Consider the following 55,184-nt stretch of genomic DNA (forward strand, 5'->3'; position numbering starts at 1 on the left):
GAGGCTGATCCAGACCTGGTTCTGCTCGGCGTACCCGCGCAGCTTCGCCAGGGCGGCCTGTTCGTCCAGCGCCGGCGGCAGATCCAGTTCACGGTTGAGGCGGATGCCCGGCGGCACCGTCTGCTCGATCAGTTCGACGCGGCTGCCCAGGCCCAGGCTGTCGAGCATCGCCTGCTGTTCGGCGGCATCGGGGCCCAGGTGGCGACGGAGGAAGGCCTGGGGGTCGCGTAACTGGCTCAAGGACGGCATCTTGGACATGACGGGCTCTCTTCTTGGCTGGCGCTCGGCGTCAATGCGACACGGTCAAACCAGCATAGCAGCCGATGCCGTCACGGACGGCTTGGCGCGACGCGCCGGGCAGGCGCATGCTGTGCAGCCTGCATCCGGCCCCACCAATGGACGACCGATCCCCATGAGCCAACCTCCGTTCCTGCCGTTCTCCAAACCTGTCATCGACGACGCCACCATCGCCGCTGTGGGCGATGTGCTGCGCTCGGGCTGGATCACCAGCGGGCCGAAGGTCCAGGCCTTCGAAGCGCAACTGTCAGACTACTTCGGCGGGCGCCCGGTGCGCACGTTCAACTCCGGCACCTGCACCATGGAGATCGCCCTGCGCATCGCCGGCATCGGCCTCGGGGACGAGGTGATCACCACGCCGATCTCCTGGGTGGCCACCGCCAACGTGATCCTGGAGGTCGGGGCGACACCGGTGTTCGCCGACATCGACCCGGTGACCCGCAACATCGACCTTGACCGGCTGGAAGCGGCGATCACCCCGCGCACCAAAGCGGTCATCCCGGTATACCTGGCCGGCTTGCCGGTGGACATGGAGCGCCTGTACGCCATCGCCCGCAGGCACAACCTGCGCATCGTCGAAGACGCCGCCCAGGCCCTGGGCTCCAGCTGGAACGGCCGGCGCATCGGCGCCACCGGGGACTTCGTGTCGTTCAGCTTTCAGGCGAACAAGAACGTCACCTGCGCCGAGGGCGGTTGCCTGGTGCTCAACACCCCCGAAGAGGCGCGGCTGGCGGAGAAGTACCGCTTGCAGGGCGTCACCCGCAACGGCTTCGACGGTCTGGACGTCGATGTGCTGGGCGGCAAGTTCAACATGACCGACGTGGCCGCCACCATCGGCCTGGGCCAGTTCGCCCACATCGAGGCCCTGACCGCGCACCGGCGCGAACTCGCCCGGCACTACTTCCGCTGCTTCGGCGACGACTTCGAAGCGACCTTCGGCGCACAACTGCCCCCGGCGGACTTCGAGAACAGCAACTGGCACCTGTTCCAGCTGGTGCTGCCGGAACGCCAGGACGGGCAGCCGGCGCGGGCGACTTTCATGGAGCAGATGCAGGCCCTGGGCATCGGCATCGGCTACCACTACCCGCCGATCCACTTGCTGAGCCTGTACCGCGAGCGCAGCTTCAAGGAAGGCATGCTGCCGGTGGCGGAACGGGTCGGCCGGCTGATCGTGTCACTGCCGATGTTCACCGCCATGACCCTGGCGGACGTCGAACGCTCGGTGGCGGCGGTGAAGGCCGTGCTGCGCGGCGCCTGAACGGCGGGCATGAAAAAGCCCCGACGGATCGGGGCTTCGGGGTGTCGCGCTGGGGTTACTCGCCGATTTCCTTCTTGTAGGCGGCGGCGTCGAGCAGCTTGTCCAGCTCGGACTTGTCGCTTGGCTTGAGCTTGAAGATCCACGAGTCGTAAGGTTCTTCGTTCAGCAGCTCCGGCGAATCGGCCAGTTCTTCGTTGACCGCGATCACCTCGCCGCCCACCGGCGCGTAGATGTCGGAGGCAGCTTTCACCGACTCGACGACGCCGGCCGCATCACCGGCGGCAAAGACCTTGCCCACTTCAGCCAGCTCAACGAACACCACGTCGCCCAGCGCAGCCTGGGCGTGGTCGCTGATGCCCACGGTGACGGTGCCGTCGGCTTCCAGGCGGGCCCATTCATGACTTTCGGCGTAACGCAGGTCGGCGGGGATATTGCTCATCTTCGGTGTCCTCAAGGATTAGGTCAGCGGTCGTACCCGCCGCAATAGATTAGATCAAGGTTTTGCCGTGGCGCACGAAGGTCGGCTTGACCACCCGCACCGGATACCATTTGCCGCGGATTTCCACTTCGGCGCGGTCGGCGGTCGCCATCGGCAGACGCGCCAGGGCGATCGACTTGCTCAGCGTAGGAGAGAAACTACCACTGGTGATCTCCCCTTCGCCAACATCGGCGATGCGCACCACCTGATGGGCGCGCAAAACGCCGCGCTCCTCCAGCACCAGGCCCACCAGTTTGTGCTGCACGCCGGCGGCCCTTTCGGCCTCCAGCGCATCGCGGCCGATGAAGCGGCGGGTGGCCGGCTCCCAGGCGATGCTCCAAGCCATGTTCGAGGCCAGCGGCGAAACGTCCTGGTGGATGTCCTGGCCGTACAGGTTCATGCCGGCCTCGACCCGCAGGGTGTCGCGGGCGCCCAGGCCGATGGGGGAAATGCCAGCGCCCACCAGGTCGTTGAAGAAACCCGGCGCCTCGGCGGCCGGCAGGACGATCTCCAGCCCGTCCTCGCCGGTGTAGCCGGTGCGGGCGATGAACCACTCGCCGTCGGCGCGACCTTCGAAGGGCTTGAGGTGATGGATCAGGTTGGCGCGGGACTGGCTCACCAGTTCAGCCACCTTGTGCCGGGCCTGCGGGCCCTGGATGGCGAGCATCGCCAGTTCGGGACGCTCGCGCAGGCGCACGTCGAGGCCGGGCAGGTGCGCCTGCATCCACTCCAGGTCCTGGTCGCGGGTGGAGGCGTTGACCACCAGACGGTAACCGTCGTCGAGGCGGTAGACGATCATGTCGTCGACGATGCCGCCGCGCTCGTTGAGCATGGCGCTGTACAACGCACGGCCGGGGCTGTGCAGGCGTTCGACGTCGTTGGCCAGCAGGTACTGGAGCCAGGCCTTGGCCTGGGGGCCGGTGACATCGAACACGGTCATGTGGGAAACATCGAACACCCCGCAATCGCGGCGCACCTCGTGGTGCTCCTCGACCTGCGAGCCGTAATGCAGTGGCATGTCCCAACCGCCAAAATCGACCATCTTCGCGCCGAGGGCGAGGTGAAGGTCATACAGAGGCGTACGCTGTCCCATGGGTTTCTCCTTCCGGGCGTGGCGAAGGCGCGGGCAGCCGCTGCACAGGATGAAAGCCTTGGAACACAAGGCCTTGAGCCGATCTCAGCAACTGTTTCTGTCAGACTGACCGCACCGAATGCCGCGCATTGTAGCCGCAAGGCACGGGGCTGGCACCTAGCCGTTTCGGTGGGCCGAACGGCGGATCAGGCCGATGACCGGCAACAGCCCGACCAGCACCAGGGTCAGCGCCGGCAACGACGCCCTCGCCCACTCGCCTTCGCTGGTCATCTCGAAGATCCGCACCGCCAGCGTGTCCCAGCCGAACGGGCGCATCAGCAAGGTCGCGGGCATTTCCTTGAGCACATCGACGAACACCAGCAGCGCTGCGCTCAACGTGCCCGGCAGCAACAGCGGCAGATACACTTTGAAAAACAACCGCGGCCCACCCACCCCGAGGCTACGTGCCGCTTCGGGCAAAGAAGGCCGTATACGCGCCAGGCTGCTTTCCAGCGGCCCGTAGGCCACCGCCACGAAGCGCACCAGGTACGCCAACAGCAACGCCGCCAGGCTGCCCAGCAGCAACGGCTTGCCCGCCCCGCCCAACCAGGCCGACAGCGGAATCACCAGCACCCGGTCCAGGTGACTGAAGGCCAGCATGATCGACACCGCCAGCACCGACCCGGGCAAGGCGTAGCCGAGGTTGGCGAGGCTGACGCCGGAGCGGATCGCCGGCGTCGGCGCCAGGCGCCGGGCGAAGGCCAGCAGCAGCGCCACACCGACGGTGATCAGCGCCGCCAGCGCCCCCAGGTAAAGCGTGTGCAGGATCAGTCCGGCGTAGCGCTCATCCAGGTCGAACCGCCCGCGCCGCCAGAACCACACCGCCAGTTGCAGCACCGGGATGACGAACGCGCAAGCGAACACCAGGACGCACCACCCGGTCGCCGCCCAGGCCTTGGGGCCTCGCAGGTGATACAGCGCCTTGACCCGCGGCCGCTCGTTGCCTGCCCGGTTGGCGCCGCGCGCACGGCGCTCGCCGTACAGCACCAGCATCACCGCCAGCAGCAACAGGCTGGCCAGCTGCGCCGCGCTCGACAGGCTGAAGAAGCCGTACCAGGTCTTGTAGATGGCGGTGGTGAAGGTGTCGAAGTTGAACACCGACACCGCGCCGAAATCCGCCAGGGTCTCCATCAGCGCCAGCGCCACGCCCGCGCCGATGGCCGGCCGCGCCATCGGCAGCGCCACCCGCCAGAACGCCTGCCACGGCGACTGGCCGAGCACCCGCGCCGCTTCCATCAGGCCCTTGCCCTGGGCCAGGAACGCGGTGCGCGCCAGCAGGTAGACGTAGGGATAGAAGACCAGCACCAGCACCACGATCACCCCGCCGGTGGAGCGCACCCGGGGCAGGCGCAGGCCGCTGCCGAACCACTCCCTCATCAACGTCTGCACGGGGCCGGCGAAGTCCAGCAGGCCGACGAACACGAACGCCAGCACGTAGGCCGGCACCGCGAACGGCAGCATCAGCGCCCAGTCGAGCCAGCGCCGGCCGGGGAACTCGCACAGGCTGGTGAGCCAGGCCAGGCTCACGCCCAGCAGCGTCACGCCGACGCCGACGCCGAGCACCAGGGTCAGGGTGTTGCCCAACAGGCGCGGCATCTGGGTGTCCCACAGGTGCGACCAGATCTGCGCATCGACGCTCTGCCACGACAGCAGCAGGACGCTCAGGGGCAGCAGCACCAGCGCGGCGATGGCGAAGACGATGGGATACCAGCGGCGTTGGGCGGGGTGGGCCAAGTAAAGACTCTCGTTCAAATGACTGTGCCCACGCTCGGCGTGGGCACACATTCTGTGACGCGCTGCGTCACGCTTTCGGCGATGCGACGCAGGGTACGGGAATGGTCGGTATCAGTTCCAGCCGGCCCGGTCCATCATGCGGATCGCCTCGGCCTGGCGCTTGCCCGCCACTTCCACCGGCAGGGTGTCGGCCACGAACTGCCCCCAGGCCGCCACTTCCTCGGACGGTTTCACCGCCGGGTTGGCCGGGAACTCCTGGTTCACGTCGGCGAAGATCTTCTGCGCCTCAGGCGTGGTCATCCACTCCACCAGCGCCTTGGCCGCTTCCGGGTGCGGCGCGTGCTTGGTCAGGCCGATGCCCGACAGGTTGACGTGCACGCCGCGGTCCGCCTGGTTCGGCCAGAACAGCTTCACCGGCAGGTCAGGCTTCTGCTTGTGCAGGCGGCCGTAGTAGTAGGTGTTGACGATGCCCACGTCGCACTGGCCGGCGTTGATCGCCTCCAGCACCGCGACGTCGTCGGAGAACACGTCGGTGGACAGGTTGTTGACCCAGCCCTTGAGGATCTTCTCGGTCTTCTCGGCGCCGTGGGTCTCGATCATCGTGGCGGTCAGCGACTGGTTGTAGACCTTCTTCGCCGTGCGCAGGCACAGGCGGCCTTCCCAGTTCTTGTCGGCCAGGGCTTCGTAGGTGGTCAGTTCGCCCGGCTTCACCCGCTCGGTGGAGTAGGCGATGGTGCGGGCACGCAGGCTCAGGCCGGTCCAGGCATGGCTGGAGGCGCGGTACTGCTGCGGAATGTTGGCGTCGATGGCCTTCGAGGTGAACGGCTGGAGAATGCCCATCTGCTCGGCCTGCCAGAGGTTGCCGGCGTCGACGGTCAGCAGCAGGTCGGCGACGGCGTTGTCGCCTTCGGCCTTGATCCGCTGCATCAGCGGCGCTTCCTTGTCGGTGATGAACTTGATCTTCACTCCGGTCTTGGCGGTGTAGGCGTCGAACACCGGCTTGATCAGTTCGTCGATGCGCGAGGAGTAGACCACCACCTCGTCAGCGGCCTGGGCGGCGGTGCTGCCGATCAGGGTCAGGGCCAGTGCGGTCAGAAGACGCTTGGGTGCCAACATGGGAGCGGTCTCTCGGTCGGGAAAAGTGGGCCAAATGATAAGGACTCACATTTACCGACTCAATCGAACGCTGTTCGAAGGAGTTACCAGATGTTGCACAGCCCGGGATTCGCCATCACCCCGCATCCGGGTGGGAGCCCGCCTGCTGGCGATGGCGGCGGGTCAGCCGCCATCCCTTTCTCAGGCCTTGGCCAGGTCCGGCAAGTCCCCGGTCAGCCCCAGCGCCTGACGCACGAACAGTGCCTTGGCCTCCGGCATCTGCTCCACCATCTTCAGCCCGGTGTTGCGCAGCCAGCGCAGCGGCAGCGGATCGGCCTGGAACAGGCGCTCGAAGCCTTCCATCGCCGCCATCAGCGCCAGGTTGTGCGGCATTCGCCGGCGTTCGTAGCGGCTCAGCGTTTTCACGTCCGCCAGGCGTTCGCCGCGTTCGGCCGCCTGCAGCAGCACCTCGGCCAGCACGGCGGCGTCGAGGAAACCGAGGTTCACGCCCTGCCCGGCCAACGGGTGAATGGTGTGCGCCGCATCGCCGATCAGCGCCAGGCCTTCGGCCACGTAACGCTTGGCGTGCCGCTGGCGCAACGGCACGCACAGGCGTGGGTCGGCGCTGACGACCTCGCCCAGGCAGCCTTCGAACGCCCGCTCCAGCTCCCGGCAGAACGCCGTTTCATCCAGCGCCATCAGGCGCTCGGCCTCGCTTGGGGTGGTCGACCAGACGATCGAGCACCAGTCCTGCTGCCCGTCACGCTCAAGCGGCAGGAACGCCAGCGGGCCGTGGTCGGTGAAGCGCTGCCAGGCGGTCATCCGGTGCGGCTTGGCGCTGCGCACGCTGGTGACGATGGCATGGTGCATGTAATCCCATTCGCGGGTGGCGACGCCGGTCAGGCGGCGCACCGCCGAGTGGGCGCCGTCCGCCGCGATCACCAGCGGCGCGCGCAGGGTGCGGCCGTCGGCCAGGGTCAGCAGCCAGTCGTCGCCGGAGCGGCGCATCTGCTCCAGCCGGGCATTGGCCAGAAGGCCCAGGTCGCAGTCGTGCAGACGGTCGAGCAAGGCGTCCTGCACCACGCGGTTCTCGACGATGTGGCCGAGCACGCCGGCGTGCACGCTGCTGGCCGAGAAATGGATCTGCCCGGTGCCGCTGCCGTCCCAGACGTGCATGTCGGTGTAGGGGCTGGTGCGGCGCTGGACGATGCCGTCCCACACGCCCAGGCGCTCGAGGATGCGCTGGCTGGCCGCCGACAGGGCGCTGACCCGCGGTTCGAACGGCGCCTGCGCATCGAAGGGTTTGACGCTCAACGGGCTGCCGTCGAGCAGCAGGACTTCCAGCCCGCTGCCCTGCAACGCCAGCGCCAAGGCGCTGCCGACCATTCCGGCTCCGACAATCAGCAGATCTGCGCGCATTTCCATGCTTTAGGCCTGTCTCGCTTGCGGCTTGAGCCGCACGTAAAGGGTTTTTCCGACCCGCGCCACCAGGGTGCCGGCGCCGTCATGAATGTCGACCTGCAACTGCGGCAGGTACTTGTCGCCGTTGGCGGTCTGCCGGCGGACGTCGTCCAGCAGCGCGTCGTCGATGCTGAACCTTGCGAACACAGGGCCCTTGCCCGGTGAGATGAAATCGATGTCGGCGGCCTTGTCCCAGACGATGTAGCGCGGCCCGAGGTTCTCCATCAGCATCAGCATGAAGAACGGGTCGACCATCGAATACAGACTGCCGCCGAACTGGGTGCCGACGTAGTTGCGGTTGTGCCAGCCCAACCCCATCGACACCCGGATGTCGCGAAAGTCATCGCTGATGTGCCGCACCCGGACGCCGGCGCCCAGATACGGCGGGTAGAACGTCAGGAACCAGCGCATCAGCCGCGCCTTGCCGAAGCGGCGCATCAGCCACTTACGCATCCGGCCGCGTCCCCAGCCCCATGGCCTGGCGGGCGAACCAGCGCTTGGCCGGCGGCAGCAGATCGAGGCCGAGCAGGCCGATGTTGCGCCCCAGCGCCACCAAAGGCTGGGTGCTGCCGAACAGGCGGGTGACCTGGTCGGAGAAGCCCACGGTGAGGGTTTGATCCAGCCGTTGGCGTTCGCGGTAAGCCTGCAGCGTGGCGAAGTCACCCAACGGCTTGTCGCTGGCCAGCAGCGCGGCCGCCAGCGCATCGGCATCGCGCAAAGACAGGTTGAAGCCTTGCCCGGCGATCGGGTGCAGGCTGTGGGCGGCATTGCCGAGCACGGCCAAATGCGGGCGCACCTGCTCTTCGGCCTCCACCAGCGCCAGCGGGTACAGGTGCCGGGCGCCGACCTGCTTCAGGGTGCCGAGGCGATAGCCGAACACACCTTGCAGTTCGCTGAGGAAATCCCGCTCGCTGAGGCCGGTCAGGCGCTGCGCGTCCATCCCCAGCCGTGTCCAGACCAGTGCGCAGCGGTTGTCCGGCAGCGGCAGCAAGGCCATCGGGCCGTCATCGGTGAAGCGCTCGAAGGCCATGCCGTTGTGCGCTTCGCTCGGGGTGATGTTGGCGATCAGCGCGCTCTGGTTGTACGGACGCTTGCGCACGTTGATGCCCAACTGCTCGCGCAGGCCGGAGCGGCCGCCGTCGGCGAGCACCGCCAGGTCGCATTCGACCGTGGTCTCGTCGTTGAGGGTCAGGCGGTAACCGTCGGGCAAAGGCTCCAGGCGCGTGACCTCCGCCGGGCAGCGCCAGCTGATCACGTCCTTGTCCAGGTGCTGCCACAGGCACTGGCCGAGCCAGGCGTTCTCCACCACGTAACCGAGGGCCGGCACACCCTCCTCCATCGCCGACAGGCGGGCGGTGGAGAAGCGTCCGCGGTCGGACACATGGATCTGCTTGATCGGCTCGGCGCGGCGGGAGATCTCCTGCCACACGCCCAGCCGCTGATAGATCTGCCGCGAGCCGAACGACAGCGCCGACGACCGGGCGTCGTAGCTCGGCTGCCAGGTGTCGCCGGGGGCGAACGGTTCGATCAGCACGATTTTCCAGCCCCGGGCCTTGGCTCCGGCCTGCAGGGCCAACGCCAGGCTGGCGCCGACCAGGCCGCCGCCGATGATCGCCAGATTGACCCGACTCATGCCGCGTCCGCCCGGGCCTGCGCCATCAGGGCCTCGATCTCGGCGACGGTCTTCGGCACGCCGCCGGTCAGGATTTCACAACCGTTCTTGGTCACCACCACGTCGTCCTCGATGCGCACGCCGATGCCGCGCCATTTCTTCGCCACGTTCAGATTGTCCGGGGCGATGTAGATGCCCGGTTCCACGGTCAGCGCCATGCCGACCTCCAGCACCCGCCATTCGCCGCCGACCTTGTACTCGCCGACGTCGTGCACATCCATGCCCAGCCAATGCCCGGCGCGGTGCATATAGAAGGCCTTGTAGGCTTCGGACGCGATCAGTTCGTCGACCTCGCCCTGCAACAGCCCCAGCTCCACCAGCCCGGCGGTGATCACCCGCACCGTGGCTTCGTGCGCCTGGTTCCAGTGCCGGTTCGGGGCGATTTGCGCGAACGCGGCTTCCTGGGAGGCCAGCACCAGCTCGTAGATCGCCTTCTGCTCGGCGGAAAACTTGCCGTTGACCGGCCAGGTGCGGGTGATGTCGCTGGCGTAGCAGTCGATCTCGCAGCCGGCGTCGATCAGCACCAGGTCGCCGTCCTTGAGCAGCGCATCGTTCTGCTGGTAATGCAGGATGCAGCCGTTGCGCCCGGCGGCGACGATCGAGCCGTAGGCCGGCATCTTCGCCCCGCCCTTGCGGAACTCGTAATCGAGCTCGGCTTCCAGGCTGTACTCGTGCAGGCCGGGCCGGCCTGCACGCATCGCCCGGATGTGGGCCTGGGCCGAGATCCGCGCGGCCTCGCGCATCACCTTCACTTCCGCCGCCGATTTATACAGGCGCATGTCGTGCAGCAGGTGATCCAGGGCAACGAATTCGTTCGGCGGCTGGGCGCCGAGGTGGGCCTTGGAGCGGATCACGTTGATCCAGTCCATCAGGTGCCGGTCGAACTCCGGGTTGCTGCCCATGGCCGTGTACACCCGGTCGCGGCCTTCGATCAGGCCCGGCAGGATGTCGTCGATGTCGGTGATGGGGAACGCGTCGTCGGCGCCGTAGTCGCGGACCGCGCCTTCCTGGCCGGCGCGCAGGCCGTCCCACAGCTCGCGCTCGGGGTTGCGCTCACGGCAGAACAGCACGTATTCGCCGTGCTCGCGGCCGGGCATCAGGACGATCACGGCCTGGGGCTCGGGGAAGCCGCTCAGGTACTGGAAATCGCTGTCCTGGCGGTAGACGTGCTCGACGTCGCGGTTGCGGATGGCCACCGCGGCGGCGGGCAGGATGGCGATGCTGTTGGGTTCCATCTGCGCCATCAGCGCCTTGCGGCGACGGCCGTACTCCGCTTTCGGGATATGGATCATGGGCAGACGGACGTCCCTGTTCGGCGATCAGTGCAGAGAAGGCTTGGCGGCCGGTGCGCCAACCTGCTTGTTGGTTTCGGTGAACAGCAAGAGCGGAGCGACCCGCAGGTACTCCATGACTTCCATGTAATCGCTCTCGCCGTCTTCGGAGTCTTCCAGCGCATCCTGGACCTGGGAGATCGCGACCAGATCCTGCAGCACTTCAGTGGCTTCGGTGCTCAGGCTGCTGCGGTCGGGCGAGTTCTGGCCGAAACCGGAAATGAAGCCCTGGCACCACTGGCCCAGCGCGGCGGCGCGTTCGGCCAGCGGCGCGTCGTCGGTCGGCAGCAGCAGGACCACGGCCATGTCTTCGCCGGTCAGTTCGCTCTTGACCATTTCCTGGAGGCCGATCAGGGCGTTGCGCACGTTGTCCCCGGGCTCGGTCTCGAGCAGGGAGGCCACGTCGCTCAGCCAGCCGTCGACGTCGAAGCCGGCGCCGGCGCAGCTGCGGCCGAGCAGCAGGCCGTGCAGTTCGGCGGGCGAGACGGGATGGCCACTGGCGCTCAGCAGGGTGGCGAAGGCTTGATAAGGGGAATTCTGAATGGGCATGGGCAGCTAGGCGCCAGACGGCGCTATGTCTAGAATGAAGGCCTTGTATCCTACATCGACAGACCCGCCAAGACCATTAAAGGCTGACCGCCAGCCAGGCGCCCGCCTCCGTCAGACACGAAATCAGTGGACACAATGGAAGACATCGACCTGCAAGCGCTGATGGCCAGACTCGAACTGCTGATTGACCGAGTCGAGCAACTTAAGAGGCAAAACGCACTCTTAACAGCTCAGGAAAAGACCTGGCGCGAGGAACGCGCGCATCTCATTGAAAAAAACGAAATCGCCCGGCGTAAGGTCGAATCGATGATTTCGCGTCTCAAGGCCCTGGAGCAAGACTCATGAGTTCAAGCAATAGCGTCACCGTGCAGATCCTCGACAAAGAGTATTCGATCATCTGCCCCCAGGAAGAGCGCAGCAACCTGATCAGCGCCGCCCGCTACCTGGACGGCAAGATGCGCGAGATCCGCAGCAGCGGCAAGGTCATCGGCGCCGACCGCATCGCCGTGATGGCCGCGCTGAACATCACCCACGACCTGCTGCACAAGGAAGACCGCCCGGCCTTGCAGGCCAGCGGCTCGACCCGCGAGCAGGTGCGCGACCTGCTCGAACGCGTCGATCTGGTGCTGGCCACCGATCCGGACGTCAGCAAGGGCTGATTCGCCGGGACGCTTGAGGTATACTCGCGGCACTCCCTGGGGTGCTTGCCAGTTGACGATGTCCCTGAGCCGATTTGCACTACCCTGGGGGTTGCACGTTGGGCTGGTGTGCATGTCCGCCAGACGGAAAGCCTTAAAGCCTACTGCATCCTCCACCTTGAACTCTCGGGTTCAAGGGCTAAGTCGACAGCGGCTCATCCGGGGAGCCTGATTCGAATCCGATGCCGGTGCATGCCGGCATCGGATTTTTTATGCGTACGTTTTCGCACCCCTTCGCCGAAGCCGAACCATGACCGAACCCGCGCCGCCGACCCGCCCCCAATTGCGCCGACAGCTGCGCAAGGCCCGCCGCTCGCTGACGCCGAGCCAGCAACGCGAGGCCGCCGAAGGCCTGTACCGGCAATTGGCGCAGCACCCGCAGTTCCGCCGCGCCAAGCATGTTTCCCTGTACCTGCCCACCGACGGCGAAATCGACCCGCGCCTGCTGCTGCGCGCCGCCCAGCGCCGGGGCAAGGCCACCTACCTGCCGGTGCTCAGCGCCTGGCCGCGGACCAAGATGGTGTTCCAACGCATCCGCCCCGGCGAGAAGCTTGCGCCCAACCGTTTCCGCATCCTCGAACCGCGGATCAACCCGGCCCGCCAGCGCAGGATCTGGGCGCTGGACCTGGTGCTGTTGCCGTTGGTGGGGTTTGACGATGTCGGCGGACGCCTGGGGATGGGCGGCGGCTTCTACGACCGCAGCCTGGCCTACCTCGCTCGGCGCAAGAACTGGCGCAAGCCGGTGCTGCTGGGGCTGGCCCATGAATGTCAGAAAGTGGGGCGTCTGGCGCAGGCCAGCTGGGATGTGCCGTTGCAGGGCACGGTGACGGACAAGGCGTGGTACGTCGCAGAATAGACGCCGCGAGGGAAAAGGCAGCGTCGCAAGAAGGGGTTCAGCGCTTGAAGGCGGTCGACTGCTGGACCTGCTGCGCCACTTCGACCGGTGCGTCGGCCTTGTTGGCCCACAGGCTCTGCGCATAACCGGTGGTCACGACGCCGAGACCGAACAAGATCACCAATGTCCAAAGCAAATCCGGTTTGCGTTTCATCGATTGCCCCCCTCAAGGCACATCATCACGATGACAGCAGCGGTTTCCGTTCGTAGCCGTGCAGCAGCGTCAAGCTTTAAAGGCCGGCATTTTGCGACAACGTGAACCGCCGCGCAAACGCTGACGTCAACCGACCGTCGGTTTGTCATAAAATTGCCGACGACCTGCCCGACGACCCCTGCGAGGAGCAAGAACCATGGCCTATTGGCTGATGAAATCCGAACCCGACGAGCTCTCGATCAAAGGCCTGCAGCAGCTCGGCAAGGCGCGCTGGGACGGCGTGCGCAACTATCAGGCGCGCAATTTCCTGCGTTCCATGGCGGTCGGCGACCTGTTCTTCTTCTATCACTCCAGCTGCCCGGAGCCGGGCATTGCCGGGATCGGCCGGATCGTTCAGGCGGCCTACCCGGATCCGACGGCGCTGGAGCCGGAAAGCCACTACTACGACCCGAAGGCCACACCCGAGAAAAACGCCTGGAGCGCGATCGATGTGGAGCACGTCGAGACGTTCGCCCGGGTGCTCAAGCTCGATTACCTGAAGCAGCAGACCGCGCTGGCGGAAATGCCGCTGGTGCAGAAAGGCTCGCGGCTGTCGGTGATGCCGGTGACGCCGCAGCAGTGGGCGGCGGTGGTTGCGCTCAAGCCTTGAGCCGTTCGTCGGCGCAAAGAATGCCTTGCGATCGATGCTGCCCGGCGGCGCCTCGACTGGCGCCATCGCCAGCAGGCTGGCTCCCGCAGGGTATAGCGGATGAGCAGGATCTGCGTCACCACCAAAACCTTTGGGAGCTTGCCTGCAAGCGATGAGGCCGGCGCAGTCACCCCGTCATTTACTGAATGATCAGGTTGTTGAACAGCAGATCCTCGACCACCGGCTTGCCGGTTTCGTCGTTCATCACCTGCTGGGTCTGCTTCAACGCTTCCTGACGCAGCTTTTCCTTGGCTTCGAGGCTGTTCATGGTCTCGGTCGACTGCTGGGCGAACAGCGCCACCAGTTGATTGCGGATCAGCGGCTCGTTGGCCTTGACCAGCTTGGTCGATTCCTCGCCGGTCACGCGCAGCGCCACGTCGGCCTTGTAGACCTTCAGCTTCGGCGTGCCGTCCAGCCCGTAGTTGCCCACGAACGGCGGGCTCAGGGTGATGTAGTTGACCTTCGGCGCCTCGCCTTCTTTGGCTTCTTCGGCCAGCGCTGCCACAGGCAGAGACAGGGCCAGCAACAACATGATCCACGCTTTCACAATTCGCTCCTTATCCGGTTTGCGGCCTAGCATAACGGCCCGCCGCGCAAGCACAAGCTTATGGCGGACTATCAGGGCCGGGCATGCTCGTTGACCCGTCGACGGCCACACCTACACTTATCGGCCATCACTCCCAAAGGAATAGCCCTGATGAAAGCCGTGCTGTGCAAAGCCTTCGGCCCTGCCGAATCGCTGGTGCTGGAAGAGGTCGCCAGCCCTGCCCCGAAGAAGAACGAAATCCTGCTGGAGGTGCACGCCGCCGGGGTCAATTTCCCGGACACGCTGATCATCGAGGGCAAGTACCAGTTCAAGCCGCCCTTCCCGTTTTCGCCGGGCGGCGAAGCGGCCGGCGTGGTGCGTGAAGTCGGGGAGAAGGTCAGCCATCTCAAGGTCGGCGACCGGGTGATGGCGTTGACCGGTTGGGGCAGCTTCGCCGAGCAGGTCGCGGTGCCGGGCTACAACGCGCTGCCGATCCCGCCGTCGATGGACTTCAGGACGGCCGCCGCCTTCAGCATGACCTACGGCACCTCGATGCACGCCCTCACCCAGCGCGGCAACCTGCAACCGGGCGAAACCCTGCTGGTGCTCGGCGCGTCCGGCGGCGTCGGCCTGGCCGCCGTGGAAATCGGCAAGGCCCTGGGCGCCCGGGTGATCGCCGCCGCCAGCAGCGCCGAGAAGCTCGCGGTGGCCAAGGCCGCCGGCGCCGACGAACTGATCAACTACAGCGAAACCAGCCTCAAGGACGAGATCAAGCGCCTCACCGACGGCCAGGGCGCCGACGTGATCTACGACCCGGTCGGCGGCGACCTGTTCGACCAGGCCATCCGCGCCATCGCCTGGAACGGCCGCCTGCTGGTGGTGGGTTTCGCCAGCGGACGCATCCCTGAACTGCCGGTCAACCTCGCGCTGCTCAAGGGCGCTGCGGTGCTCGGCGTGTTCTGGGGCTCCTTCGCCCAACGCCAGCCCCAGGACAACGCCGCGAACTTCCAGCGACTGTTCGGCTGGTTCGCCGAAGGCAAGCTCAAGCCGCTGGTGTCGCAGGTGTATCCGCTGAGCGAGGCGGCGCAGGCGATCAATGACCTGGGCCAGCGCAAGGCGGTGGGCAAGGTGGTGGTGCAGGTGCGCTGAGCCGGCAAAGTACCGTCAGATCCGGGGCGACATCGCTCCGTCACCCGGCAGCAGGTGCTCCTGGACCTTCTCGCTGCGTGACGGAATGAGTCGCCCCTTGTCGTCGAAACGCAGGACGATCACCCAGTCGTAGACCCCGTCCGGCCACTTGCGCTGGCCCATCAGCGCCGTGGCGTCGCCGCCGAACGCCTTGATCAGCTTGTCGATGTGCCCGTGGTGCCAGGCGATCAGCACCGTCGGCGCCTTGTTGCCTTTGCGCAGCAATTTCACCAGGTCATGGACATCGCCGTTGATGTAGGGCTGCTCGACCGACAGGTTCAGACGCCGGGCCAGCGGGGTCAGGGTCAGGCGCGAGCGGACGCTTTCGGGGCTATCGCCGGCGGCCAGCAGGCGCTGGGGCGTCAGCGCCTGGCCATCCAGCTCCAGCGGGTTGAAGTAATCGGCATAGGCCGCGGCACGCTGCTCGCCCCGGGCGTTGAGTTCGGTTCCGACGTCGGGCTTCTCGGCATGCCGGATGATCAGCACCGTGGCATTGCGCAAACCGGAATGCCCGGGATGGTCAGTGAAGACCAGCGCCAGCAAGCCGGCGGTGAGAACGGCCGCCACCAGCAGGCGAACCACAAGCATGCGCACCTTCAAAGCCATCATTCATCTCTGCAGAACAGTCGGTCGACGGATCGCGAGTCTAAGCCGCCCGATGTTCACAAGTGGTGAAAACGCCCCGTTCTTACAGCTGAGCGACAGGTTCGTAAAAGAACGTGCGTTTTCCAACATTTCCGCTGTTTTGCGGATGGCAGGCGGTGCTATTTTCGGTAACGAAACTGTAACATTCACATCCGCAGTCAAAACAAGAATTCTGGAGCTCTTGAATGTTTGCTTTCTTTCGACCTGCCGCACATCAGGCTCCCCTGCCTGAAGAAAAAATCGACAGTACCTACCGACGCCTGCGCTGGCAGATCTTCGCCGGCATCTTCTTCGGCTACGCGGGCTACTACCTGCTGCGCAAGAACTTCTCCCTGGCCATGCCGTACCTGATCGACCAAGGCTACAGCCGCGGCGACCTGGGCCTGGCGATGTCGGCCATCGCCATCGCCTACGGCCTGTCCAAGTTCCTCATGGGCCTGGTGTCCGACCGTTCCAACCCGCGCTACTTCCTGCCGTTTGGCCTGCTGGTGTCCGCCGGGGTGATGTTCATTTTCGGTTTCGCGCCATGGGCGACCTCCAGCGTGACCATGATGTTCATCCTGCTGTTCATCAATGGCTGGGCCCAAGGCATGGGCTGGCCGCCGAGCGGACGCACCATGGTGCACTGGTGGTCGCAGAAGGAGCGCGGCGGCGTGGTGTCGGTGTGGAACGTGGCGCACAACGTCGGCGGCGGCCTGATCGGCCCGCTGTTCCTGGTCGGCATGGGCCTGTTCAACGACTGGCACGCCGCGTTCTACGTCCCGGCGGCGGTGGCCCTGGCGGTGGCGGCGTTCGCCTTCATCACCATGCGCGACACCCCGCAGTCGGTCGGCCTGCCGCCGATCGAGAAGTACAAGAACGACTACCCGGAAGGCTACGACGCCAGCCACGAAGACGAATTCAGCGCCAAGGAAATCTTCGTCAAGTACGTGCTGCGCAACAAAATGCTCTGGTACATCGCCATGGCCAACGTGTTCGTCTACCTGCTGCGCTACGGCGTGCTGGACTGGGCGCCGACCTACCTCAAGGAAGCCAAGCACTTCGACGTCGACAAGACGTCGTGGGCGTACTTCTTCTACGAGTGGGCGGGGATTCCGGGCACCCTGCTGTGCGGCTGGATGTCGGACAAGATCTTCCGCGGCAACCGCGGCCTGACCGGCATGGTGTTCATGGCCCTGGTGACCGTGGCGACCCTGGTGTACTGGCTGAACCCGGCCGGCAACCCAACCGTCGACATGATCGCCCTGTTCTCCATCGGCTTCCTGATCTACGGCCCGGTCATGCTGATCGGCCTGCAGGCGCTGGAACTGGCGCCGAAGAAAGCCGCCGGCACCGCAGCGGGCTTCACTGGCCTGTTCGGTTACCTGGGCGGTTCGGTCGCGGCCAGCGCCGCGATGGGCTACACCGTCGACCACTTCGGCTGGGACGGCGGTTTCGTGCTGCTGGTGGGCGCCTGCCTGCTGTCGATGGCCTTCCTGGCCCCGACCCTGCTGCACAAGCAAGCCGCCAGTCAGAGCCGCGAAGCGCTCGCCTGATCGGCCTGTGACCGGCAGCGCCTGAGCCGCGCCTCCAGATTGCGGTCTGGCATGGCGTGGCTGCGCAGGGCGTGGGCGGTCTGCTCGACATAGTCGCGCGTCGTGCCGTAGCGCCCGCAGGCGCTTTCGAACACCTGGCTCAGCACATGGTCCGGCAGGTTGCCGGCATAGCTGGGCAGGTGCCGCTCCAACACGAACCCCAACGCCTGAACCTGATTGCCATCCTCCAGACGGCAATTGAGCCAGTGCGGCCGGTAGGACGGAAACGGCATCTCGCGTTTCCACAGGGCATACAGCGCGCTGTCGAGATTGTCTTCCGGCAACCGGTAGGCGAAGCCGCTGCACGAGCCCCCACGATCCAGGCCGAACACCAGCCCCGGCATCTCCGGCGTGCCGCGGTGCTCGTGAGACCACAGGTACAGGCCGCGGTGATAGCCGTGCACCCGCCCGCGCACCCGTTCGACCGCCGTGCATTCCGGCCGCCAGATCAGCGATCCGTACGCGAACAGCCACACCGGCCCGCCCTTGTGGCGCGCCATGGTCGATTGCATGGAGAGGAGAAGCTGTTCGTGGGTCAGCTGCGGCCCGAGATCGAGCCGCGGAGGGTAAGCCGGATGCGAAAAACCGTTTTCGATGGCGCTCATGGCGAATAGCGTTCAGCTCCCCGCGGGTGAAGAATTACTAAATAGAACGCACCGCTGTAACAATAAGGCACATATGTTTTAAGGCAATTGAAGTGCCAGGCGCTTTCATTCATCCATTGCCGGATTGATATATAACCTACCGGTATTCATGCAATTACATAAATACCGATCGGCTATATATGGAGGTATATCGAACTTATCCCCGAGGGGCGTAGGCGAACACGTCGGCGCGCATCTGATGGGCGTCCATCCCGGCCTCGACCAGCGCATCGAGCGTGCCGTAGACCATGGCCGGCGAGCCGCTGGCATAGACGTGCAAGGCCTTGAGGTCGGGGAAATCTTCGCACACCGCTTCGTGCAGCATCCCGCAGCGCCCTTCCCAGCCGCATTGATCGCTGACGACCTTGTGCAGGAACAGGTTGGGCAACTTCAGCCATTCGTCCCAATGTTCGATGCGGTAGAAGTCTTCCGGCCGGCGCACGCCCCAATACAGGTGCACCGGGTGCTTGAAGCCGTTGGCCCGGCAGTGTTCGATCAGGCTGTGGATCTGGCCCATGCCGGTGCCGGCGGCGATCAGCACCAGCGGCCCCTCGGGCAGTTCGGCCAGGTGGGTGTCGCCGAACGGCAGCTCGACGCGCACCAGCGGGTTGCGCTGGAGCTGGTCGATCAGGCTCAGCGCGCTGTTCTCACGCGCCAGCACGTGGATCTCCAGGTCGCGGCCGGCGTGGGGCGCCGAGGCCATGGAGAACGCCGATTTCTCGCCGTTCTCGCGCTCGATCATCAGGTACTGCCCGGCGTGGTAGCGCGGCGGCTTGCCGGCCGGCGCCCGCAGGCGCACCCGCCAGGTATCGCCGCCGACGTCCCGGCATTCGACGACCTGACACGACAGGCTGCGCACCGGCAACTCTCCCAGCGCGAGCACGCCATCCCACAGCACGATGCAGTCTTCCAGCGGCTCCGCTATGCAAGTGTAGAACTCGCCGTGGTCATGCACCTTGCCGGCCTGTTCGACCCGGCCTTCCACCAGCAGCGCCGCGCACACATGGCAATTGCCGTTGCGGCAGCTCTGCGGGCATTCGTAGCCCAGGCGCCGCGCACCATCGAGAATCCGCTCGCCGGGCCGTATCTCTAGCACCGCTCCGGAGGGCTGAAGGGTTACACGCATCAATCTATTCCTAACTGATTCCAGATGGCATCGATCCGTTGGGTGACGGCGTCGTCCTTGACGATGACGCGGCCCCATTCGCGAGTGGTCTCGCCCGGCCACTTGTGGGTGGCGTCCAGCCCCATCTTCGACCCCAGGCCCGACACCGGCGAGGCGAAGTCGAGGTAGTCGATGGGCGTGTTGTCGATCATCACCGTGTCGCGCTTGGGGTCCATGCGCGTGGTGATGGCCCAGATCACGTCGTTCCAGTCCCGGGCGTTGATGTCGTCGTCGGTGACGATAACGAACTTGGTGTACATGAACTGTCGCAAAAACGACCAGACACCCAGCATCACGCGCTTGGCGTGCCCCGGATACGACTTCTTCATCGTCACCACGGCCATGCGGTACGAGCAGCCCTCGGGCGGCAGGTAGAAGTCGGTGATCTCCGGGAACTGCTTCTGCAGGATCGGCACGAACACTTCGTTCAGCGCCACGCCGAGGATCGCCGGCTCATCCGGCGGCCGGCCGGTGTAGGTGCTGTGGTAGATCGGCTTGATGCGGTGGGTGATGCGCTCGACGGTGAACACCGGGAAGCTGTCCACCTCGTTGTAGTAGCCGGTGTGGTCGCCGTAAGGGCCTTCGTCCGCCATCTCGCCCGGGTGGATCACGCCTTCCAGGATGATCTCGGCGGTGGCCGGCACCTGCAGGTCGTTGCCGCGGCATTTCACCAGTTCCGTGCGGCTGTCGCGCAGCAGGCCGGCGAAGGCGTATTCGGAGAGGCTGTCCGGCACCGGCGTGACCGCGCCGAGGATGGTCGCCGGATCCGCGCCGAGGGCCACGGACACCGGGAACGGCTGGCCCGGATGCTTCTCGCACCACTCGCGGTAGTCCAGCGCCCCGCCCCGGTGGCTGAGCCAGCGCATGATGACCTTGTTGCGGCCGATCACCTGCTGACGGTAGATGCCCAGGTTCTGGCGATCCTTGTTCGGGCCTTTGGTCACGGTCAGGCCCCAAGTGATCAGCGGCGCGACATCGCCCGGCCAGCAGTGCTGGATCGGCAGTGTAGCCAGGTCGACGTCGTCGCCCTCGATGACCACTTCCTGGCACGGCGCGTCCTTCACGACCTTTGGCGCCATCGCGATGATCTTGCGGAAGATCGGCAGCTTCGACCACGCATCCTTCAGGCCCTTGGGCGGCTCGGGCTCCTTGAGGAACGCCAGCAGCTTGCCGATCTCGCGCAGTTCGTCGGTGGACTCGGCGCCCATGCCCATCGCCACCCGCTGCGGGGTGCCGAACAGGTTGCCGAGCACCGGGATGTCGAAGCCGGTCGGATTCTCGAACAGCAGCGCAGGCCCCTTGGCCCGCAGGGTGCGGTCGCACACCTCGGTCATCTCCAGCACCGGCGAGACGGGCACCTGGATGCGTTTCAACTCTCCGCGCTGCTCAAGCTGCTGCACGAAATCCCGAAGATCCTTGAATTTCATTGACGATGGCACCCTCAAAATAGGCGTACATCCTACCTGCTATGCCGCCCGCTGGCAGCCCGTCAGGCCTCACTTGGCTGCATTGGCCTGCCCTTTGCGAAGGTTCGCCCCGGCCTGCAGGCCGACGAACAACGGTTCGAGGACCGGCGCCACGAACCGCGCGCCGACTTCCGAGAGGTGATTGTCGTCGGTGTACAAGGAATGGCCGTCGAGTTCGGCGCGGCAAAAACCTTCCGCGTCGCACAGCCGCGGCGCCGGATCCACCACCCGCACCGCCGGATCCTGCGCCAGCTGGGCGAACAGCCCGCTGATGAAAGTCTGCCGCTTGAGGTGCTCGCCGAGCGCCAGGCCGACATCGTCCACCGGGCGGTTGAGCATCGCCAGGCGCGTGAGCCGGTACGGCGGGCTGAAAGCCTGCAGCGGCGCCTCCTTCACCAGCCAGACCCGATGCCCGCCGGCCCGCAGCTGCGCCACCCGCGCCCGCAGGCCATCGGCCAGGCGCTGCTCGGCGACGGCGCGGTCGTAGTGCCCGTCGGCGGCCTTCAGGGCGTGGGCCAGATCGCCCTTGGCGTCGCCGTAGAGGTAGAGGCTCCAACGCGCCACCAACACCACGTCGCTCACCGGCGGCGCCAGGGCATGCTCGACCCGCTGGTTGAAGCGCGCGCAGCGGGCGTCATGCTCGAGGCCCTGCACCGGCACGCAACCGGGGGAACTGGCCAGCATCACGCTCACGGCATGGGCCTTGGCGCCGTCGTCGAACACCGGGATCAGCGCGGTGGCGTGGCTGTCGCCCCAGACCAGGGTGCGGGCCGGGCCGTTCGCGGCGCCGTAATGGCAGAACAGTTTGTCGTCCGGCGTCTTGTCGTCGGCCAGGCAGGCCATCAGCTCCGGCCGCCACTCGCGCCCCTTGGCGTACTGCAGCGCCTGCTCGGACAGGCGCCACGGCAAGCCGTCGGTCCAGCGCAGGCTCTGTCCGGCCAGGCCGATCACCAGCACGCCGCAGGCACCGGCCAGCAGGATCTGCCGACGGCCGGCGAGCAGGCGACGCTCGCGGAACGGCGTCTCGACGAATTTCCAGGACAGATAGCCCAACACCAGCGTCAGCAGAATCAGGCCCAGGGTGTCGAACGCGCCCGGCTCATCGACACTGGCGTAGCGGGAGAACACGAACACCGGCCAGTGCCACAAGTACCAGGAATACGACACCAGGCCGAGACCGACCATCAACCGGCTGCTCAGGAGCTTGCCGACCCAGGTCCGGCGGTGCCCGTTGGCCAGGATCAGCGCCACCACGCCCAGCACCGGCAGCAGCGCCGCCGCACCGGGGAACGGCGTGGCCTTGTCGTAGCCGAACACCGCCAGCAGGATCAGGGCCAGGCCGAGCAGGCTCAGGCCCTGCGCCGCCATCGGCTTCAGGCGCCAGGCGCTTTTCGGCGCCACCGCCAACATCGCTCCGGCCAGCAGCTCCCAGGCGCGCATGGGCAGCAGGAAGAAGGCTTTTTCCGGGTGGTGGCTGACGGCCCAGACACTCAGGCCGAAGGACACCAGCAACACGCCGAACAGCGCCAGCCGCCAGTGCTTCAGGCGCCCGGACAGCACGGTCAGCAGCAATGGGAAGAGAATGTAGAACTGCTCCTCCACCGCCAGCGACCAGGTGTGCAGCAGCGGCTTGAGGTCGGAGGCGACATCGAAGTAGCCGTCCTGCCGCATGAACAGCAGGTTGGAGACGAACATCACCTGGTAGCGCACCGAGCGCCCCAGCTCTTCGTAGTCCTTTGGCGCCAGCAGGAACCAGCCCACCGCCAGCACGACGAGTATCATCGCAAACAGCGCCGGCAGGATCCGCCGGGCGCGCCGGGCCCAGAAGTCGACGAAGCTGAAGCGCCCGGCTTGGCGCTGGTTCCAGATGATCGAGGTGATCAGGTAGCCGGAAATCACGAAGAACACGTCCACGCCGACAAAACCGCCGGTAAAGCCCGGAACCCCGAAATGGAACAGCACGACGGCGATCACCGCGACTGCGCGCAAGCCGTCGATATCCCTTCGATAAGCGAGAGTGCTCATAATTTGTTCAATGCCGATCAGATGGTTGTTTTCTGTGCAGCCGCGACGCTCTCCATGAGCCGCCCGCACTCGCTGCCTGTTGTTATGCCCAGTCACTGACCATACCAGATCGCGAACCTCCCATCGCCCAGACAAAAAACAGGCAAAAAAAATGGCGCCCCGCAGAGCGCCACTTTTCGGACTCGACCGTCTATGTCACTTGCGCTTCATCGACAGGAAGAATTCGTCGTTGGTCTTGGTCGTCTTCAGCTTGTCGACCAGGAACTCGATGGCCGCGACTTCGTCCATCGGGTGCAGCAGCTTGCGCAGGATCCACATGCGCTGCAGCTCGTCGTCGGCGGTCAGCAACTCTTCGCGGCGGGTGCCGGACTTGTTGATGTTGATGGCCGGGAACACACGCTTCTCGGCGATGCGGCGGTCCAGCGGCAGCTCCATGTTGCCGGTGCCCTTGAACTCTTCGTAGATCACTTCATCCATCTTCGAGCCGGTCTCGACCAGCGCAGTGGCGATGATGGTCAGCGAGCCGCCTTCTTCGATGTTGCGCGCCGCGCCGAAGAAACGCTTCGGCTTCTCCAGGGCGTGGGCATCGACACCACCGGTCAGCACCTTGCCGGAGCTCGGGATCACGGTGTTGTAGGCGCGGGCCAGACGGGTGATGGAATCCAGCAGGATCACCACGTCCTTCTTGTGCTCGACCAGGCGCTTGGCCTTCTCGATCACCATTTCGGCCACTTGCACGTGACGGGTCGGCGGCTCGTCGAAGGTCGAGGCGACCACTTCGCCGCGCACGGTGCGCTGCATTTCGGTCACTTCTTCCGGACGTTCGTCGATCAGCAGCACGATCAGGTGAACTTCCGGGTTGTTACGGGCGATGTTCGCTGCGATGTTCTGCAGCATGATCGTTTTACCGGCCTTCGGCGGCGCCACGATCAGACCACGCTGGCCTTTGCCGATCGGCGCGCACAGATCGATCACACGACCGGTCAGGTCTTCGGTGGAACCGTTGCCGGCTTCCATCTTCATGCGCACGTTCGGGAACAGCGGGGTCAGGTTCTCGAACAGAATCTTGTTCTTCGCGTTCTCAGGACGGTCGAAGTTGATCGTGTCGACCTTGAGCAGGGCGAAATAACGCTCGCCTTCCTTCGGCGGGCGGATCTTGCCGACGATGGTGTCGCCGGTGCGCAGGTTGAAACGGCGGATCTGGCTCGGCGAGACGTAGATGTCGTCGGGACCTGCGAGGTAGGAAGCGTCAGCGGAGCGCAGGAAGCCGAAGCCGTCCTGGAGAATCTCCAGCACGCCATCACCGGAGATTTCCTCACCGCTTTTCGCGTGCTTTTTCAGCAGGGAGAAAATCACGTCCTGCTTGCGCGAACGGGCCATATTTTCTATGCCCATGTCTTCGGCCAGCTGGAGCAGGTCGGTAATCGGCTTTTGCTTGAGTTCAGTCAGATTCATATAGGAATGACGTAATCATTTATAGAGGGGGGAAATTAAGCTTTTGGCTTAATGAGGCCGCGCCGCGGAGAAGGCGACAGGATCGCGTACTTGTTCGAAAGGAGTGCGTCGGCGACGGCTAGCAGGGGGCAGTGGAGAAACCAGTGCGGGGCCGAATGTATCACCTGAGTTTCGGAGCGTCTAGCCCTGAATAAGCAAAAAGCCCCGCAATTTGCGGGGCCTTTTTCAGCGGACTTTACAGCGGCGCTCAGAGGCTGGCGTCGAGGAAAGCCTTGAGCTGGGACTTCGACAGCGCGCCGACCTTGGTCGCTTCGACGTTGCCGTTCTTGAACAGCATCAGGGTCGGGATGCCGCGCACGCCGTGCTTGGCCGGGGTTTCCTGGTTCTCGTCGATGTTCAGCTTGGCGACGGTCACCTTGCCCTGGTACTCGGCGGCGATGTCGTCCAGGACCGGAGCGATCATCTTGCACGGGCCGCACCACTCAGCCCAGTAGTCGACCAGGACAGCGCCTTCGGCCTTGAGTACGTCAGCTTCGAAGCTAGCGTCGCTAACGTGTTTGATCAGATCGCTGCTCATGGAATTCTCCAGGTTGTAAGCAAAAAAACGTGGCCCATCATAGCCGCCCTTCCCCTGTTCAGGAAGCCGCAGATGATTGAGTCTCGCTATGGTGGCTCATGAGTTTGGGTATAGCTCAAACCGCGCGTCGCCGGGGCCCCGGCGAAAGGCGGCGGCTCAGGTCGGCCAAGGATCTTGCGCGAATCTGCGCAGGATCAAGGGTTTGGCCCCTGCGCGTTGGCGGCGGCGTTTGATCGTGGCACGATGTCGGGGTTATCGACCGAGACCCCCTGACCATGCCCCAGAACCAAGCCAAGAATCTGTCCCTGATCGCCGCGATCGACCTGGGCTCCAACAGCTTCCACATGGTCGTGGCCAAGGCCCAGAACGGCGAGATCCGCATTCTCGAACGCCTCGGGGAGAAGGTCCAGCTCGCCGCCGGCATCGACGAAGAGCGCCACCTCAACGAAGAATCCATGCAGCGCGGGCTCGACTGCCTCAAGCGCTTTGCCCAACTGATCAACGGCATGCCCCTGGGCGCCGTGCGGATCGTCGGCACCAACGCCCTGCGCGAGGCGCGCAACCGCGTCGAGTTCATCCACCGCGCCGAAGAGATCCTCGGCCATCCGGTGGAGGTCATCTCCGGCCGCGAAGAAGCGCGCCTCATCTATCTGGGCGTCTCCCACACCCTCGCCGACACGCCGGGCAAGCGCCTGGTGGCCGACATCGGCGGCGGCAGCACCGAATTCATCATCGGCCAGCGTTTCGAGCCGCTGCTGCGCGAAAGCCTGCAGATGGGCTGCGTCAGCTTCACCCAGCGCTACTTCAAGGACGGCAAGATCACCCCGGCCCGCTACGCCCAGGCCTACACGGCGGCGCGGCTGGAGATCATGAGCATCGAGCACGCCCTGCACCGCCTGACCTGGGACGAGGCCATCGGCTCCTCGGGCACCATCCGCGCCATCGGCCTGGCGCTGAAGGCCGGCGGCCACGGTTCAGGCGAGGTCAACGCCGAAGGCCTGGCCTGGCTCAAGCGCCGGCTGTTCAAGCTCGGCGACGCGGACAAGATCGACTTCGAAGGCATCAAGCCTGACCGCCGGGCGATCTTCCCGGCAGGCCTGGCGATTCTCGAGGCGATCTTCGACGCCCTCGAACTCAAGCGCATGGATCACTGCGAAGGCGCGCTGCGCGAAGGCGTGCTGTACGACCTGCTGGGCCGCCACCATCACGAAGACGTGCGCGAGCGCACCCTGACGTCGCTGATGGAGCGCTACCACGTCGACCTGGAACAGGCGGCGCGGGTCGAGCGCAAGGCCCTGCACGCCTTCGACCAGGTCGCCGCGGACTGGGACCTGGAGGACGGCATCTGGCGCGAACTGCTGGGTTGGGCGGCGAAAGTGCACGAAGTCGGCCTCGACATCGCCCACTACCACTACCACAAGCACGGCGCCTACCTGATCGAGCACTCGGACCTGGCCGGGTTCTCCCGCGAGGACCAGCAGATGCTGGCGCTGCTGGTGCGCGGCCACCGCCGCAACATCCCCAAGGACAAGTTCGCCGAGTTCGACGACGACGGCATCAAGCTGATCCGCCTGTGCGTGCTGCTGCGCTTCGCCATCCTGTTCCACCACATCCGCGGCACCCAGGCGATGCCGCAAGTGGCGCTGCACGCCAACGGCGACACCCTCGATGTGGAGTTCCCGGAACACTGGCTGGACGACAACCAGCTGACCCAGGCGGACTTCGCCCTGGAGGCGGAGTGGCTGACGCGGGTCGGGATCGTGCTGACCGTCCACTGACCGGTGGCGACCGACCCGCCGCAGGAAACCGGCGAAACAAGAAGGCGATCCCGAGGGATCGCCTTTTTTGTGCCTGGCCGTCGGTCAGCTGCTGACCGGCAGGATCGGGCTGCCCAGCCGCTCCAGCAGCGTCGCCTGGGCGCTGCGCGGGTTCTGGTTGCCCGTCGGCGTGTTGCGGATGTAGCGGCCGTCCGACTGCAGGCTCCAGCTGTGGGTGTTGTCGGTCAGGTACAGCTCCAGCTCCTTCTTGACCCGGGTCAGCAGCTTCTTGCCTTCCACCGGGAAGCAAGTCTCGACCCGTTTGTCGAGGTTGCGCTCCATCCAGTCGGCGCTGGAGAGGAACATCTGCTCCTCGCCGCCGTTGAGGAAATAGAACACCCGGGTGTGCTCCAGGAAGCGGCCGATGATCGAACGCACGTGGATGTTGTGCGATACCCCGGCGATGCCCGGACGCAGGCAGCACATGCCGCGCACCACCAGGTCGATGCGCACGCCGGACTGGCTGGCCTTGTACAGCGCGCGGATGATCTTCGGATCGGTCAGCGAGTTGAACTTGGCGATGATGTGCGCCGGCTTGCCGTCGAGGGCGAACTGCGTCTCGCGGGCGATCATGTCGAGCATGCCCTTCTTCAGCGTGAACGGCGCATGCAGCAACTTCTTCATGCGCAGCGTCTTGCCCATGCCGATCAGTTGGCTGAACAGCTTGCCGACGTCTTCGCACAGGGCATCGTCGGAGGTCAGCAGGCTGTAGTCGGTGTAAAGGCGGGCGTTGCCGGCGTGGTAGTTGCCGGTGCCGAGGTGGGCATAGCGCACGATCTCACCCTGCTCGCGGCGCAGGATCAGCATCATCTTGGCGTGGGTCTTGAAGCCGACCACGCCGTAGATCACCACCGCGCCGGCCGCCTGCAGACGGCTGGCCAGCTGCAGGTTGGACTCTTCGTCGAAGCGCGCGCGCAGCTCGATGACCGCGGTCACTTCCTTGCCGTTGCGCGCCGCGTCCACCAGGGCATCGACGATTTCCGAGTTGGCGCCGGAGCGGTAAAGGGTCTGGCGCACCGCCAGGACGTGCGGATCCTTGGCCGCCTGGCGCAGCAGATCCACCACCGGCGTGAACGACTCGAACGGGTGCAGCAGCAGGATGTCCTGTTTGCTGACCACACTGAAAATGTTCTCGCTGTTCTGCAGAAGCTTGGGGATCTGCGGGGTGAACGGGGCGTTCTGCAGCTCCGGATGGCTGTCCAGGCCAGTGATGCTGAACAGGCGGGTCAGGTTGACCGGGCCGTTGACCTGATACAGCTCGGTCTCGCTCAGGTTGAACTGCTTGAGCAGGTAGTCGGACAGATGCTTGGGGCAGGTGTCGGCGACTTCCAGGCGCACCGCGTCGCCGTAGCGGCGCGAGAACAGCTCGCCGCGCAGGGCCCGGGCCAGGTCTTCGACGTCTTCGGAGTCGAGCGCCAGGTCAGCGTTGCGGGTCAGGCGGAACTGGTAGCAGCCCTTGACCTTCATGCCCTGGAACAGGTCATCGGCGTGGGCGTGGATCATCGACGACAGGAACACGTAGTTGGCGCCCGGGCCGCCGACCTCTTCCGGCACCTTGATGATCCGCGGCAGCAGGCGCGGCGCCGGGATGATCGCCAGGCCCGAGTCGCGGCCGAAGGCGTCGATGCCTTCGAGCTCGACGATGAAGTTCAGGCTCTTGTTCACCAGCAGCGGGAACGGGTGCGTCGGGTCAAGGCCGATCGGGGTGATGATCGGCGCGATCTCGTCGCGGAAATAGCGGCGCACCCAGGTCTTGAGCTTGGTGGTCCAGTAGCGCCGGCGGATGAAGCGGATCTGGTGCTTTTCCAGCTCCGGCAGGAGGATGTCGTTGAGAATCGCGTACTGGCGGTCCACGTGGCCGTGCACCAGTTCGCTGATCCGGGCCAGGGCCTGGTGCGGCTGCAGGCCGTCGGCGCCGGCCTGCTCACGGGCGAAGGTGATCTGCTTCTTGAGGCCGGCGACGCGGATCTCGAAGAATTCGTCGAGGTTGCTGGAGAAGATCAGCAGGAACTTCAGCCGCTCCAGCAACGGATAGGACTCGTCCAGCGCCTGTTCCAGCACGCGGATGTTGAACTGCAGTTGCGACAATTCCCGGTGGATGTACAGGCTGCTGTCATCCAGGCCCGGAATCGCGATCACCGGGGCCGCGGCGGCTTCGGCGGCCGGCGCGGGTGGCGCGGGCTCGAGCTCCGGTGGCGTCTCGGTGATCTGCTCGACCACGGGTTGAGCGTCTTTTACGGCAACTTCAGTGAGTCCTTCGGTATTCATCGAATGTTCCTGGGAGGGCTATTTCTGCTCTCGTAACAATTGGGCGGCACGGACAGCAAAGTAAGTCAGGATGCCATCAGCGCCCGCACGTTTAAAGGCGGTCAGGGATTCGAGGATCACGCCTTCGCTCAACCAGCCGTTCTGGATCGCCGCCATGTGCATGGCATATTCGCCGCTGACCTGATAGACGAAGGTCGGCACCTTGAAGGCATCCTTCACCCGGAACAGGATGTCCAGGTACGGCATGCCCGGCTTGACCATCACCATGTCCGCGCCTTCAGACAAGTCGGCGCCCACTTCGTGCAGGGCTTCGTCGCTGTTGGCCGGATCCATCTGATAGGAGGCCTTGTCGGCCTTGCCCAGGTTCGCCGCCGAGCCCACCGCGTCGCGGAACGGCCCGTAATAGGCACTGGCGTACTTGGCCGAGTAGGCCATGATCCGCACGTTGACGTGGCCGGCCACTTCCAGGGCCTCGCGGATCGCCTGGATGCGCCCGTCCATCATGTCCGACGGAGCCACCACCTGGGCGCCGGCCTCGGCATGGGACAACGCCTGCTTGACCAGCGCATCGACGGTGATGTCGTTCTGCACGTAGCCGCTTTCGTCGAGGATGCCGTCCTGGCCGTGGGTGGTGAACGGATCCAGGGCGACGTCGGTGATCACGCCCAGTTCCGGGAACCGCGCACGCAAGGCCCGGGTGGCGCGCTGGGCGATGCCTTCAGGGTTCCAGGCTTCGGCGGCGTCGAGGGACTTGAGCCCGGGCGGGGTGACCGGGAACAGCGCCAGCGCCGGAATGCCCAGCTCAACCCACTTGGCCGCCTCTTCCAGCAGGAGGTCGACGGTCAGGCGCTCCACGCCCGGCATCGAGGCCACGGCTTCGCGGCGGTTCTCGCCGTCGAGCACGAACACCGGCAGGATCAGGTCGTCGACCGTCAACACGTTTTCACGCACCAGCCGACGGGAAAACCCGTCACGGCGGTTGCGGCGCAGGCGGGTGGCTGGGAACAAGCGGTTGGCAGGGGTAAAGCTCACGGCAGACTCCTGAGCCCGCGCAGACGGGCGAGCGTGACAGTTATAAGCGGCCATTATGACGGTCGTATTACAGTTATGTGCACCCCTGTGACAGGTAGTCGCATTCCATTGTCAGTGTAGGAATTGTTCACGTCGAGACACATTTCGACACTTTCCTGAATGTGTCCGAAGGGTTAGGCTGCGCGTTCATTTCGCCAGCACCCAGACAATGCTCCAACAACTTCTGCATGACTTCGGCTACTTTGCCTTGTTTCTCGGCACGTTCTTCGAAGGCGAAACCATCCTGGTGCTCGCGGGCTTCCTCGCGTTCCGTGGCTACATGGACATCAACCTGGTGGTGGTCGTGGCGTTCTTCGGCAGCTACGCCGGCGACCAGCTGTGGTACTTCCTGGGCCGCAAGCACGGGCGCAAGCTGCTGGCGCGCAAGCCGCGCTGGCAGATGATGGGCGACCGGGCGCTGGAGCACATCCGCAAGCATCCGGACATCTGGGTGCTGAGCTTCCGCTTCGTCTACGGCCTGCGCACCGTGATGCCGGTGGCGATCGGCCTGTCGGGCTATCCGCCGGGACGCTACCTGCTGCTCAACGGCATCGGCGCGGCCATCTGGGCCGCCGCGCTGGCCGCCGCCGCGTATCACTTCGGCGCCGTGCTCGAAGGCATGCTGGGCAGCATCAAGAAGTACGAACTGTGGGTGCTCGGCGGCCTGCTGGTGCTGGGCCTGCTGCTGTGGCTGCGCCGACGCTTCAAGAACGCGCGGCTGGCCAAGCAGGTCTACGAAGACGAACAGGCCGCCAAGGCCGAGCGGCGCAAGGCCGAACTGGCCAGCGCGGCCGAGACCAAGACGCCTAAGACGCCAGCCGAGTGAGCCGCTGGCGGCAGCAGTACAGGCCGATGCCGCTGAGCAAGGTGTAACTGAGCAGGCCGATCCACGCCACCGGGCTGGCCGGCCACAGCCCCACCAGCGGCGCCAGCCACACCAGCGGCAGGTTCGAGGCCAGCCGCAGCAGCTCCACCCGCAACGCCCACGGGCGATTCTCCAACGCCGTGCCCAACGCGAACAGCCCCAGCGCCACCGCGCCCCAGCCGAGCACCAGCGCACCGGCGGGCAGGCTGTGCTCAAGGTTCATCAGGTAGCTGCCCAACGCAATGTAGACGCCGAACTGCAGCACCACGTACCACTGTTGGCGGCCGTCCAGCGGCACCTCGAACTTGCGGAACTGGCTCAGGTCCGGCTTGCTCATCGGGTACTGCGCCGCCACGTCCGCCGGGCGCCAGCCGGTGCGCATGAACCAGATCCGCAGCTTGTCCCATCTGCTGCGCGTGCGGCGCGCGTCGTCCCACAATTGCGCATAGAACTGCAGGTTGGCCCACAGCGGGTTCCAGCTCGCCAGCGGCGTGGTCACGCCGAAAATCACCGGTTCGTTGTCGTCCTCTTCCTGGAACGAGCCGAACAGCCTGTCCCAAACGATGAACACCCCGCCGTAGTTGCGGTCCATATAGAGAGCGTTCTGCGCATGGTGGGCCCGATGGTTGGACGGCGTGACGAAGAACCACTCGAACCAGCCGAGCTTGGGGATGTGCCGGGTGTGCACCCAGAACTGGTACAGCAGGTTCAGCGCCGCCACGCTGACGAACACCGGCAGTGGCACCCCGGCCAGCGCCATCGGCAGGTAGAAGATCCAGCTCAACAGGAACCCGGTGCTGGTCTGGCGCAGGGCCGTGGAAAGGTTGTAGTCCTCGCTCTGGTGATGCACCGAGTGGGCGGCCCACAGGATGTTGCGCTCATGGCCCATGCGGTGCAGCCAGTAGTAGCAGAAGTCATAGAACACGAAGGCGAACACCCAGACCCAGACGCTGTCGGCCGGCAGCCGCAGCAGGGCCATGTGATCCAGGGCGAACGCATAGGTCACCAGCCCCACGCCCTTGGTCAACAGGCCGGTGGTGGTCGACAGCACGCCGGTGCTGATGCTGTTCACCGCATCGGCCACGCGGTAGTTACTCACCCCGCGCCAGCGGTCGGCGACGAGCTCCGCCGCGATCAGCACAAAGAAGAACGGTACCGCATACAGAATGAAATCCATGACGCGCCCTGATCGTGATCTTTGAGGACAGATCCTAGGTGTAGCCGCGAATTATCCCTATGGCAACGAGTGACAAATTAGTGGACATTTAACGCCATGAATCTGGAGAAAGCCCCATGAGCAAGAAAATCGCAGTGATCCTGTCCGGCTGCGGCGTGTACGACGGCGCCGAGATCCACGAAAGCGTCATCACCCTGCTGCGCCTCGACCAGCGCGGCGCCCAGGTGCAGTGCTTCGCCCCGAACATCGCGCAACGGCATGTGATCAACCACCTGACCGGCGAAGAGATGCCCGAGTCGCGCAACGTGCTGGTGGAGTCGGCGCGCATCGCCCGCGGCGAGGTCAAGGACCTGCGCGAGGCCGACGTCGAGGACTTCGACGCGCTGATCGTGCCCGGCGGCTTCGGTGCGGCGAAGAACCTGTCCGACTTCGCCGTCGAAGGCCCCGGCTGCACCGTGCAGCCTGAGGTGCTGGCCCTGGCCGAAGCCTTTGCCGAAGCGGGCAAGCCGGTGGGGCTGATCTGCATCTCGCCGGCGCTGGCGGCGAAGATCTACGGCCCGGGCGTGACCTGCACCATCGGCAACGACGCCGACACCGCAGCGGCCATCGGCAAGATGGGCGCCACCCACGAAGACTGCGCGGTGACCGACATCGTCGAAGACAAGGCACGCAAACTGGTGACCACCCCGGCCTACATGCTGGCGAAATCGATCGGCGAGGCGGCTTCGGGGATCAACAAGCTGGTCGACCGCGTGCTGGAACTGACCCACGAGAACGACGCCTGAGCGCAAGCGCCCCTTTGTGGCGAGGGAGCTTGCTCCTTCGCCACCCTGCCTTCAGGGGTCAGGCCGTCGCCCGCCGCTTCTCCGCCACCCGGCTGCGGCCGTAAAGAATGATGATCGCCGCGATCGCCACGGCCTGGGCCGTCAGCGAGTAGGCGTCGGCATGGATCCCCAACCAGTCGAACTCGAAGAACGCCACCGGCCGCGTGCCGAAGATGCCCGCCTCCTGCAACGCCTTCACGCCATGCCCGGCGAACACCACCGACAATGCGCACAGCAGGCCGGCGTTGATGCTGAAGAACAGCGCCAGCGGCAGTTTCGCCGAGCCGCGCAGGATCACCCACGCCAGGCCGACCAGCAGCACCAGCGCCGTAGCGCCGCCCGCCAGCACGGCGTCATGCCCGGCGGGGCCGGCCTGCAGCCACAGGGTTTCGTAGAACAGGATCACCTCGAACAGTTCGCGGTACACCGAGAAGAACGCCAGCACCGCGAAACCGAAGCGCCCGCCGCCGCCCACCAGGCTTTGCTTGATGTAGTCCTGCCAGGCCGCCGCGTGACGGCGGTCGTGCATCCACACTCCGAGCCACAGCACCATCACGGCGGCGAACAGCGCGGTGGCGCCTTCGAGCAGCTCGCGCTGGGAACCGCTGACGTCGATCACGTACGCCGCCAGCGCCCAGGTGCCGAGGCCGGCCAGCAAGGCCAGGCCCCAACCGGCGTTGACGCTGCGCACCGCCGACTGTTGGCCGGTGTTGCGCAGGAACGCGAGGATCGCCGCCAGCACCAGAATCGCTTCCAGCCCTTCGCGCAGCAGGATCAGCAGCCCGGAAATGTAGCTCAGCGACCAGCTCAGGCCATCGCTGCCCAGCAGGCCGGCGGACGCCTTGAGCTTGGCCTTGGCCGCGTCCAGGCGCTGTTCGGCCTGGGCCACCGGCAAGCCGTCCTGCAGGGACTGCCGGTAGGCCATCAGGGACTTCTCGGTGTCCTTGCGCACGTTGGTGTCGACGTTGTCCAGGGAGCTTTCGACCAGTTCGAAGCCTTCGAGATAGGCGGCCACCGACAGGTCGTAGGCCTGGTCGCGTTCGCCGGCACGATAGGCGGCGAGGCTTTTGTCCAGGGTCGCGGCGGTGTAGTCGAGCAACTGCGCCGGGCCGCGCTTGACCTGCGGCGGCTGCGCCCGCTGCGCGCGGAACACCGCAGCGGCCTGCGGGCCTTCGGCCGCCTGCACTTCGGCCGGGGTCTGACGGGCCAGGTCGGCGATGTTGTAGGTCTTTTCGGATTTCGGCACGGCCGAATCAGCGCTGAACTGGGCGATGTAGGTCGCCAGGTCCCAGCGCTGACGGTCGTCGAGCTGGTCGGCGAAGGCCGGCATGTCGGTGCCTTCGACGCCTTGGCCGAGGGTGCTGTAGATCGCGTACAGGCTCAGGCGATCCATGCGCACGGCGTCGCGCAGGTTGGCCGGGGCCGGCGTCAGGCCGACGCCCGCCGGGCCGTCGCCGGCGCCGGTCTCGCCGTGGCAGACCGAACAGTGCTGGGCGTAGAGCGGCGCGCCGCGGGTCGGATCGGGGGTGATCACCGGCGCCTGGCTGACCTCGTAGGCCACCGCCAGTTGCGCGCCGAGCTGCCGGGCCTGGCGGGCGACATCCGCGCCGTCCTGCCTGGCCGCGATGGCCCCACGCAACGCGCTGACGCCCTGCTCCAGCCCGGCCTTCTCGGGCTTGGCCGGCATGGCCGCGATCAGCCCTTGCAGCACCTGGGTGAATTCCAGCTGCTCACGGTATTCCGCGTCGTCGATGACCTTGCCGGCCGCCACCGTCGGCGGGTAGTCGGCGCTGATGTAATCGAGCAGGTGCAGCGCCTGCGGCGCGCCTTCCACGGTATCGGCCAGCAGGTCGACGCTGCCCAGCACGCAAAACGGGAACACCAGCCAGGCCAGGAATCGGGACGCGGCAGTCATGAATGAGTCTCAAATGGAAATGCGAAGTTACATATTGTTCACGTCGAACGCATTTCCCTCAAGCTTTCTTGCCGATGCAAAGCACATGGCCAGCACCCGTCCCTATAATGCGCCACCCCAACGCTCAAGGAAGAACCGTTTCCCATGCGCCACTGCCTGCTGCTTCCCTTGCTGTTCAGCCTTCTGGCGCAACTGGGCGGGTGTGCCGCCTACCGCAACTACGACCTGGAAATGCAGCAGACCAACGACCAGCTGATGATGGGCAACCTCGACAACGCGCTGTACCTGATCGAGCGGAACAACCCATGGGAAGACAAGGACCTGCTCTATTATTTCGAGAAAGGCGCCGTCCTCAGCCTCGGCAATGCCCTGCCGGAGAGTCAGGCGACCTGGCGCAGCGCCGACCAGATGATTGTCCGCCGCGAAGAAGCGGTGCCGTCCGCCCCGGTGAAGCTGCTCAACCGCTTCTACAAGGAAATGGGCATGATGCTGGTCAACGACAAGCTGCAGCGCTACGACGGCTACGATTACGAAAAGGTCATGCTGACCACCCAGATGGCCCTCAACCAACTGGCGATGAATGACTTCGACGGTGCGCGGGCCGACATCAAGAAGACCCACGAGCGCGAAACGCTGATCGCCAGCCAGCGCGAACGGCAGTACGAAGAGGTCGAGAACCAGGCCAAGGCCCAAGGCACCCGGCTGCACTACAAGGATCTGCAGGGCTATCCGGTGACCACCCTGGAGGCGCCGGCGGTCATCGAGCTGAAAAACGGCTATCAGAGCGCGTTCAGCCATTACCTGGCCGGGTTCACCTATGAAGCGCTGGGGGAACGGACCCTGGCCGCGCCGGGCTATCGGCAGGCGATCGAACTGCGGCCCAACCTACCCTTTCTCGAACAGGCGCTGCGCAACCTCGACAAACCGCCGGCCAAGGCCGGCGAAAGCGATGTCCTGATTGTCGTGCAGAGCGGCCTGGCGCCGGCCCGGGCGTCCGTCACCGTGCCGATTCCCGTGCGGCTCAACGAGAACCTGGTCATCGTCGCGCCGATCTCGTTTCCGGTGATGATCCCGGACGCGGTCACGCCCAAGTTCGACCACCTCACGGTGGACGGCCGCAAACGCTCGCTGGCCCAGGTCAACAGCGTCACCGACATGGCGGTGCGCACCTTGCGCGACGACATGCCGGCGATCATTTCCGCCGCGATGTTCCGCGCCAACATGGCCGCGATCGGGCAGGCCAACGAAAACGAGCGCAACCCGGCCAAGGCCTCGCTGACGGTGATCGCCAAGGATCCGTTCGAGGAAGCCGACACCCGCACCTGGCGCACGCTGCCGGACAAGACCTTGGTGGCGCGCCTGCGCCTGAAAAAGGGCGAGCACACCCTCGTCCTGCCCAACGCCAAGCGCACGCCGCCGATCACGGTGCGCATCGACCAGGATCATCAGGTCATCAACCTACGGGCGTTCGGCGATCTGGCGTTCATCATCGGCGCGGCCTACGTGCCGCCGCAGGCGCTATCGAACACGACACAAGTAATGGCACCTCACTAACCGGTGAAATTAAAAAGCTATTACATAGCCAGCACCGCGGACCTATAATGCCGCGCCCTCGCTATCGCGAAACGGCATTAAAGCTCCTCTTTTGATGAGGAATCGGCAGGACGCCAACACCCCTGCCGATCGGTCCCTGCAGCCCGACCCGCACCGGGGCTGTCGCCACTCATGGAAGAAGTACCCCCATGGCATTCCGCGCTCCCACCCTGCTCGCGCTCAGCGCCGTCACCCTGCTGTCCGGCTGTTCGGCGTTTCGCAACTACGATTCCGAACTGGCCCAGACCAACCAGCAACTGGCCGCCGGCAACGTCGACGCCGCCCTGACCCTGCTGGAAAAGAACAACACCGGTCCCGACAAGGACTTGCTCTACTACTTCGAGAAAGGCGAACTGCTGCGCGCCAAGGGCGACCTGTCCGGCAGCCAGGGCGCCTGGACCGCCGCCGACCAGGTGGTGGGCAAGTGGGAAGACTCGGTCAAGCTCGACACCGACAAGTACCTGGCCCAATTCGGCAGCTTCCTGGTCAACGACAAGGTGCGCCGCTACGAAGGCTACGACTACGAAAAGGTCATGCTGACCACCCAGATGGCCCTCAACCTGCTGGCGGTCAACGACTTCGACGGCGCCCGCACCGCGATCAAGAAGACCCACGAGCGCGAAGCGGTGATCGCCGAGCTGCGCGACAAGGAATACCTCAAGAGCGAGGAAGAGGCCGAGAAGGAAGGCATCAAGACCCAGTACAAGGATCTGCAGGGCTACCCGGTCGCCAGCCTCGACGCGCCGGAAGTGGTCGGCCTGAAGAACAGCTACCAGAGTGCGTTCAGCCATTACCTGGCCGGCTTCGTCTATGAAGCGCTGGGCGAGAAGGACCTGGCCGCGCCGGGCTACCGCAAGGCCGCCGAGCTGCGTCCGAACACACCGTTGCTGGAACAGGCGCTGGTCGACCTCGACAAGCCGGCCAAGTCCGACGACAGTGACATCCTGATCGTGGTGCAGAGCGGCCTGGCGCCGGCCCGCGACTCGATCCGCGTGCCGTTGCCGCTGCCGATCGACAACAACCTGGTGATCACCCCGCTGTCGTTCCCGGTCATCAAGCCGGACACCTCCACCGCCCCCTTCGCCCAGATCGGCGTAGACGGCCGGCAACTGGACCTCACCGCCCTCAACAGCACCACCGCCATGTCCCGCCGCGCCCTGCGCGACGACATGCCGGGGATCATCGTGCGCACCGCCGTGCGGGCGATCACCAAAGGCGCGGCCCAGAAGAAGCTCAACGAAACCAACCCGCTGGCGGGCCTGGCGGTGGGCATCTCTTCAGCCGTGCTCGAAGGTGCCGATACCCGTACGTGGCGCACGTTGCCGGACACCACCCAAGTGGTGCGCCTGCGCCTGAAGAAGGGTGAGCACCAGGTGACCCTGCCAAGCGTGGCCGGTGGCTCGCAGGTCAAGGTCACCGTCGATCAGCGATACCAGGTCATCACTCTGCGCGCCGTCGGCAGCCAGGTGTTCGCCGCCGGCAACGCCGCCCACGTGATCCCGGGCGCCAACGCCACCGCCGTGGCCAGCCTCAAACAACCTTAAGAACGGAGTCTTTGCATGCGTTTCAAACTCTTCGCCGTCGCCGCCCTCGCCCTGTTGGCGAGCGGCTGCGCCACCCCGCCGCCACCGGAACCGGGCAGCGCCGCGAGCAAGGTAGTGGCCATGGGCCCGCAGAAGCACATTGTGGTCGGCGCCATGCGCGTGGCCCGCGAGAACGGCTTCATGACCGTCAACGTGCAGTTGAGCAACACCCTCAACAGCAACAAGACGTTCTACTACCGCTTCGCCTGGCTCGGCCCTGAAGGCTTCCCGGTCGCCGAAGAAGAAGTCTGGAAAAGCCAGATGATGTACGGCGCCCAGACCAGCTTCATCCAGGCCATCGCCCCGACGCCCAAGGCTGTGGACTTCCGCCTGGAACTCAAGACGCCTTAAGCCCGACACCCCATTCCCGATTTAGAGAGCATTCCCATGTTTGCACGCTTTTCCTGCATCGCCGTCCTCGCCCTGCTGGCCACCGGCTGCGCCAACACCTCGCCGACCCTGGGCAGCAAGAACATCAGCTACGGCGACACCAAGGCCGTCGAGACCGTGACCAACGAATTCGGCTCCACCGACCTGCAGATGATCGCCGAGTCGATGACCCGCTCCCTCGCCCAGTCCGGCATCCTGCAGGGCCGTCCTGTGGTTCAGGTCTACGACGTGAAGAACAAGACCAGCGAGTACATCGACACCCGCGAGATCACCACCAGCATCAAGACCCAGCTGATGAAGTCCGGCACCGCCCGCTTCGCCAGCGACAACACCGCGATGCAGAGCCAGGTCGACCAGCTCAAGCTGCAGAACCAGAGCGGCCTGTACAAGAAGAGCACCGTGGCCAAGACCGGCAACATGATCGCCGCCAAGTACCGCCTGGAAGGCTCGATCAGCTCGATCGTCAAGCGCAGCAGCGACTACAAGGACGTCTTCTACAAATTCAGCCTGCAACTGATCGACGTCGAAAGCGGTCTGGCCGAGTGGATGGACGAAAAAGAGATCCGCAAAACCACGGAGCGTTAACCGATGCGCGCATGGATTGGCATGATGGCCCTGGCTTGCGCGTTCGGCGCGCAAGCGGCCCCGAAAGTCGCGGTGACGGACCTGGCGTACCAGGAGCGTGTGGAGCAGTACATCCACATCGTTTCGGCCCAGAACAACTACCGCGAGGGTTACTACAGCGCGAGCGGCTCTTCGAGCTACAACGAGCTGGAGGCCACCACCAGCTACATCGAGCAGGGCGAGCTGCGCAAATTCACCGGCGACATCAAGGGTGAGATCCTGCGCACCGGGATGTTCCAACTGGTGCAGGGCACGCCCTACACCGCCTCGTCCAAGGGCGACGTCTACGACGTCATCAAGCGGATCAAGGCGGGTAACTTCAAGGGCGCCGACTACGTGCTGTTCGGCACCGTGTCGGACATCGACTTCACCCAGGACATGAACGAGCTGGCCCACACCGACAGCTACTCGGCCGTGCTGGGCCTGACGTTGGTGGCGGACTTCAGCCTGATCAACACCAAGACCTACGAGATCACTTCGGCCTTCACGGCGATGGGCGAAGCGCAGGACACCAAACTGGTGAACGGCCGCGACATCAAGATCTCGCTGAACCGCCCGCGGGTGGTGCGTGACGTGTCCAAGGCGCTGGGCGAGGACGTGGCCGGGCAACTGAGCATGCAGCTCGGCGGCGGCGGTTACGAGCAGCCGCGCGAGCCGCAGCAGCGCAACAACCTGCCGCGCGACACGGCGCCGGTGATCCTCAAGTGATTGCCCGCTGACGCAGGGAAGCACCCGCGGCGGGGAAGGATCCCGAGCCAAAAAAAAGGCGACCTGAACAGGTCGCCTTTTTTTGTGGCCGCAGGATTCAGGCGGCGGCTTTGCGCAGCGTCGCCATGAACGCCGCCGCGCCGATGAACAGCCCGGCGAAGGTACGGTTCATGCGCTTCTGTTGCTTGGGCGTGCGCAGCAGGCGCAGCACCTTCGAGGCCAGGCCGGTGTAGCCGGCCATGACGATCAGGTCGACGCAGATCATGGTCGCGCCGATCACCAGGTACTGGATCAGCAGCGGCGCATGGGGGTCGATGAACTGCGGCAGCACCGCCAGCATGAACACCAGGGCCTTGGGGTTGCTGATGTTCACCAGGAACCCGCGGAACACCAGCGCCATCGGCTTGCCGATCGGCCGCACGGCGGCATCGTCGCTCATGTCGCTGGGCAGCGCACGCCATTGCTTGACCGCCAGGTAGACCAGGTAGGCCACACCGAACCACTTGATCGCGTAGAACGCCGTGGCCGAGGCCGTCAGGATCGCGCCGACGCCGGCGCCGACGATCGCGATCTGCAGGGCCAGCCCCAGTTGCAGGCCGAGGGCGTTCCAGTAACCGCGCCAGAAACCGTACTGCAGACCGCTGGACATCGACGCGATCGCGCCGGCGCCCGGAGACAGGCTGATCACCCAACAGGCGGCGAAGAACGCCAGCCATGTTTGAAACTCCATCGCACACCTCGACTCAGACTCGTGACAGACGTCCAAGCTAATGCGGATCCGGGCGGATGACCACCGATTTTTTGCAGGATGTTGCAGCTTGCCGACCAACGTTTACGGGCCGATGGCGCCTTCACCTTGCCGACGCCACATGACCTGTGCGAGCCAGCCTGCTGGCAATGGCGCCAGCCCAGGCGACGCAGGACAGAAGACTTACTTCTCGAACCCGCTGGAAGGAAACACATCGCTGCCCCGCCAACGCCGCACCGAACGCTGGAAGAACAGGCTGTTGGGCACCTGCACCATGGCGCTGCCCGTGCCGAGCTCCTCGGCCTCGATCAGCGTGGTGTACAGCAGGTTGATCGCCACCACCCGCCCCTTCACCCCGGGCTTGTCGGTGGTGTCCACCAGCTCGACCACATCGCCCAGGCGGAACGGGCCGACGGTGAAGATCAGGATCGCGCAGAGCAGGTTCGACAGCACGCTCCACATGGCGAAGAACGCCACCGCCGCCACCGCGACGAAACCGGACAGCGCCGTCCACAGCACGGTGGCCGACACCCCGAGGCGCTCCAGCACGAAGATCAGCGCGCTGCCCATGATCAGCCAGCGCAGGCCGCCGCGCAGCGGCATCAGCAACTGCGGCGGGAACGGGTAACGCTCGCCCAGGCGGGTCAGGCATTTGGCGACGAAGCGCTGGGCGAAGTAGGCGGCCAGCAGAATCAGCAGGATCTGCACGCCGAGCCAGATCGGCTCGACCCACACCGCCGGCAGCGGCAGCTTGAACGCCTCCATCAAGACAGCGTCTCCAGCTCCGCCTGCATGCTTTCCAGGGTTTCCAGCGCTTGCATCCACGCCTCTTCCAGCTCGGCTTCCCGCGCTTTCAGCTTGGCCTGTTCGGCCAGCAGGTCACGCAGTTCGTTCTTGCGGGCCGGGTCGTAGATGTCGCTGTCGCCGAGGCTGGCATCGACCTTGGCGAGCTTCTCGTGCAGCTTGCCCAGCTCCGCTTCGAGCTTGTCGGCTTCGCGCTTGTGCGGCGCCAGTTGCTGGCGCAACGCGGCGGCGGCCTGGCGCTGGGCCTTCTTGTCGGTCTTGTCCGGGTTCACCGGCGTGCTGCTGACCGGTGCGTTGCGCTGGCGGTAGTCCACCAGCCAACGGGCGTAGTCGTCGAGGTCGCCGTCGAACTCTTCGACCTTGCCGTCCGCCACCAGGTAGAAATTGTCCGTGGTGCTCTTGAGCAGGTGCCGGTCGTGGGACACCACCAGCACGGCGCCGCTGAACTCCTGCAATGCCATGGTCAGGGCCAGGCGCATTTCCAGGTCCAGGTGGTTGGTCGGTTCGTCGAGCAGCAGCAGGTTCGGCCGCTCCCAGGCGATCAGCGCCAGGGCCAGGCGCGCTTTCTCGCCGCCGGAGAAGTTCAGCACCGGCTCGTCGATCCGCCCGCCGCGGAAGTCGAAACCGCCGAGGAAGTCGCGCAGGGTCTGTTCGCGTTCGGTCGGCGCCAGACGCTGCAGATGCAGCAACGGGCTGGCCTTGGCGTCCAGCGAGTCGAGTTGGTGCTGGGCGAAGTAGCCGACCACGGTGTTCTCGCCGCGGGTCAGGCGCCCGGCCAGCGGCGCAAGCTCGCCGGCGAGGTTCTTGATCAGGGTCGACTTGCCCGCGCCGTTGGGGCCGAGCAGGCCGATCCGCGCCCCCGGGGTCAGCTGCAGCTTGACCTTCTCCAGGATGGTCTTTTCGCCGTAGCCCAGGCGGGCGTCGGACAGGTCGATCAGCGGACTCGAGATTTTGGTCGACTCGCGGAACACGAAGTCGAACGGCGAATCGACGTGGGCCGCCGACAGCTCTTCCATCCGCTCCAGGGCCTTGATCCGGCTCTGGGCCTGACGGGCCTTGGTGGCCTGGGCCTTGAACCGGGCGATGTAGCTTTCCATGTGCGCACGCTGCGCCTGCTGCTTCTCGTAGGCCTGTTGCTGCTGGGCCAGGCGCTCGGCGCGGGCGCGTTCGAACGCGGTGTAGCCGCCGCGGTAGAGCACCAGCTTGCGCTGGTCGACATGGGCCACGTGATCGACGACTTCATCGAGGAAGTCGCGGTCGTGGGAAATCAGCAGCAGGGTGCCGGGGTAGCCCTTGAGCCACTCCTCCAGCCAGATGATCGCGTCGAGATCCAAGTGGTTGGTCGGTTCGTCGAGCAGCAGCAGATCCGACGGGCACATCAAAGCCTGCGCCAAGTTCAGACGCATCCGCCAGCCACCGGAGAAATCTCCTACCTGACGATCCATCTGCTCATTGGTGAACCCGAGGCCGGCCAGCAGCTTGCGCGCACGCGCATCGGCGGTGTAGCCGTCGGCGCTGTCGAGTTCGGCGTGCAGGCGGGCCAGGGCCTCGCCGTCATGGGCCGCTTCGGCCGCCGCGAGGTCGCGCTGCACCTGGCGCAGGCGCACGTCGCCGTCGAGCACGTAGTCGACCGCCAGGCGTTCGAGCGTGTCGACCTCCTGGCGCATGTGGGCGATGCGCCAGTCGGCCGGCAGCAGGCAGTCACCCGAGTCCGGGTGCAGCTCGCCGCGCAGCAAGGCAAACAGGCTGGATTTGCCGGCGCCGTTGGCACCGATGAGACCGGCCTTGTGGCCGGCGTGCAGGGTCAGCTCGGCGTCTTCTAGCAGACGCTGCGGGCCACGCTGTAAAGTCAGGTTCTGAAGTCGGATCATAATGGCGGCGGAGTCTACCAGCTTCGCCCGCAACTGGCGCGAGTAGCACGATGTCCTCTGACCTGTGGAGCTTTGCCCTGGCCGTCTACGCCCGTCCGGACGTGGAGGCCGCCTGCCTGCGCCTGCAATCGGCGGGGGCGAACGTGTGCCTGATGCTGTGCGGCCTGTGGCTTGAACAACGAGACGCGACCTGCGACGACGGGCGCGTGCACCAGCTTCGGCACATCACCGACCCTTGGGACCGCGACGTGGTCCAACCGCTTCGGGCACTGCGCCTGCAATGGAAAGACGCGGCCGACACCGACCCGCTGCTCAAGGGCATGCGGGAGCAGATCAAGGGGCTGGAACTGGAAGCGGAGCGCGCGCTGCTGTCGCGGCTGGAAGGCGTGGCCCAGGGTTGGGCGCGGAACTCGAAAGAGTCGAGCGACTGGCTCGAAGGCCTGGCCGGCGAGGCGGCCAACCTGAACCGCGACGCGCTGCGGGTGCTGCGCGTCGCGGCGGCCGGCGCTTAGGAGGCGCTGGTCGGGGTGCTGGCGACGCTCGACACGGCGGCCGGCGCAGGTGTGGGTGCGCTGGTCGGGGTGGCGGCGGTTGGGGCGGTGGCGGCTGCAGGTGCAGCAGCGGCCGGCTTGGCGGCGGCAGCGGTCACCGGCTTGGCGACAGGCTTGGCGGCGGCCGGTTTTTTCGCGGCAGGTTTGGCTGCTGGTTTGGCGGCTGGCTTGGCCGCAGGTTTTGCAGCCGCAGGCTTGGCGGCGGTGGTCGCAGGCTTCGCCGCAGCGGCAGGTTTGGCAGGCGCTTTTGCCGCAGGTTTGGCTGCGGGTTTGGCGGTGGCCGGCTTGGCGGCAGGTTTCGCGGCAGCGGTCTTCGCAGCCGGTTTCGCTGCGGGTTTCGCCGCAGGCTTGGCTACGGGTTTCGCGGCAGGTTTCGCTGCAGGTTTAGCGGCTGCGGTCTTCGCCGGGGCGGCTTTGGCGGCTACCGGTTTAGCGGCGGCCGGCTTGCTGGCGGCAGCCTTGGCCACAGGTTTAGCGGCGGGTTTGGCCGCAGGCTTGGCGGTGCTGGCCACTGCCGGTTTCTTCGCGGCAGGTTTGGCGGCAGCCTTCGCCGGCGCTTTGGCGGCTACAGGTTTCGCAGCAGGCTTGGCCGGTGCCTTGGCGGCAGCGGTGTTGGCGGCGGCAGGTTTTGCAGCGGGTTTCGCAGCCGGTTTGGCGGCGGCTTTCTTGGCCGGTGCGGCGGCTGCCGGTTTGGCCGTACGGGCAGACAGCGCCTTGCCGGCGGCTTCCTGCACACGACCCACGCCCTGGGCCAGTTTCAGGCTTTCCTGGGCATCGCGCTTGAGTTGCAGGATGTAGCTGCGGGTGTCGGACTGACGGCCCTTCAGCGCGTCGAGCAGGTCTTCGAGTTCCTTCACGGCCGACTTGGCCTTGGCCTGCGCCTTGGCTTTGCCGGCGGCGGCGGCGTCTTGCAGTTTGGTGCGGGACTTGTGCAGTTTCTCTTGCGCCTTGCCGCGTTGCTTCTCCAGTTTGGCGAGCAGTTTTTCAGCATCAGCCAAGGCTTGGGAGCATGCGTTTTCCAGATGTTCGAGCAGGCTGCCCGAGAGCTGTTGGAGTAAGTGCAACGGAGTGTTTACGGGCTTCTTGGTGGCCGACATGGTTTACCTCCTGGCTGACGTGAGTGCGGCTCATACTAGACCTCTGCTGCTACCGCCGCTAGGGCATGTTGACAGTATCGAAAGCGCTCGGTTGCAGCGCTGCGCAAAACTTCTGCGCACAGACAAAAGCAGTTCACCGTTGCAGGTGTCTGCGCTGGCATAATCCACCGCAATTCAGGATGGAGAGTGCCCATGCCGCGCTACCTTTTTTTATCCCTCTGCCTGGTTTTTTCCGTCGCCCAGGCCGACGAGAAAACCACTGCGAACGATGCCCATGACCTGGCCTACAGCCTGGGCGCCAGCCTCGGCGAACGCCTGCGCCAGGAGGTGCCGCAACTGCAGCTTCAGGCGTTGATCGACGGTTTGCAGCAGGCCTACCAAGGCAAGCCGCTGGCCTTGAGCGAGGCGCGGATCGAGCAGATCCTGGCCGACCACGAATCGCGCAACGCCGAGCAGGCATCGCAGCCTTCGAGCGAGGCCGCGATGGAAAACGAACAGCGCTTCCTCACCGCCGAAAAGGCCAAGCCCGGCGTGAAGGAACTGGCCGACGGCATCCTGATGACCGAGCTTGCGCCCGGCACCGGCACCAAGGCCGGCCCCGACGGCAAGGTGCAGGTGCTGTACGTCGGCCGGCTGCCGGACGGCACCGTGTTCGACCAGAACACGCAGCCGCAGTGGTTCAACCTCGACAGCGTGATCGCCGGCTGGCGCACCGCGTTGCAGAACATGCCGGTGGGCGCGAAATGGCGACTGGTGATCCCCTCCGATCAGGCCTACGGCGCGGACGGTGCCGGCGACCTGATCGCACCGTTCACGCCGCTGGTGTTCGAGGTCGAATTGAAGGGCGCGACCGGCTGACCGCGCAAACGAAAAACGGTGCGCCATGGCGCACCGTTCTGTGTGTCTTGCCCAAGGGTCGCCGTCAGGCCTGAACCGGGGCTTCTTCCTTGTGGGCGTTGTGCAGCACTTCGATCAGGCAGTCTTCCAGCTCGAAGCGTTCGTGCAACAGCACGCCCAGATTCTTCAGCTCTTCCGCGAAGCGCTCGGTGTCATTGCACTGGCCCTTGTGGCAGTGGTCATTGAAGTCCAGGGCAAGCTGCGTGATCTCGTCGATGCGCGGCCCGATCTGCTCCGCAAGTTTCAGCCCGCGCTTGTCATGGAACGCCTTGGCTTCATCGCTCAATTGTTCATGCACTTCGAAGTGCCAAGCGGACACGTAATCGACGAGGATCTGGCAAAACCGGCCGTTCTTCGACTTGTCGGCGAACGCGGGTTTGGCATCGCGCAGTTTGCTGAACGCGGTCACCAGCTCCTCACGCTCCTGGAGCCAGCGGTCGATCAGCTGATGAACTCCACCCCAACGTTCCTGAGCACTCTGACAACTTTCGAGCATGGCGATCTCTCTTCCCTTGTGGGTCACTGCTCTACACCCGCGCCCCTCTTGTGAAAACGGATTCGGAGGCTGCCGGGCAGAGCGTCATTGAGCAACTGAATTGCAATGACACGTGCGGGCCAGATTATTCCCGCAGGCCAGTGGCTTCAAGGTACGCAGGCGACAAAGTTCATACAAGCGTTTAATCCCGAATCAACAGCCGGTGCGACGCTTCGCCGCCGAACGGACGCTGCACCGCGCCCCAGAGCAGACGCAAGAGCTGGTAGACCGCCAGGATCGACATGCCGAGGAAAAACAGCAGGCTCCACTCCGGAATGCTCAGGTCGAACAGCGTCCAGGAGATCTCGGCGCAGTCGCCGTGGTCGTTGAACATGCCCGACAGCGCGCACATCCACGACAGCGGCGTTTCAGGGGCCGGTATGCAGTTCGCCAACTGGTGCAGCGGGTCGCTCTGCCACAGCACCTGGCGCCAGGCGGCGGTCATGCCCCCGGCGCTGGCGGCCAGCGCCGACATCCAGTAAAGCGACAGGCCCACCCGCCGCGGCCCATGCACCGCCGCCACACCGCAGCAGACGAACAGCGCGACCAGGAACAGGCGCTGCACCAGGCACAGATGGCAAGGCGTCAGGCCGACCGTGTATTCGAGGTAGTAGGAAGCCCCCAGGGCCAGAGCCCCTGCCATGAAAGCCATGAAAAACAGGGAGCGTGAGCAGGTCAACGACATGGCTTATCCGCAACAGTAAAGACAGGCAGTTACGGTAGAGGAAAGCGCGCCGGCCTTTCAAGGCGGGGCACTGCCGACACTTCACCAGAGGTGTAGGGAAATCCCGACAGGTGCGAGAGGATTAGATGTAGTCCCGTGTAGGACGCTGCCTAAGACCCAGATCAGCAGTAACTTTTCTGGCGTCGGGCGTTAACGGGGAGCACGCTCCCCGTCACTCCTTCAGGCACGGGCCGGCACCGGCAACGGTGCGGCCAGCAGACGGTCATCCAGCAGGCCCAGCCCTTCCTGGAACAGCTGATTGCTGCGCTCGGTGTCGCCGAGACGGGCCAACAGGCGGGCGAGTTCGGCACAGGCCTCCGGGTTGCGTTGCGTGCGCAGGCTGCTTTCCAGGTAGTCCCGCGCCTTGCCCCACAAGCTGGCTTGCAGGCACAGGCGACCCAGCGTCAGCAGCAGGCTCGGATCGGCGGGATGTTCCTTGAGCCACCCCTCCGCCGTCTGCAACTGACGCGCCGGATCGTTGCCGCGCACCAGACCGTACAGGCGCGCCAGGTGGCTGTCGTACTGGCGCTTGAGGGCATTGCGCAGCACTTCTTCCGCCTCGACCTGCGCGCCCAACTGACGCAACTGCTCGGCGTAGGCCAGCACCAGCGGCGCCTCCTGACGCTGGGCGGAGGTGAGCTGCTGCCAGGCCCGCTCAAGGGATTGCTGGCCGACCGTGCCGTCCTCTTCACGCTGGGCCGCCAGCGACAGGTTCTGGCCCCAGGCACGGCGCTCCAGCTCCGTCAGTTCGGCCGGCGGCAAGACTTTGTCCTTGCGCAGTTCCGGCAACAGCCGGATCACTGCCGACCATTCCCCGCGCTGCTGATGCAGCCGTTGCAACTGGCGCAGGGTCTGGGCGTTGTGGGGATGGCGCCCGTGCATGGCCTGCAGCGTTTCCAGGGCGCCGTCGGTGTCGCCGCGGTCGGTCTGCAACTGCGCGTGGCTCAGGGCGATCGCCAGTTCGGCCTGGGGCTGACGCTCCAGGGCGCGCTCCAACAAACGGTCGCATTCGTCATAGTTGCCCTGCTCGTTGGCGGCACGGGCGGCGCCGAGGTAATACAGCAACGGCTGGCGCTCGGCTTCGGCGGCCCGGTACAGGTGACGCTGGGCGCTGGCCCAGCGGCCTTCGGCCAGATCCAGCTGCCCGTGCTCGATCGCCACCTGCACGCGCCGGCTGCGGTTGCGCCGCGACCACGGGTTGACCACCCCGCCGGACGTCAGCACCAGCTCGACCAGCGCCTTGACGGCCCAGATCAGCAGCCACAGAACCGCCACCAGCGCCAGGGTCGCCCACAGGCTCGACTCATAGCGGAAGCTCTTGTACGCGACCAGCACGTAACCGGAATGCTGGGCGATCGCCAGACCCAGCGCCGCCGTGACGGCGATGGCCAGAAACACGATCACATACAGGCGCTTCATGGCGTGGCCTCCTGCGCCGTGCCGGCGGCCGGTTTGGCGAACGGCTTGACCGAGTCTTCGGCATTGACGTTGCGCCGCTCGAGATAGGCCTGCACCGCGCTCAGGGTGCCGGCCAGATCCGGCGTGCTGACCGTCACCGGCTGCTGGCTCAGTTCGGCCACTTGCTCCAGCATGATTTTGCTTTGCGGGTTGTCCGGATTGAAGTTGCCCTTGAGCACGTCCCGCGCCTCGGCCAGCGCCTGGGCGTACACCGGCGCCTGCCCGTTGAGCGCTGCCCACTGCGCCTGCTCCAGCGCCAGGCTCAGGGCCAGGCGCACCTGGCTCAGGCTCTGCCCGGCCAGCAGCGGTCGCACGTTCTTGTCGGCGTTGAAGTCGATGCGGATGTACCGCGAGACCTGATCCCACCATTGCGCCCAGCGGCTGGCCCCGTCGCCGTCGGCCGTCAGGCCCAGCAGGGATTCGCCGCGGTCCTTGTACTCGGGCGCCAGTTCGGTGAGTTCGATGACCTGATCGCGCAGGGCGCCCAGGCGCAGGAACAGGCCGGTGCGATCCGGCTGCGCGGTGCTGCGCAGGGCCACCAGGGTTTTCGCCACTTGCTCGCGGGCGGCGAACGAACCGGGATCGTTCTGTTCGCGCAGGATCTCGTCGGCGCCCTGCACCAAGGCCTGGGCGCTGCTGACGTCCTGCAGCGCCGACAGGCGCAGGCTGGCCAGACGCAGCAGGTGCTCGGCCTCGGCCAGGCGCCAGTCCTTGCGGCTGGCGCCGAGGACGGTTTCCAGACGCTGGTTGAGACGTTGCTGATCGCCCTGCAACTGCGTCACCAGCCGCTGGCGCTCATCGAGCTCGTCGGCGCCCGGCAATTGCCCGAGACGTTCGGTCAGGCGCTGCTCGTTGAGCTTGAGCGACTGCGCCTGATCGTTCAGCGCCTGCACCTGGTCCAACTGCTGCCGGGTGTCGGCCTGCAGGTGACGCACCTGCCACACGCCCCAGCCGCCGACCGCGACGCCGGCGGCGCCCAGCAGCAATGCCACGATGGCCAGTCCGTTTCCCCGACGCGGTTCCCGGGCCGGTGGTGGTACGTCAACCGGTGCATCGATCACAGGTTGAACATCATCTTTAGGCAAGGCTGTTTCGCTCACGTATCCATCCTTTGCATTAGAGAACGGGCACGGGATGCTCCCGTAACGCCGTCAGCAAGGCCGCGGCACTGGCGCCGCGGCAATCCACAACTGTTCGGGCCCCGGCGGCACGCGCCTGTTCGGCGACCCTTGGGCTTGGAACAAACAACGGCAACTGCGCCACCTCGGGCCAGGCGTCGCCGGCCAATTGGCGCAGGTGCTCGAAACCCTGTCCACTGCTGACCACCAGCCCGTTCAGGCGTTCCGATCCGATCCTGCGCGTCAGCTCCCCTGGCGCGCAGGCCGGCAGGTCGCGGCGGTACAGCTCCAGATACTCGACACTAGCACCAAGCGCGCGCAGGCGCTCGGCGAGCAGCTCGCGCCCGCCCTCGCCGCGCAGGATCAGCACCCGCGAACCGGGCCGCGCCACCGCCTCGCGCAAGCGCTCCAGGCGCAGCAGTGCTTCGCTGTCGTCGCCCTCGTCCGGGAAGTGGGTGTCCAGCCCCCGGTCCTTCAGAATCTGCGCCGTCGCCGCGCCGACGCTGAACCAGGGCAACGACGGCGGCACGTCTGCGCAAGCGTCCAGCAGTTGCACGGCCAGGCGCGCCGCCGGTTTGCTGACCACGATCACCGCAGCGCACTGCGCCAGTTGCCCCAGGGTCCGGCGCATTGTGTCAGAGACCGCCAAAGGGACGATCTCCAAAAGCGGCAGGCAGCTGCTGAAAATCCCCTGCTGCGCCAACACCTCGGCCAGCGCCGTGCAGTCATCCGCCGGACGGGTCAGCAGCAGGCGCCAGCCGGTCACTCGTGACCTGCCTCGCCGTACACTGCCTTGAGGATGTCGTCGGCGCCCTGGCCGAGCAGGTCTTCGGCGACCTGCACGCCCAGCGACTCGGCCGCCTCGCGCGGGGCCCGGGCCTGGGCGCTGAGCAGCTTGCCGCCGCTCGGTTCGCCCACCAGGCCGCGCAGCCACAGCTGATCGCCTTCCAGCACGGCGTAGCAGGCAATCGGCACTTGGCAGCCGCCGTTCAGGTGTTTGTTGAGGGCACGTTCGGCGGTCACCCGCGAAGCGGTGTCGGCGTGATGCAGCGGCGCCAGCAAGGCATGGATTTCGCGGTCGGCGCTGCGGCATTCGATGCCCACGGCGCCCTGGCCGCCGGCGGGCAGGCTGTCGTCGACGCTGATCGCCGAAGTGATGCGGTCTTCGAAGCCGAGACGGATCAGGCCGGCCGCCGCGAGGATGATGGCGTCGTACTCGCCTGCGTCGAGCTTGGCCAGACGGGTGTTGACGTTGCCGCGCAGGAAGCGGATCTCAAGATCCGGACGGCGGGTCAGCAATTGGGCCTGGCGGCGCAGGCTGGACGTGCCGACGATGCTGCCGGCCGGCAGCGCGTCGAGGCTGGCGTAGGTGTTGGAGACGAAGGCGTCACGCGGGTCTTCACGCTCGCAGATGCAGAACAGGCCCAGGCCCTCGGGGAAATCCATCGGCACGTCCTTCATCGAGTGGACGGCGATGTCGGCTTCGTTCTCCAGCAGCGCGGTTTCCAGTTCCTTGACGAACAGCCCCTTGCCGCCGATCTTCGACAGCGGCGAGTCGAGCAGCTTGTCGCCGCGGCTGACCATGGGCACCAGCGTCACCTGCAACCCCGGGTGGGCCGCTTCCAGACGGGCTTTGACGAATTCGGCCTGCCAGAGGGCCAGAGCACTTTTGCGGGTGGCGATGCGGATTTCGCGAGAGGACATGGATCAATCCGTACTGAATAGATACGGCGGATGATAACAGCTCAGCCAAATCCACTTTGACTTGAATCAGCAAGCGCACGGCCTCCCTGGCCCGTGTGCCTGACAGAAAGAAGCGACGGACGCCGGGTCAGAGCCCCTGCATCATCTTGCGCACGCCCGCCACATGCCGGCGGCTGACGATCAAGGCATCGCCGTTCAGGCCTTTGAGGTAGAGCTGGAAGTGCCCCAGCGGCGTGCGCTGCAGCCGCTCGATGCGCTCGCGCGCCACCAGGGCGTTGCGGTGGATCCGCACGAAGCGCTCGCCGAACTCGTCCTCCAGCGCCTTGAGCGGCTCGTCCAGCAGGACTTCGCCGTGCTCGTGGCGCAGGGTCACGTATTTGTGGTCGGCGATGAAGTACACCACCTGATCCAGGGGAATCAGCTCGATGCCTTTGCGGGTCCGGGCGCTGATGTGGCTGCGCGGACCGTTGCCGCTTTCGACGGCGGGACGGGTCAGGGCCGAGAGCTGGGCCCGGTTGGGACGTTCGGCCCTTTTCAGGGCGTCCTGCAAGTGTTCGGTTCGCACGGGTTTCACCACATAGCCCACGGCACCGGCCTTCAGGGCCTCCACGGCAAATTCATCGGAACCTGTGCAGAACACCACGGCGGGCGGGGTTTCTCGTTCGCACAGACGGGCAGCGACCTGCAGGCCATCCAGGCCCGGCATGCGGATATCGAGCAGCACGATATCCGGCTTGTGACTGTCGATCAGGGCCAGCGCCTCTTCGCCATTGGTGGCGCTGGGCTCCAGGACAGTGTAACCCCCGAGTTCGCTCACCATTCGGCTGAGGCGCTCGCGGGCCAAGGGTTCGTCATCAACGATCAGGACATTCATATTGCGCTGGATTCCTGCGTGAGTCTCGCACAAGGATAGCGTAGACAGGTGGAGTGACGTCCGTCACCGCGAACCACGCTAAGACTAGCGCGGACGCCGAAAAGTGCCGTACGTCGGCCGGCAAAATTTGCCGGTGCCCGGATCCTGCGCCTTGCGCAGGGCTTGCCGATGGCCAAAGCTCCCACCCCTCTCTTTTTCTTGGCCGGCGCCCGAACCGCATTTGCGCCGACCCTTCAGTCCAACTGTAGACGTTCGTCGGGCCGACATTGCTCAATCGGAAAATATCGTTGCGCAAATCGCGACGGCGACGGCGGCGATTGTGGCGCAGGGGATGAGAAAAAACGTTTCGACCAGTGTCAGCGACAGGATCGGCAACCCTGTTATCATCCGCGCCAGCATTTGCAGCCTTCTTTCTCCAAGCCGATACGAGCGAATTCATGAGCACTGACAAGACCAATCAGTCCTGGGGCGGCCGCTTCAGTGAGCCCGTCGACGCCTTCGTCGCCCGCTTCACCGCCTCCGTCACTTTCGACCAGCGCCTGTATCGCCACGACATCATGGGCTCGATCGCCCACGCCACCATGCTGGCCAAGGTCGGCGTGCTGACGGATGCCGAGCGCGACAGCATCATCGACGGGCTGAAGACCATCCAGGGCGAGATCGAGGCCGGCCAGTTCGACTGGCGCGTGGACCTGGAAGACGTCCACATGAACATCGAAGCCCGCCTGACCGACCGCATCGGCATCACCGGCAAGAAGCTGCACACCGGCCGCAGCCGCAACGACCAGGTCGCCACCGACATCCGCCTGTGGCTGCGCGACGAGATCGACCTGATCCTGGCCGAGATCACCCGCCTGCAGAAAGGCCTGCTGGAGCAAGCCGAGCGCGAAGCCGGCAGCATCATGCCGGGCTTCACCCACCTGCAGACCGCTCAGCCGGTGACCTTCGGCCACCACATGCTGGCCTGGTTCGAAATGCTCAGCCGCGACTACGAGCGCCTGGCCGATTGCCGCAAGCGCACCAACCGCATGCCGCTGGGCAGCGCCGCGCTGGCCGGCACCACGTACCCGATCGACCGCGAATACACCGCGCAGCTGCTGGGCTTCGACGCCGTGGGCGGCAACTCGCTGGACAACGTGTCGGACCGCGACTTCGCCATCGAATTCTGCTCGGCGGCCAGCATCGCGATGATGCACCTGTCGCGCTTCTCCGAAGAGCTGGTGCTGTGGACCAGCGCGCAGTTCCAGTTCATCGACCTGCCGGACCGCTTCTGCACCGGCAGCTCGATCATGCCGCAAAAGAAGAACCCCGACGTGCCGGAGCTGGTGCGCGGCAAGACCGGCCGCGTGTTCGGCGCCCTGATGGGCCTGCTGACCCTGATGAAAGGCCAGCCGCTGGCCTACAACAAGGACAACCAGGAAGACAAGGAACCGCTGTTCGACGCCGCCGACACCCTGCGCGACTCGCTGCGCGCGTTCGCCGACATGGTGCCGGCGATCAAGCCCAAGCACGCGATGATGCGCGAGGCAGCCCTGCGCGGCTTCTCCACCGCCACGGATCTGGCCGACTACCTGGTGCGCCGCGGCCTGCCGTTCCGCGACTGCCACGAAATCGTCGGCCATGCGGTGAAGTACGGCGTGGACACCGGCAAGGACCTGGCGGAAATGAGCCTCGAAGAACTGCGCACGTTCAGCGACCAGATCGAACAGGACGTGTTCGCCGTGCTGACCCTGGAAGGCTCGGTCAACGCCCGTGACCACATCGGCGGAACCGCACCGGCCCAGGTCAAGGCTGCCGTGGCCCGCGGCCAAGCCCTGCTCGCCGCCCGCTAAGGGCCAAAGGCATCGCCGCTTCCTTGTCCGCCGCGATCTTCTGCACGTGCGGATTCTCCTCCAGCTGTTCCAGCAGCGCCTTGGCCTTCGGCATCTCTGCCAACAGATCCACCCCGAACAGCTTTTGTCCGACCGCGCAGGCCAGCGGTACGCTGTACAGGAAATACAGATCCGCCACACTCAGGCGGTCGCCCGCCACGTACGGCGCGAACTTGCCGTGCCGGCCCAGGGCGGCGAAGCCCAGCAGCAGTTCGGCCTTGGTCTTCTCCTTGATCGCCTCAGGCACCGTCGCGCCGAAGAACGCCTCGCCGTAGCAGGCACGGCCCGGCAGCTCGATGTACAGCTCGATCTCCTTGGCCAGCGCCAGCACCTGCGCCCGCTCGAACGGGTCGGCAGGCAGCAGCGGCGCACCTTGGCCGGTCTGTTCGAGGTATTCGAGGATCACCGATGTCTCATTGATGTAGCCGGGGCCGGCCCCCAGCACCGGCACCTTGCCGCGGGGGCTGATGGCCAGTGCCTCCGGGGTCTGCGTCGGGTAGAACGTGACCTCTTCGAAGGGCAGGCCTTTCTCCAGCAGCGCCAGCTTGACCATGTTGTAGTAGTTGCTGACAGCGAATCCGTACAGTTTGAACATCACATAGCCTCCAGGCCGTGCGGGGTGGGCAGTGCCTGTTTATAGATCCTGCGGGGGATTCGCGCCACCGGCATCACGGCGCTGAATGAGGGTAGACTGACGCCTTTTGCACAGGAGCCTGCCATGAGCGAGCCAACCGACATCGACAACGACGAAGAAGCCTTCACCGAGTCCACCCTGATCGAGGCCGTCGAGAACCAGATCGAAAGCGAGAACCCGCCGGCGGCCAAGGCCACGTTCAACAAGCTGACCCTGGTCGGCTACGAACGCGAGGACATCCTCAACCTGATGGCCCATGTGCTGGCCTACGAGATCGACGCCATGCTCGACGAAGACCGGGCGTTCGACACCCAGTGGTACGAGACGGCCTTGCGCGCGCTCCCTGAGCTGCCGCCGGAAAAGCAGTGAGCCCGACCCAGTGGGAGCGCGCCCGCTCCCACACAATTTGTCACCCATCTCTGCGGCCCGGCGCCGGCGCCTGACTACACTGGACTCCACCCCCAAGAAGGAAAAAACCCGGTCGGCGGCACTGGACAGGCCGCAACGGCAGGTTCACCTTAGGGGCGCTGTCGCTCAATTCCTAGAAAGTCTGGAGTCCTTATGTCGCTTACCCCTGAGTTGGTTGCCGAACTGGAAGTCCTCGCACTCTTCAACCTGGACAGTTCCCAGGAAGGTCTGAAGATTCATCAGACCGCCGCCCCGAAACACATCGCCGCCGCCAAGAGCCTGTTCCAGAAAGAACTCATCGACCAGGTCGACGGTGGCTACCTGACCAGCCTGGGCCGCGATGCCGCA

55 protein-coding genes, 1 other RNA gene and 1 pseudogene (2 of these 57 only partly in view) are annotated in these 55,184 nt (G+C 65.5%); 21 read left to right on the plus strand and 36 right to left on the minus strand.

The features are described 5' to 3' along the window. Positions 1-258: the 5' end (the start) of an aminomethyl-transferring glycine dehydrogenase gene (gene gcvP / locus CAG31_RS11530; protein WP_085581050.1), read on the minus strand. Its footprint begins 2,616 nt before the window's first position; only the first 258 of its 2,874 coding nucleotides appear in the window; its start codon is at positions 256-258; its stop codon lies beyond the left edge, outside the window. 154 nt (positions 259-412) lie between these two features. On the opposite strand from gcvP, the gene CAG31_RS11535 reads away from it, so the two are divergent. Then, positions 413-1,555 carry a DegT/DnrJ/EryC1/StrS aminotransferase family protein gene (locus CAG31_RS11535; RefSeq protein WP_085581052.1) on the plus strand — a complete coding sequence of 381 codons (1,143 nt, stop codon included), beginning with the start codon at positions 413-415 and terminating at the stop codon, positions 1,553-1,555. A gap of 55 nt (positions 1,556-1,610) precedes the next feature. Here the strand turns inward: CAG31_RS11535 and gcvH are convergent, their stop codons facing one another. The 9 genes from gcvH to CAG31_RS11580 all read right to left on the minus strand — a co-directional run bounded on the left by gcvH (position 1,611) and on the right by CAG31_RS11580 (position 11,007). After that, complete coding sequence (gene gcvH, locus CAG31_RS11540) at positions 1,611-1,994, minus strand: glycine cleavage system protein GcvH (protein ID WP_085581054.1); 384 nt, start codon at positions 1,992-1,994, stop codon at positions 1,611-1,613. 49 nt (positions 1,995-2,043) lie between these two features. Beyond that, entirely contained in the window at positions 2,044-3,126 is a 1,083-nt protein-coding gene (gene gcvT, locus CAG31_RS11545; protein WP_085581056.1) for a glycine cleavage system aminomethyltransferase GcvT, read from the minus strand. Positions 3,127-3,282: 156 nt separating this feature from the next. After that, positions 3,283-4,899 (minus strand): iron ABC transporter permease, encoded by a 1,617-nt coding sequence (locus tag CAG31_RS11550; RefSeq protein ID WP_085581058.1) that lies wholly within the window; start codon positions 4,897-4,899, stop codon positions 3,283-3,285. Positions 4,900-5,010: 111 nt separating this feature from the next. Continuing rightward, positions 5,011-6,015 (minus strand): extracellular solute-binding protein, encoded by a 1,005-nt coding sequence (locus CAG31_RS11555; RefSeq protein WP_085581060.1) that lies wholly within the window; start codon positions 6,013-6,015, stop codon positions 5,011-5,013. A gap of 180 nt (positions 6,016-6,195) precedes the next feature. Continuing rightward, complete coding sequence (locus tag CAG31_RS11560) at positions 6,196-7,413, minus strand: 2-octaprenyl-3-methyl-6-methoxy-1,4-benzoquinol hydroxylase (RefSeq protein WP_170929955.1); 1,218 nt, start codon at positions 7,411-7,413, stop codon at positions 6,196-6,198. 9 nt (positions 7,414-7,422) lie between these two features. Then, a complete protein-coding gene (locus tag CAG31_RS11565; protein WP_085581064.1) occupies positions 7,423-7,908 on the minus strand; it encodes a DUF4442 domain-containing protein in 486 nt (161 codons plus the stop codon). Then, positions 7,901-9,088 carry a 2-octaprenyl-6-methoxyphenyl hydroxylase gene (gene ubiH, locus CAG31_RS11570; RefSeq protein WP_085581066.1) on the minus strand — a complete coding sequence of 396 codons (1,188 nt, stop codon included), beginning with the start codon at positions 9,086-9,088 and terminating at the stop codon, positions 7,901-7,903. The genes CAG31_RS11565 and ubiH overlap by 8 nt, the downstream gene beginning before the upstream one ends. Beyond that, entirely contained in the window at positions 9,085-10,419 is a 1,335-nt protein-coding gene (gene pepP / locus CAG31_RS11575; protein WP_085581068.1) for a Xaa-Pro aminopeptidase, read from the minus strand. Before pepP ends, ubiH begins: the two co-directional genes overlap by 4 nt. Positions 10,420-10,446: 27 nt before the next feature. Beyond that, a complete protein-coding gene (locus CAG31_RS11580; protein ID WP_085581070.1) occupies positions 10,447-11,007 on the minus strand; it encodes a YecA family protein in 561 nt (186 codons plus the stop codon). 135 nt (positions 11,008-11,142) lie between these two features. On the opposite strand from CAG31_RS11580, the gene CAG31_RS11585 reads away from it, so the two are divergent. The 4 genes from CAG31_RS11585 to CAG31_RS11600 all read left to right on the plus strand — a co-directional run bounded on the left by CAG31_RS11585 (position 11,143) and on the right by CAG31_RS11600 (position 12,561). Further along, a complete protein-coding gene (locus tag CAG31_RS11585; protein WP_085581072.1) occupies positions 11,143-11,352 on the plus strand; it encodes a TIGR02449 family protein in 210 nt (69 codons plus the stop codon). Then, positions 11,349-11,666, plus strand: coding sequence for a cell division protein ZapA (locus CAG31_RS11590; protein WP_085581074.1), 318 nt, complete (start codon positions 11,349-11,351; stop codon positions 11,664-11,666). Before CAG31_RS11585 ends, CAG31_RS11590 begins: the two co-directional genes overlap by 4 nt. A gap of 30 nt (positions 11,667-11,696) precedes the next feature. Beyond that, a non-coding RNA gene (ssrS, locus tag CAG31_RS11595) (6S RNA) lies at positions 11,697-11,875 on the plus strand. Positions 11,876-11,955: 80 nt separating this feature from the next. Further along, positions 11,956-12,561 (plus strand): 5-formyltetrahydrofolate cyclo-ligase, encoded by a 606-nt coding sequence (locus CAG31_RS11600; protein ID WP_085581076.1) that lies wholly within the window; start codon positions 11,956-11,958, stop codon positions 12,559-12,561. A 37-nt stretch (positions 12,562-12,598) separates the two neighbouring features. Here CAG31_RS11600 and CAG31_RS28420 read toward each other — a convergent pair whose 3' ends face one another. After that, positions 12,599-12,754, minus strand: coding sequence for a hypothetical protein (locus CAG31_RS28420; RefSeq protein ID WP_170929950.1), 156 nt, complete (start codon positions 12,752-12,754; stop codon positions 12,599-12,601). Between the two features lie 196 nt (positions 12,755-12,950). Here CAG31_RS28420 and CAG31_RS11605 point away from each other — a divergent pair, with 196 nt between their 5' ends. Beyond that, positions 12,951-13,403, plus strand: a complete 453-nt coding sequence (locus tag CAG31_RS11605; protein WP_085581078.1) for an EVE domain-containing protein — start codon at positions 12,951-12,953, stop codon at positions 13,401-13,403. Between the two features lie 178 nt (positions 13,404-13,581). Here CAG31_RS11605 and CAG31_RS11610 read toward each other — a convergent pair whose 3' ends face one another. Continuing rightward, entirely contained in the window at positions 13,582-13,989 is a 408-nt protein-coding gene (locus CAG31_RS11610) for a flagellar basal body-associated protein FliL (RefSeq protein ID WP_085581080.1), read from the minus strand. A 150-nt stretch (positions 13,990-14,139) separates the two neighbouring features. On the opposite strand from CAG31_RS11610, the gene CAG31_RS11615 reads away from it, so the two are divergent. Beyond that, positions 14,140-15,117, plus strand: coding sequence for an NADPH:quinone oxidoreductase family protein (locus CAG31_RS11615; protein ID WP_085581082.1), 978 nt, complete (start codon positions 14,140-14,142; stop codon positions 15,115-15,117). A gap of 15 nt (positions 15,118-15,132) precedes the next feature. Here the strand turns inward: CAG31_RS11615 and CAG31_RS11620 are convergent, their stop codons facing one another. Next, entirely contained in the window at positions 15,133-15,762 is a 630-nt protein-coding gene (locus tag CAG31_RS11620; RefSeq protein ID WP_085581084.1) for a flagellar basal body-associated protein FliL, read from the minus strand. A 224-nt stretch (positions 15,763-15,986) separates the two neighbouring features. On the opposite strand from CAG31_RS11620, the gene glpT reads away from it, so the two are divergent. Next, complete coding sequence (gene glpT / locus CAG31_RS11625; protein ID WP_085581086.1) at positions 15,987-17,336, plus strand: glycerol-3-phosphate transporter; 1,350 nt, start codon at positions 15,987-15,989, stop codon at positions 17,334-17,336. On the opposite strand, the gene CAG31_RS11630 is transcribed toward glpT, so the two are convergent. The 6 genes from CAG31_RS11630 to trxA all read right to left on the minus strand — a co-directional run bounded on the left by CAG31_RS11630 (position 17,312) and on the right by trxA (position 24,707). Continuing rightward, the gene (locus CAG31_RS11630; protein WP_085581088.1) at positions 17,312-17,980 is read right to left on the minus strand and encodes a gamma-glutamylcyclotransferase; all 669 of its coding nucleotides are present in this window, start codon (positions 17,978-17,980) and stop codon (positions 17,312-17,314) included. The two genes, glpT and CAG31_RS11630, sit on opposite strands and share 25 nt — an antisense overlap. A gap of 196 nt (positions 17,981-18,176) precedes the next feature. Beyond that, the gene (locus CAG31_RS11635; RefSeq protein WP_085581090.1) at positions 18,177-19,145 is read right to left on the minus strand and encodes a CDP-6-deoxy-delta-3,4-glucoseen reductase; all 969 of its coding nucleotides are present in this window, start codon (positions 19,143-19,145) and stop codon (positions 18,177-18,179) included. Continuing rightward, the gene (gene ubiD, locus CAG31_RS11640; RefSeq protein WP_085581092.1) at positions 19,145-20,611 is read right to left on the minus strand and encodes a 4-hydroxy-3-polyprenylbenzoate decarboxylase; all 1,467 of its coding nucleotides are present in this window, start codon (positions 20,609-20,611) and stop codon (positions 19,145-19,147) included. Before ubiD ends, CAG31_RS11635 begins: the two co-directional genes overlap by 1 nt. Before the next feature lie 69 nt (positions 20,612-20,680). Then, positions 20,681-22,675, minus strand: coding sequence for an acyltransferase family protein (locus CAG31_RS11645; RefSeq protein WP_085581095.1), 1,995 nt, complete (start codon positions 22,673-22,675; stop codon positions 20,681-20,683). Positions 22,676-22,870: 195 nt separating this feature from the next. Further along, on the minus strand, positions 22,871-24,130 hold the full coding sequence (gene rho / locus CAG31_RS11650) for a transcription termination factor Rho (RefSeq protein ID WP_085581097.1): 1,260 nt from the start codon (positions 24,128-24,130) through the stop codon (positions 22,871-22,873). Positions 24,131-24,377: 247 nt separating this feature from the next. Continuing rightward, complete coding sequence (gene trxA / locus CAG31_RS11655; protein WP_085581099.1) at positions 24,378-24,707, minus strand: thioredoxin TrxA; 330 nt, start codon at positions 24,705-24,707, stop codon at positions 24,378-24,380. A gap of 275 nt (positions 24,708-24,982) precedes the next feature. Between trxA and ppx the strand changes: the two genes are divergently transcribed. Continuing rightward, positions 24,983-26,485 (plus strand): exopolyphosphatase, encoded by a 1,503-nt coding sequence (gene ppx, locus CAG31_RS11660; protein WP_085581101.1) that lies wholly within the window; start codon positions 24,983-24,985, stop codon positions 26,483-26,485. A gap of 84 nt (positions 26,486-26,569) precedes the next feature. Here ppx and ppk1 read toward each other — a convergent pair whose 3' ends face one another. Both ppk1 and hemB read right to left on the minus strand, forming a co-directional pair. Next, entirely contained in the window at positions 26,570-28,792 is a 2,223-nt protein-coding gene (gene ppk1 / locus CAG31_RS11665) for a polyphosphate kinase 1 (RefSeq protein WP_085581103.1), read from the minus strand. 18 nt (positions 28,793-28,810) lie between these two features. Next, positions 28,811-29,824 carry a porphobilinogen synthase gene (gene hemB, locus CAG31_RS11670; protein WP_085581105.1) on the minus strand — a complete coding sequence of 338 codons (1,014 nt, stop codon included), beginning with the start codon at positions 29,822-29,824 and terminating at the stop codon, positions 28,811-28,813. A gap of 208 nt (positions 29,825-30,032) precedes the next feature. Between hemB and CAG31_RS11675 the strand changes: the two genes are divergently transcribed. Then, a complete protein-coding gene (locus CAG31_RS11675) occupies positions 30,033-30,689 on the plus strand; it encodes a DedA family protein (RefSeq protein WP_085581107.1) in 657 nt (218 codons plus the stop codon). Here CAG31_RS11675 and CAG31_RS11680 read toward each other — a convergent pair. Continuing rightward, a complete protein-coding gene (locus CAG31_RS11680; RefSeq protein ID WP_085581109.1) occupies positions 30,670-31,905 on the minus strand; it encodes a sterol desaturase family protein in 1,236 nt (411 codons plus the stop codon). The two genes, CAG31_RS11675 and CAG31_RS11680, sit on opposite strands and share 20 nt — an antisense overlap. A gap of 116 nt (positions 31,906-32,021) precedes the next feature. Between CAG31_RS11680 and elbB the strand changes: the two genes are divergently transcribed. Continuing rightward, positions 32,022-32,690 carry an isoprenoid biosynthesis glyoxalase ElbB gene (gene elbB / locus CAG31_RS11685; protein WP_085581111.1) on the plus strand — a complete coding sequence of 223 codons (669 nt, stop codon included), beginning with the start codon at positions 32,022-32,024 and terminating at the stop codon, positions 32,688-32,690. Positions 32,691-32,748: 58 nt separating this feature from the next. Here the strand turns inward: elbB and CAG31_RS11690 are convergent, their stop codons facing one another. Beyond that, positions 32,749-34,644: an FTR1 family protein gene (locus CAG31_RS11690; protein WP_085581113.1), complete on the minus strand. Its 1,896-nt coding sequence runs from the start codon at positions 34,642-34,644 to the stop codon at positions 32,749-32,751. Between the two features lie 144 nt (positions 34,645-34,788). Here CAG31_RS11690 and CAG31_RS11695 point away from each other — a divergent pair, with 144 nt between their 5' ends. The 5 genes from CAG31_RS11695 to CAG31_RS11715 all read left to right on the plus strand — a co-directional run bounded on the left by CAG31_RS11695 (position 34,789) and on the right by CAG31_RS11715 (position 39,542). Then, complete coding sequence (locus CAG31_RS11695; protein WP_085581115.1) at positions 34,789-36,198, plus strand: COG3014 family protein; 1,410 nt, start codon at positions 34,789-34,791, stop codon at positions 36,196-36,198. A gap of 188 nt (positions 36,199-36,386) precedes the next feature. Further along, positions 36,387-37,781 carry a COG3014 family protein gene (locus tag CAG31_RS11700; protein ID WP_085581117.1) on the plus strand — a complete coding sequence of 465 codons (1,395 nt, stop codon included), beginning with the start codon at positions 36,387-36,389 and terminating at the stop codon, positions 37,779-37,781. A 15-nt stretch (positions 37,782-37,796) separates the two neighbouring features. Beyond that, positions 37,797-38,171 carry a YcfL family protein gene (locus CAG31_RS11705; RefSeq protein WP_085581119.1) on the plus strand — a complete coding sequence of 125 codons (375 nt, stop codon included), beginning with the start codon at positions 37,797-37,799 and terminating at the stop codon, positions 38,169-38,171. Between the two features lie 36 nt (positions 38,172-38,207). After that, positions 38,208-38,795, plus strand: a complete 588-nt coding sequence (lpoB, locus tag CAG31_RS11710) for a penicillin-binding protein activator LpoB (RefSeq protein ID WP_085581121.1) — start codon at positions 38,208-38,210, stop codon at positions 38,793-38,795. 3 nt (positions 38,796-38,798) lie between these two features. Then, complete coding sequence (locus CAG31_RS11715) at positions 38,799-39,542, plus strand: penicillin-binding protein activator LpoB (RefSeq protein WP_085581123.1); 744 nt, start codon at positions 38,799-38,801, stop codon at positions 39,540-39,542. Positions 39,543-39,639: 97 nt separating this feature from the next. Here CAG31_RS11715 and CAG31_RS11720 read toward each other — a convergent pair whose 3' ends face one another. The 3 genes from CAG31_RS11720 to CAG31_RS11730 all read right to left on the minus strand — a co-directional run bounded on the left by CAG31_RS11720 (position 39,640) and on the right by CAG31_RS11730 (position 42,965). Beyond that, a complete protein-coding gene (locus tag CAG31_RS11720) occupies positions 39,640-40,272 on the minus strand; it encodes a LysE family transporter (protein WP_085581125.1) in 633 nt (210 codons plus the stop codon). A gap of 201 nt (positions 40,273-40,473) precedes the next feature. After that, on the minus strand, positions 40,474-41,055 hold the full coding sequence (locus tag CAG31_RS11725) for a mechanosensitive ion channel family protein (protein WP_085581127.1): 582 nt from the start codon (positions 41,053-41,055) through the stop codon (positions 40,474-40,476). After that, on the minus strand, positions 41,055-42,965 hold the full coding sequence (locus CAG31_RS11730) for an ATP-binding cassette domain-containing protein (protein WP_085581129.1): 1,911 nt from the start codon (positions 42,963-42,965) through the stop codon (positions 41,055-41,057). The genes CAG31_RS11725 and CAG31_RS11730 overlap by 1 nt, the downstream gene beginning before the upstream one ends. A 50-nt stretch (positions 42,966-43,015) precedes the next feature. Here CAG31_RS11730 and CAG31_RS11735 point away from each other — a divergent pair, with 50 nt between their 5' ends. Then, positions 43,016-43,477 carry a TIGR02444 family protein gene (locus tag CAG31_RS11735; RefSeq protein ID WP_085581131.1) on the plus strand — a complete coding sequence of 154 codons (462 nt, stop codon included), beginning with the start codon at positions 43,016-43,018 and terminating at the stop codon, positions 43,475-43,477. Here the strand turns inward: CAG31_RS11735 and CAG31_RS11740 are convergent. Continuing rightward, entirely contained in the window at positions 43,474-44,613 is a 1,140-nt protein-coding gene (locus tag CAG31_RS11740; protein WP_085581133.1) for an AlgP family protein, read from the minus strand. The two genes, CAG31_RS11735 and CAG31_RS11740, sit on opposite strands and share 4 nt — an antisense overlap. Before the next feature lie 192 nt (positions 44,614-44,805). On the opposite strand from CAG31_RS11740, the gene CAG31_RS11750 reads away from it, so the two are divergent. Beyond that, the gene (locus CAG31_RS11750; protein WP_085581135.1) at positions 44,806-45,471 is read left to right on the plus strand and encodes an FKBP-type peptidyl-prolyl cis-trans isomerase; all 666 of its coding nucleotides are present in this window, start codon (positions 44,806-44,808) and stop codon (positions 45,469-45,471) included. Between the two features lie 64 nt (positions 45,472-45,535). Here the strand turns inward: CAG31_RS11750 and rsd are convergent, their stop codons facing one another. The 8 genes and pseudogenes from rsd to CAG31_RS28985 all read right to left on the minus strand — a co-directional run. Next, a complete protein-coding gene (gene rsd / locus CAG31_RS11755) occupies positions 45,536-46,006 on the minus strand; it encodes a sigma D regulator (RefSeq protein ID WP_085581137.1) in 471 nt (156 codons plus the stop codon). Between the two features lie 181 nt (positions 46,007-46,187). After that, positions 46,188-46,730, minus strand: coding sequence for a disulfide bond formation protein B (locus CAG31_RS11760; protein WP_085581139.1), 543 nt, complete (start codon positions 46,728-46,730; stop codon positions 46,188-46,190). Between the two features lie 219 nt (positions 46,731-46,949). Continuing rightward, the gene (locus tag CAG31_RS11765; RefSeq protein ID WP_085581141.1) at positions 46,950-48,188 is read right to left on the minus strand and encodes a heme biosynthesis protein HemY; all 1,239 of its coding nucleotides are present in this window, start codon (positions 48,186-48,188) and stop codon (positions 46,950-46,952) included. After that, positions 48,185-49,327: a uroporphyrinogen-III C-methyltransferase gene (locus CAG31_RS11770; protein ID WP_085581143.1), complete on the minus strand. Its 1,143-nt coding sequence runs from the start codon at positions 49,325-49,327 to the stop codon at positions 48,185-48,187. The genes CAG31_RS11765 and CAG31_RS11770 overlap by 4 nt, the downstream gene beginning before the upstream one ends. Positions 49,328-49,343: 16 nt before the next feature. After that, positions 49,344-50,111 carry a uroporphyrinogen-III synthase gene (locus CAG31_RS11775; protein WP_085581145.1) on the minus strand — a complete coding sequence of 256 codons (768 nt, stop codon included), beginning with the start codon at positions 50,109-50,111 and terminating at the stop codon, positions 49,344-49,346. After that, on the minus strand, positions 50,108-51,049 hold the full coding sequence (gene hemC / locus CAG31_RS11780; protein WP_085581147.1) for a hydroxymethylbilane synthase: 942 nt from the start codon (positions 51,047-51,049) through the stop codon (positions 50,108-50,110). Before hemC ends, CAG31_RS11775 begins: the two co-directional genes overlap by 4 nt. 127 nt (positions 51,050-51,176) lie before the next feature. After that, on the minus strand, positions 51,177-51,923 hold the full coding sequence (locus tag CAG31_RS11785) for a LytTR family DNA-binding domain-containing protein (RefSeq protein ID WP_085581150.1): 747 nt from the start codon (positions 51,921-51,923) through the stop codon (positions 51,177-51,179). Continuing rightward, a pseudogene (locus CAG31_RS28985) lies at positions 51,920-52,039 on the minus strand (sensor histidine kinase); the annotation flags it as partial. The pseudogene CAG31_RS28985 and the gene CAG31_RS11785, both read right to left, overlap by 4 nt. A gap of 321 nt (positions 52,040-52,360) precedes the next feature. Between CAG31_RS28985 and argH the strand changes: the two are divergent. Beyond that, on the plus strand, positions 52,361-53,755 hold the full coding sequence (gene argH / locus CAG31_RS11790) for an argininosuccinate lyase (RefSeq protein WP_085581152.1): 1,395 nt from the start codon (positions 52,361-52,363) through the stop codon (positions 53,753-53,755). On the opposite strand, the gene CAG31_RS11795 is transcribed toward argH, so the two are convergent. Further along, positions 53,709-54,389 carry a glutathione S-transferase family protein gene (locus CAG31_RS11795; protein WP_085581154.1) on the minus strand — a complete coding sequence of 227 codons (681 nt, stop codon included), beginning with the start codon at positions 54,387-54,389 and terminating at the stop codon, positions 53,709-53,711. The two genes, argH and CAG31_RS11795, sit on opposite strands and share 47 nt — an antisense overlap. A 123-nt stretch (positions 54,390-54,512) precedes the next feature. Between CAG31_RS11795 and CAG31_RS11800 the strand changes: the two genes are divergently transcribed. Together CAG31_RS11800 and CAG31_RS11805 are read left to right on the plus strand one after the other, a co-directional pair. Continuing rightward, positions 54,513-54,797 (plus strand): hypothetical protein, encoded by a 285-nt coding sequence (locus tag CAG31_RS11800; RefSeq protein WP_085581156.1) that lies wholly within the window; start codon positions 54,513-54,515, stop codon positions 54,795-54,797. A gap of 192 nt (positions 54,798-54,989) precedes the next feature. Next, a protein-coding gene (locus tag CAG31_RS11805; RefSeq protein WP_085581158.1) for a TIGR02647 family protein crosses the window boundary here: on the plus strand, positions 54,990-55,184 show its 5' portion. It continues 54 nt past the right edge of the window; only the first 195 of its 249 coding nucleotides appear in the window; its start codon is at positions 54,990-54,992; its stop codon lies off the right edge, out of view.

It is taken from the genome of Pseudomonas sp. R25(2017) (assembly GCF_002112565.1).
Classification (GTDB): Bacteria; Pseudomonadota; Gammaproteobacteria; order Pseudomonadales; family Pseudomonadaceae; genus Aquipseudomonas; species Aquipseudomonas ekonensis.

Bases quoted from the DNA above. Each gene is read 5' to 3' on its own strand.
- CAG31_RS11535 (WP_085581052.1), top strand. From the start codon at position 413: ATGAGCCAACCTCCGTTCCTGCCGTTCTCCAAACCTGTCATCGACGAC.
- gcvH (WP_085581054.1), bottom strand. From the start codon at position 1,994: ATGAGCAATATCCCCGCCGACCTGCGTTACGCCGAAAGTCATGAATGG.
- gcvT (WP_085581056.1), bottom strand. From the start codon at position 3,126: ATGGGACAGCGTACGCCTCTGTATGACCTTCACCTCGCCCTCGGCGCG.
- CAG31_RS11555 (WP_085581060.1), bottom strand. From the start codon at position 6,015: ATGTTGGCACCCAAGCGTCTTCTGACCGCACTGGCCCTGACCCTGATC.
- CAG31_RS11560 (WP_170929955.1), bottom strand. From the start codon at position 7,413: ATGCGCGCAGATCTGCTGATTGTCGGAGCCGGAATGGTCGGCAGCGCC.
- CAG31_RS11565 (WP_085581064.1), bottom strand. From the start codon at position 7,908: ATGCGTAAGTGGCTGATGCGCCGCTTCGGCAAGGCGCGGCTGATGCGC.
- ubiH (WP_085581066.1), bottom strand. From the start codon at position 9,088: ATGAGTCGGGTCAATCTGGCGATCATCGGCGGCGGCCTGGTCGGCGCC.
- pepP (WP_085581068.1), bottom strand. From the start codon at position 10,419: ATGATCCATATCCCGAAAGCGGAGTACGGCCGTCGCCGCAAGGCGCTG.
- CAG31_RS11580 (WP_085581070.1), bottom strand. From the start codon at position 11,007: ATGCCCATTCAGAATTCCCCTTATCAAGCCTTCGCCACCCTGCTGAGC.
- CAG31_RS11585 (WP_085581072.1), top strand. From the start codon at position 11,143: ATGGAAGACATCGACCTGCAAGCGCTGATGGCCAGACTCGAACTGCTG.
- CAG31_RS11590 (WP_085581074.1), top strand. From the start codon at position 11,349: ATGAGTTCAAGCAATAGCGTCACCGTGCAGATCCTCGACAAAGAGTAT.
- CAG31_RS11600 (WP_085581076.1), top strand. From the start codon at position 11,956: ATGACCGAACCCGCGCCGCCGACCCGCCCCCAATTGCGCCGACAGCTG.
- CAG31_RS28420 (WP_170929950.1), bottom strand. From the start codon at position 12,754: ATGAAACGCAAACCGGATTTGCTTTGGACATTGGTGATCTTGTTCGGT.
- CAG31_RS11605 (WP_085581078.1), top strand. From the start codon at position 12,951: ATGGCCTATTGGCTGATGAAATCCGAACCCGACGAGCTCTCGATCAAA.
- CAG31_RS11615 (WP_085581082.1), top strand. From the start codon at position 14,140: ATGAAAGCCGTGCTGTGCAAAGCCTTCGGCCCTGCCGAATCGCTGGTG.
- CAG31_RS11620 (WP_085581084.1), bottom strand. From the start codon at position 15,762: ATGGCTTTGAAGGTGCGCATGCTTGTGGTTCGCCTGCTGGTGGCGGCC.
- glpT (WP_085581086.1), top strand. From the start codon at position 15,987: ATGTTTGCTTTCTTTCGACCTGCCGCACATCAGGCTCCCCTGCCTGAA.
- CAG31_RS11630 (WP_085581088.1), bottom strand. From the start codon at position 17,980: ATGAGCGCCATCGAAAACGGTTTTTCGCATCCGGCTTACCCTCCGCGG.
- CAG31_RS11635 (WP_085581090.1), bottom strand. From the start codon at position 19,145: ATGCGTGTAACCCTTCAGCCCTCCGGAGCGGTGCTAGAGATACGGCCC.
- ubiD (WP_085581092.1), bottom strand. From the start codon at position 20,611: ATGAAATTCAAGGATCTTCGGGATTTCGTGCAGCAGCTTGAGCAGCGC.
- CAG31_RS11645 (WP_085581095.1), bottom strand. From the start codon at position 22,675: ATGAGCACTCTCGCTTATCGAAGGGATATCGACGGCTTGCGCGCAGTC.
- rho (WP_085581097.1), bottom strand. From the start codon at position 24,130: ATGAATCTGACTGAACTCAAGCAAAAGCCGATTACCGACCTGCTCCAG.
- trxA (WP_085581099.1), bottom strand. From the start codon at position 24,707: ATGAGCAGCGATCTGATCAAACACGTTAGCGACGCTAGCTTCGAAGCT.
- ppx (WP_085581101.1), top strand. From the start codon at position 24,983: ATGCCCCAGAACCAAGCCAAGAATCTGTCCCTGATCGCCGCGATCGAC.
- ppk1 (WP_085581103.1), bottom strand. From the start codon at position 28,792: ATGAATACCGAAGGACTCACTGAAGTTGCCGTAAAAGACGCTCAACCC.
- CAG31_RS11675 (WP_085581107.1), top strand. From the start codon at position 30,033: ATGCTCCAACAACTTCTGCATGACTTCGGCTACTTTGCCTTGTTTCTC.
- CAG31_RS11680 (WP_085581109.1), bottom strand. From the start codon at position 31,905: ATGGATTTCATTCTGTATGCGGTACCGTTCTTCTTTGTGCTGATCGCG.
- elbB (WP_085581111.1), top strand. From the start codon at position 32,022: ATGAGCAAGAAAATCGCAGTGATCCTGTCCGGCTGCGGCGTGTACGAC.
- CAG31_RS11690 (WP_085581113.1), bottom strand. From the start codon at position 34,644: ATGACTGCCGCGTCCCGATTCCTGGCCTGGCTGGTGTTCCCGTTTTGC.
- CAG31_RS11695 (WP_085581115.1), top strand. From the start codon at position 34,789: ATGCGCCACTGCCTGCTGCTTCCCTTGCTGTTCAGCCTTCTGGCGCAA.
- CAG31_RS11700 (WP_085581117.1), top strand. From the start codon at position 36,387: ATGGCATTCCGCGCTCCCACCCTGCTCGCGCTCAGCGCCGTCACCCTG.
- CAG31_RS11705 (WP_085581119.1), top strand. From the start codon at position 37,797: ATGCGTTTCAAACTCTTCGCCGTCGCCGCCCTCGCCCTGTTGGCGAGC.
- lpoB (WP_085581121.1), top strand. From the start codon at position 38,208: ATGTTTGCACGCTTTTCCTGCATCGCCGTCCTCGCCCTGCTGGCCACC.
- CAG31_RS11715 (WP_085581123.1), top strand. From the start codon at position 38,799: ATGCGCGCATGGATTGGCATGATGGCCCTGGCTTGCGCGTTCGGCGCG.
- CAG31_RS11720 (WP_085581125.1), bottom strand. From the start codon at position 40,272: ATGGAGTTTCAAACATGGCTGGCGTTCTTCGCCGCCTGTTGGGTGATC.
- CAG31_RS11725 (WP_085581127.1), bottom strand. From the start codon at position 41,055: ATGGAGGCGTTCAAGCTGCCGCTGCCGGCGGTGTGGGTCGAGCCGATC.
- CAG31_RS11730 (WP_085581129.1), bottom strand. From the start codon at position 42,965: ATGATCCGACTTCAGAACCTGACTTTACAGCGTGGCCCGCAGCGTCTG.
- CAG31_RS11735 (WP_085581131.1), top strand. From the start codon at position 43,016: ATGTCCTCTGACCTGTGGAGCTTTGCCCTGGCCGTCTACGCCCGTCCG.
- CAG31_RS11740 (WP_085581133.1), bottom strand. From the start codon at position 44,613: ATGTCGGCCACCAAGAAGCCCGTAAACACTCCGTTGCACTTACTCCAA.
- CAG31_RS11750 (WP_085581135.1), top strand. From the start codon at position 44,806: ATGCCGCGCTACCTTTTTTTATCCCTCTGCCTGGTTTTTTCCGTCGCC.
- rsd (WP_085581137.1), bottom strand. From the start codon at position 46,006: ATGCTCGAAAGTTGTCAGAGTGCTCAGGAACGTTGGGGTGGAGTTCAT.
- CAG31_RS11760 (WP_085581139.1), bottom strand. From the start codon at position 46,730: ATGTCGTTGACCTGCTCACGCTCCCTGTTTTTCATGGCTTTCATGGCA.
- CAG31_RS11765 (WP_085581141.1), bottom strand. From the start codon at position 48,188: ATGAAGCGCCTGTATGTGATCGTGTTTCTGGCCATCGCCGTCACGGCG.
- hemC (WP_085581147.1), bottom strand. From the start codon at position 51,049: ATGTCCTCTCGCGAAATCCGCATCGCCACCCGCAAAAGTGCTCTGGCC.
- CAG31_RS11785 (WP_085581150.1), bottom strand. From the start codon at position 51,923: ATGAATGTCCTGATCGTTGATGACGAACCCTTGGCCCGCGAGCGCCTC.
- argH (WP_085581152.1), top strand. From the start codon at position 52,361: ATGAGCACTGACAAGACCAATCAGTCCTGGGGCGGCCGCTTCAGTGAG.
- CAG31_RS11795 (WP_085581154.1), bottom strand. From the start codon at position 54,389: ATGTTCAAACTGTACGGATTCGCTGTCAGCAACTACTACAACATGGTC.
- CAG31_RS11800 (WP_085581156.1), top strand. From the start codon at position 54,513: ATGAGCGAGCCAACCGACATCGACAACGACGAAGAAGCCTTCACCGAG.